We start from the raw sequence: 57,671 nt of genomic DNA, 5'->3' as shown, positions 1-57,671 counted from the left end.
AAGCCTATTTTTTGGAGTTTGCCCGCGATCTTGCCGCCGTCGCCCACATGCCGGTGATGACAACGGGAGGTATCGCCCGTAAGTCCGTGGCGCAGCAGGTGTTGGATAGCGGTGTCGCCGTGGCGGGTATAGCAACAGCCATGGCACAGGTTCCTGACCTGCCGCTCCAGTGGAAAGCCGGTAATGAACCTTATGCACTGCCAAAACCGGTAACATGGGAAAATAAAACCATGGCAGGCTTGGCACGAATGGCTTTGGTCACTCGCCGCTTACGCGCACTGGGCGAAGGGCGTACTCGCGCCAGCCGTTATTCCCCCCTGTTTACATTAATCATCAACCAGTTACGTACCAAGCGCATCACCCGTCGTTATCGTCAATGGCGCCAGCAGCGGGCCTAAGCCATCTCGTTACGTGCGCCCTGTCCGCAAAAATAAACTGCATAAAATTCGATCGCTTCGCCCTGCTTATCGGGTGAAGCGTAGAGTTACCCTCTCTGTGAGGCGGCAATGGCAATCGTAAGCCATGGAAAGTACTCGCTCACGATTGCCGCAAAAGGATTGGCTTAGATTTAGATAATGTATGAAAGTAAAAAAGTCATCCCTAAAGCCAGCACCGAAGCGATAAAGGTTGCCGTGGTGTAGTACTTGAACGTTTCATTGAGCGTTGCGCCGCAATACTGTTTCACCAGCCAGAACAATGAATCGGTCACTATGGTGCAACCGATAGCGCCAGAGCCTATGGCAATGGTCACGATCTCCGGGCTGACGTCAGGATAGAGCGCTAACATTGGTGCGACAATGGCCGTTGCTCCCATCATGGCAACGGTGGCGGAGCCCACTGCCGCATGAAGAATAAGCGCGACTAACCATGCCAACAAGATCGGATGCATATGCAGGTTGGAAAGCATTAACGCCAGGGTGTCCGCTAAGCCGCTGGTCTTCAATATGCTGTTGAAGGCCCCGCCCGCGCCGATGATCAACAAGATATTGGCTATAGAAGCAAAACCCGTTTCCGTGTGGCCCAACAGCGTACTCATCCCCATATGACGGCGGATGCCCAGAACGTAATAGGCCACAAACACGGCAATGAACATGGCGATAATCGGGTTGCCGATAAACTCCATCAGGCCAAACAGACGCCCTTCTTTAGCCAGGTTCAGCTCCGCTACCGTCTTCACCAACATCAGCACAATCGGCAATAGCACCGTAAACAACGTTGCCCGCAGCGAAGGCAGCTCATGTTCTTCTCGTACGGTCAGATTGGAAAATTCTGGCGGTACCGGCTTAAACGGCAAGCGTTTCCCCAGCATTTTCAAGAACAACGGCCCGCCGACCAGAGACGCCGTTAAACCGACGAGAAGTCCGTAAACAATCACCGTTCCTACGTCTGCACCCAGCTTATTGGTCACAAACAGCGCCGCAGGATGTGGAGGAACGACGCAATGCACAGCCATCAATGCAGTACAAAGCGGTATGGCCAGTTTAAGCAGCGAGGTGCCGGTTTTTCTGGCGATGGAAAAAGCCAATGGAATCAATAACACCACGCCCACTTCGACAAACAGTGTGATGCCGCAAACCAAGCCTACCAATACCATAATGACATCGACGGAAAGCCAACGGCAGCGCTGCAGCGCGATACCAATGCGTTCTGCCGCACCGGAAACCTCCATCATCTTGCCAAGAATGGTGCCCAGCCCAATCACCGCGGCCAGGAATCCTAGCGTGCTGCCAATGCCATTTTCTATGGCATTGACCATATCAATCGGGCCCATCCCCATCATGCCACCGACAAAAAAGCTCGCTAACAACAACGCTAAAAAAGGATGAAACTTGAACTTTACGATGGTCAAAATGATGAGTGCAATACTGGCGATCAGCGTGCCGGCAACCCAAATGTGTGAATCCATGGCCCATATCCCCTGTCATTGAATTGTCTTTATTGGACAGGAAAACGACGATCGGTGACAAACGATATAAATCTCACCTCACATGAGCAAAACAGAATCAAACGAGTGACTTGCGCCAAGAAATGGTGCAATTTAGCGACATGCATCAACTTTACTCACCAAACTGATGCGTAAAATACAGTTTTTTTACTTTCAGGGGGAAATATGTCGGGGAACCATCTGCTAACGGGTCAGCACCGATCGCTTAATGGCTGGCAGCTATCACGGCTGTTTACATTTGAAGTGGCGGCTCGACACGAGTCTTTCGCCATGGCGGCGGATGAACTGTCGGTGAGCCCCAGTGCGGTAAGCCATACCATTAATCAACTGGAAGCAAATCTCGGCTTAAAGTTGTTTATTCGTTCTCATCGGAAAGTTGAACTCACCGCTGAAGGTGAACGGGTTTTTTGGGCGTTAAAAACATCATTGGGTACCCTGAACCAGGAAATATTGGATATCAAGAACCAGGCGCTGTCAGGCTCCCTGACGGTTTACTCCCGGCCGTCGATCGCCCAGTGTTGGATCGTGCCGGCCCTGGCCGATTTTTCTCGCCGTTATCCCGCCATCAACCTGACTATTCTGACTGGCAATGAAAACGTCAATTTCCAGCGGGCAGGCATTGATCTGGCCGTTTATTTTGATGCGACTCCCTCATCACAGCTTCATTACCAATACCTGATGGATGAGGCAATTATTCCCGTATGCAGCCCGGAATATGCAGCCCAATTTGAGCTGATCAATTTTCCCGGCAACCTCTCACACTGCACCCTGCTCCACGATCGTCAGGCCTGGAGCTATGATTCTGGTACGGATGAATGGCACAGCTGGGCTCAACATTTCGATGTCAATCTGGATACCTCGCCGGGAATAGGATTCGATCGTTCCGATCTGGCCGTCACTGCGGCAGTGAACCACGTTGGCGTTGCCATGGGCCGTAAGCGACTTATCCGCAAGCAACTCAGTACCGGCGAGTTGGTTGCGCCATTGCCCAAAATGGAGCTGAAATGCGATCAGCACTATTATGTATCAACGCTTTCCGACCGCCAGTGGCCAAAAATTGATGCCTTCATCGTTTGGTTAAAATCGCTAGGTGAATTGCCGTTGGAATGACCAATATCAATTCACCCAGCGCCTGGAATTCCTTATTATCCCGCTGAAAAGAGCAACAGCGATTGTGGCAAAAAAATCAGCCAAGCGGGATATATCACCACTCTTGCTGTTAGTATTATTAATTCCACGCGCTCACAATATATCCAAACAGTTAAAATGGTTGATAACGTGAACCAAACGGCAATTTCTTTTATCAATAACCCAACCATGTAGAAAATGTTTTAACATTTGCAGCATAAAACAGTACAATTCCGTCCGTTAATTTTGCACTGTTTTAGGATATATGTGTCGTTAATTCGGACTGCCACATCGCGAAGCCATCTCCCGGCCTGTCTGGGGATTTTTGCGATCCTGATGTTGTTCATCGCCCCGGTGATCTCTCGATCGCTGGAGCATGCGCGCGTGGGGCAATCTGAAACGGTCGCAATGACAGACTGCGGCATGGATATGTCTGCACATGGCCATCATCCGCCGCCGGAGCCTGGCGCACAAAGCATGACGATGACCATGCAGACCGGAAGCCATAATATGGCGATGATGATGGATGACAGCGCCTGCGGTTACTGTGTATTGCTGATCCATGTCCCCTTGTTAGACTTGGCCAGTTCACCGCTATTCTGGTCTGGTTCGCTGTTGTCGCGCGCCCCTCCGCTGCATTATATCTTCCCGCTATTCGCCCATGTGATCCACTCCGAGTCCCAACCTCGCGCTCCACCAGCATCGCTTCCGCTGATTTAAAAATAAATAGACTGCAGCCAAATTATTCCTGTTGAGACTATTCAACCGGGCGGGTTATTTACGCCTGTCGGAATTCCCCACTGCACTCAATAAACATCGCAACCCTGTTGGCATTATTCTCACGCCAAACCGGGCCAAAGCTTATTAACGGCGGCATGATGCTCCGGGTTTCACTGCGCCTAAATAACCGGCTGTTGCGATGTAAAAGTATTTTTAGCGTCAAAATTGACATTAAGGAACGATGATGTTCGGAAAAACCAACAATTATAAGAAGCGCCCTCTCTCCCTGCATATTACTGCGGCTATGCCGCTGTTTGTCCTGGCGGGCTTCAATGCTCATGCTGCACAACAGCACCAGCATGAAGTAGCGGTAAAGGCCAATGATGGCGACGTGATCACCGTCACCGCACCGCTCTATTCGCCGATGACGATAGTGACCTCACCGAAAACCCCTCGCCAGCCAGTGCCTGCCAGCGACGGTTCGGATTATCTGAAAACTATCCCGGGTTTCTCACAGATCCGGAATGGCGGCACCAATGGCGACCCGGTGTTTCGCGGCATGTTTGGATCCAGGCTGAAAATTTTGACCGACGGTGGCGAAATGTTGGGTGCCTGTCCTTCACGAATGGACGCGCCGACTTCCTATATTTCACCAGAAAGTTATGACCTGTTGACGATTACCAAGGGGCCGCAAACGGTGCTTTGGGGCGCAGGATCCTCTGCCGGTACGGTGCGCTTTGAACGAGAACGTCCGCACTTTGATAAACCAGGCGTCAAAGGCAACGCCAGCATGCTGTCCGGTTCCAACGGCCGTTGGGATGAAAACATTGATGCCAGCCTGGGCAGTGAACAAGGTTATCTGCGCCTGATGGGCAATAAATCACGCTCTCATGATTATCAGGACGGCAATGGCGATCGCGTGCCCTCTCGCTGGGACAAATGGAATGGCGATCTGGCACTGGGTTGGACTCCGGACACCGATACCCTGCTGGAAGTGACCATGGGCCGGGGTAATGGTGAAGCGCGCTATGCCGGGCGCAGCATGGATGGTTCGCAGTTCAAGCGCGAAAGTCTGGGCATGCGGGTAGAAAAATCCAATATTGGCGAGGTGTTCGACAAGCTGGAAGCCCAGGTGTATTACAACTACGCCAACCATATTATGGATAACACCACCCTGCGTTCACCCGGCCAAGGCGGCATGGCGATGGGACACATGGGCATGGGGATGCCTATGCACGCCGGCATGACCATGCAGTTGGATCGCCGCACCGTCGGCGGTCGAGTGATGGGTACCTGGCTGTGGCAAGATTTTAAGTTGGAAAGCGGTATGGATACGCAAACCAACACGCATCGCAACAAACGGGGTAACGCCTGGCAAGAGGATGCGCAGTTCCATAACTACGGTGCCTTTGGTGAACTGACCTGGAGCGCGACCGAACAGAGCAAGATCATCAGCGGTGCTCGCCTCGATCGTACCCTGGTGGATAACTACAAAACTGGCAACGACACTGAGCGTTCCGATACGCTGCCGAGCGGTTTTAGCCGTATTGAGCACACATTGGCCGGCATGCCGTTGATGCTGTACGCAGGGATCGGCTATACCGAGCGTTTCCCCGACTATTGGGAGCTGTTCTCCCCGACATTTGGGCCTGGCGGCAACAAGAGTGCGTTTGACAGCGTGAAGAGTGAAAAAACCACGCAGATCGATATCGGTGCTCAATATACCGATAAGCGGTTTAACAGCTGGGTATCGGCGTATGTTGGCCATGTGAATGACTTTATCTTGTTCAAATACGATCCGCATCACGCCCGTATCAGCCAGGCCGATAACGTTAACGCCACCATCATGGGCGGTGAAATGGGTATGGGTTACCAGTTGACCGAACACTGGAAGACCGATGCCAGCCTGGCTTATGCCTGGGGGAAAAACACCAGCGACAACCAGCCGTTGCCGCAAATCCCACCGCTGGAGGCTCGCTTTGGTTTAACCTACGAACGAGGCGACTGGAGCAGCACCGGCCTGTGGCGTGTGGTCAGCAGCCAGCACCGCGTAGCCATCAATCAGGGCAACGTGGTCGGTAAAGACTTTGCCGACAGCCCGGGTTTTGGCGTGCTGTCCGCCAATGTAGCTTACAAGGTGAACTCGCACGTCAAGCTCAGCACCGGCCTGGATAACATTCTCAATAAAACCTACAGCGAACACCTGAATCTGGCAGGTAACAGTACCTTCGGCTATTCGTCGAATACGTCGGTCAATGAACCGGGCCGCACCCTGTGGGCCAAGGTGAATGTCACCTTCTAACCAGGTGCTATGGGGCGGTGTATGCATGCCACCGCCCCATGTTTGTTATTGCTCCGCGCGCTGATTTTGTTATTCACGGGCAATTTGCTGAAATACAGCCGACCACATGCCTAAAACCGTGCAGATATCTTTATGCAACCGACGAGACTATATGCTCTCGCAGCCATTGATGCGCCGGATCGCGATGGGCACGCTCATGCCATAGCATGGTCATCTCGAAGCCCGGCAGCTCGACGGGCGGCTCCACCACCTGCAACGCGCTATTATTGCGTACCAGACGTGACGGCAGCATGGCCACCAGCTCTGAGGTTGCCAGCACCGACATCACAAACAGAAAATGCGGTACGGAAAGCACCACTCGCCGGGTCAAACCGGCTTCCGCCAACACTTTGTCGGTGATGCCGAAAAAGCCCCCGCCGTCCGGCGAAACCATCACATGTTCCAGCTCACAAAACTCAGCCAGTGAAGGTGGTTTTTGCAAGCCTGGGTGTCCGGCTCGTCCCACCAGCACGTAGCGTTCGCTAAACAAAATTCGTTGTCGCAAATGGGCTGGAGCCCCTTCACGGGTATGAAAGGCCAAATCTATCTCACCCTGCTCCGCCTGCCTGGCGATGCGTGAAGGCACTGTCTCGATCACTGCCAGTCTGCTGTTCGGTGCCGCAGCCCGCAGGCCCATCAACGCCGGCTGAACAATGGTTGACTCGCCGTAGTCAAAAGCCGCTACGCGCCAGGTATTTTCAGCCACTTTGGGATCAAAGGGCGATGAAGGTGACACCGCTTGTTCCAGTGCTTCAAGTGCCTGCCGCAGCGGTTCACGTAACTCGTCGCCGCGTGCGGTGGGCCGCATTCCTCGTGGCCCCGGCAACAACAGCGGATCGTTAAAGATGTCTCTGAGTTTGGCGAGATGCACACTGACCGCCGGTTGTGAGAAGTTTAAACGTTGTGCCGCCCGGGTAACGTTGTGCTCTGAAAGCAAGGCGTCCAGCGTGACCAGCAGGTTAAGATCCAGACGTCTGATATTATTCATGCTAATACCTGTAATATTAGAAATTCATTTCCAATATACCTTGCAGCAGCCTAACCTGCCTCCATCAATCAATGGAGGTTCCACAATGAATGTTTTAATCGTCTACGCCCACCCTGAACCGCAGTCATTAAATGGTTCACTCAAGGATTTTTCAGTACAGCGGCTCGAAGCTGCCGGCCATGCGGTGCAAGTTTCCGATCTGTATGCCATGCAATGGAAAGCGACGCTCGACGCCAATGACAGCACGGCCCAATCCGGTGATCGTTTCAATCCGTCGCTCGATTCCCAGCAGGCTTTTGCTCAGGGTTTACAGAGCAAAGATATTGAACTGGAACAGGAAAAGCTGCTGTGGGCCGATACGGTGATCTTGCAGTTCCCGCTGTGGTGGTTTTCGATGCCGGCGATCCTTAAAGGCTGGGTTGAACGCGTCTATGCCTACGGATTTGCCTATGGCGTCGGCGAGCACTCTGACGTCCGTTGGGGGGATCGTTATGGTGAAGGCACCCTCGCCGGTAAACGCGCGATGCTGATTGTCACTACCGGCGGATGGGAGTCGCACTATGCGCAACGCGGCATCAATGGCCCGATCGATGACATTCTGTTCCCTATCCAACATGGCATCCTGCATTATCCCGGTTTCGAAGTGCTGCCGCCCTTTGTTCTTTATCGTACCGGCCGGGTTGATGAAGTGCGCTTTTCCGAGGCTTGTAACGCACTGGGGCAACGCCTCGATGAATTGGAGCAAACCTCGCCTATTCCCTTCCGTAGGCAGAATGCGGGCGAGTACGAGATCCCGGCATTGACGCTGAAACCCGATATTGCTCCCGGGCGTAAGGGCTTTAGCGCGCATATTGAATAATTAATGGAACCTTCTTCCAACCCACGGGATTGGCCGACGCTAATGAACAGATGCGGTTGGCGCATGAAGAAACTTTCGGGCCGCTGGCAGCCTGCTTCCGTTTCCATACCGAAGAGGAAGTGATTCGCCGGGCTAACGACACGCCTTTCGGATTGGCCGCCTACCTCTACACTCGCGATCTGGCGCGTGCATTCCGTGTCACGCGCCAGTTGGAAAGCGGTATGGTGGGCATCAATGAGGGCATTATCTCGACTGAAGTGGCGCCCTTTGGCGGTGTCAAAGAGTCTGGCCTGGGCCGTGAGGGCGCGGATGTGGGGCTTGAGGAGTATCTCGAGACCCAGTATGTCAATTTGGGGCAACTGGGCGGCGAATAAATAGCTGTTCGGTCATCAATTGCCCCCACTGTGTGCCCGGCTGCTCTTCTGCAAGCACGAAACCGACGCTTTCATAAAGATGCCGGGCCGCATCCAGCCCTTTGAAGGTCCACAGATGGGTTTCGTCAAAGGCATGCTCATCGCAAAAACTGACCGCCCGGATCAGCAACTGGCGGCCAATACCGCTGCCACGCAGGCTGTCATCGATAATAAATGCGCGCAAGTGAGCACGGTTGTCTCCCAAGCTTTCACCATCAATCGATACAGAGCCGACAATGCGATCGCCCTTCAGCGCGGACCAGGTCTGGTTTAATGGATTCGACAAACGCCCGGCCAGATCGGCCAATGCCGCGCCCACCGTAGCTTCGAAGAAGGCGCCGAAACCCACGGTGCGGGAATAGTATTGCATGTGCATTTCCAGCGTTCTGGCGGTGAACCCCGGCAGATAGCCGCTGACAATCTCGATGGGCGCTGCAGCAACCGGCGTTTCTCCCAGGCGATGTGCTCGCAACGCTGTGGCATAGCTCTGCAGTCCATTGGCGATGCTGACGCTGGCGTCTGCCGGTAACTGCTCCAGCGCGGTAAGCACTTGACGATCGGCAAAACGATTGATGCCCGCCAGGGTTTCTCGTCCTTGCGCCGTCAGCCGCAGGATCTTCTCTCTGGCATCTCGCGGGCTGGCCTGCGTTTCCAGCTCCCCGGCTTTGATCAGCTTGTTCAACATGCGGCTGACGCTGGATTTCTCCAGGTTAAGTACGTTGCAAAGCTCGGCGGCGGTATCAACCTGGCGATCGCCTATTTCAATCAACGCATGCACCGCCGATGGCGGCAGTTCGGTGCCTGCCAGGGTATTGCCCATAAAGCCTAGCTCACGCACCAAATGGCGCGACGCATCCCTGATCGGGTGTAAATACGAACTTGGTTGGGTGGTTGACATGATCGGCACTCTGATATGGTTGTATTGTGCAACCATATCAGAGTTATTCAGCAGTGCAAAGGGGCATGAGTCTTACAAGACAGCGGCCCGTCAACAGGCACGCTCAGGTTTTTTAGGCGCTCTCGCCCTTTTTTAACTCTTTCAGGTACTTGTAAACCGTGGCGCGGCCGAGGGATAACACGTTGGCGATATAGTCGGCGGCGCTTTTGGCTTTAAACGCCCCTTCGTTATACAGGTCAATCACCAACTGCTTTTTCTGTTCACGGCTCAATGAACCCAATGAAGCGTTTTGCTGGCGGATCCACTCGTGCAGGAAGGTATTGATCTTCTCCTGCCAGTCGTCTTTGAATAACTGCTGTGGCTGAGGCTGCAAACGGGTGACCGACAGGAACATATCCAGCGCATTTCTGGCGTCTTCAAATGTCGCGGTGCTCAAATTAATGCACAGCAGGTAGCGGGGAACGCCCTGTTCGTCTTTCGCGGCAATGCTCACCGAACGCATTTTCTTGCCGTCCCAGTTGAGCTTCTCGTACGGCCCGGTCACCTGACCTTCGCTGTCGATGTCAAAATCCTCCAAACCGGCATCGTCACCCGGTTTGCGTTTCGACAGATTATTGGCGAGGTACGCCACCTTATTGGTAGAGAGATCGTGTATCACCACTTCCACATTGGGAAAAAACAGCGCTGCAATGCCGTCGGCAACCGACTGCAGTAATTCTAATTGGGACGTGGTTTTCAGCACTCTGCTGTTACTCCATAGCGATAAGGCATGATGATATTGGCCAGTTTTCATCATTGGGTCAGCCGCTTAGCATACCTCAGTTGCCCCGCAATGCCGAGCAGGAGAACGGCTTACCGCCCTCCCGAGACTGGCTTATTCCGCCTCGCGCCGGCTTTGGTAAAACACATAGCCTTCCTGAGCTACGCTGTCTTTGATTCTAAAGCGCCAAACGATCGCCAGGGTGATAAACCACAGCGGCATGCTGCACAACGCTATCAGGGTATCGCGATCAAAGATCATCAGCACCAGCGTGAAGGCAAAGAACGCCAATGTCAGCCAGGTCATTATCACCCCACCCGGCATTTTGAACAGCGAACGTGCATGCAGGTCGGGCCGCTGTTTGCGGTAAACCAGATAGGCCGCCAGGATCATGCCCCAGCTGTAAACCACCAGTATCGCCGCCACGGTAGACACGATAGTAAATAGCGTCATGACGTTCGGCATCAGGATCAGCAACGTCGTCCCCACTACCATGCAAAAGCACGAGAACATCAGGCTGCGGATCGGAATGGCGGTAGTGCGCGAAAGTATCTTGAACTGCCCATGGGCATGCTTCTCCATCGACAAGCCATACAGCATGCGGGTACTGGAATAGACGCCACTGTTGGCTGAGGACATCGCCGAAGTCAGCGCCACAAAGTTGATGACCGCAGCGGCAGCAGGTAACCCCGCCTGATCGAACAGCATCACAAACGGGCTGCTGTCCGGTGAAATATGGCTCCATGAGGTTACGGCGATGATCGCCAGCATGGAGAACACATAAAAGATGATGATCCGCACCGGGATAACGTTAATCGCCTTCGGCAGTACCTTGTGTGGATCTTTGGTTTCAGCCGACATGGTGCCCAACAGCTCAATACCGGTGCAGGAAAAGATGGCGATCTGGAAGCCGGCAAAGAAACCAAGAATGCCGTGCGGCATGAAAATAGCAGGATCGGTGATGTTGTTCACCGAGGCTTTAACCCCGTCCGGCGAAGTCCAGCCAATAAACACCATCCAGGCCCCGGTGACGATCAACGCGATAATGGCGATCACCTTGATGATGGCAAACCAAAACTCCGCTTCGCCAAACATCTTCACCGACAGCATATTGAACAGGCACAACAGCCCTAAGGTCAGTAAAGCCGGTAGCCAGGGCGAAACCTCGGGGTACCAGTACTGTATGTAGCCGCCGCAGACCACCACGTCGGCAATGCACGTCACCACCCAGCTCAGCCAATAGGACCACCCCAGAAAGAAGCTGGCTTTCGGCCCCAGGTATTCGGAAACGAAATCGGCAAACGAGCGGTAGTCGAGCTTGGTCAGCAACAGCTCCCCCATCGCTCGCATCACCATAAACATAAAGAAGCCGACAATCACATAGGTCAACACAATAGAGGTGCCGGAAAGCGCGATGGTTTTACCCGATCCCATAAATAAGCCAGTCCCAATGGCGCCGCCGATGGAAATCAGTTGAATATGGCGCTCGCTGAGTCCGCGTTGCAATGTTTGGGCGCAGTCAGGCCCCTCGGTTGAAGAAGCCTTCAACCGATGTTGCTTACTTTTTGTCATGGTGTTACCTGTCCGTCATTAAGGCGATTAAGCAGCGGACAGCCGCTGCTGCAGGAGTGAAACGCATTGCGCGTTGTACCGGCAAAAAAATTCAGGCAAAACGATACCGTCCCTTTGTTAAAGGGAAGTTAAAAAATGTACGCATCAGAAAACGGCTGTTCGAGCTGCGCGCTAGCCCACATTTAGCATGCGAAGCATGAGCGTGGAGGGTGATTCATTTATTATCAGTCGGTTATGATTATTTTTGTTCAAGAATAAAACGCTGACAACGTCGATTTAACATGAATTTAACTCTGGCGTCAGGAAACGGCATTGTCAACACGACACTTAAATAAAATGAAACTTTTTGATCACATTCAAGCTTCTGAAAAATAGATAAAAACGGGTTTTATGCATTTTTTATGCATAAACCATGAGTAGCTCCCGCAACCACCGTACAAAAGTAATTAACTATTCATTTTTACGCCGTCAAACCGGCTTGAAAGCGGCCTGTGGCCCGATGAGTGGGGGCTAACAAGCCGCGTTTTTAATGGTAAATTTAGCGTCGCAAAAGTGTTATGCACTTAGTAATCCACGGTTAAACAAAATAAATACCTATATATAAAAAGGTTGGTTATGGAAAAGCTATCCTACGCTTCAGAAAGCAGCACAACGGCCTGGGCCACCTATCTGCAACAAATCGACCGCGTTGCACCTTATCTCGGTGAGCTGTCGCGTTGGGTTGATACCCTGCGTCACCCTAAGCGTGCGCTGATCGTTGATATTCCTCTGCAGATGGACGACGGTTCAATCCGCCACTTCGAAGGTTTCCGCGTTCAGCACAACCTGTCGCGCGGCCCGGGTAAAGGCGGCATCCGTTACCACCCAGATGTTGATCTCGATGAGGTTATGGCGCTGTCAGCCTGGATGACCATCAAATGTGCGGCAGTTAACCTGCCTTACGGTGGCGCCAAGGGGGGGATCCGCGTCGATCCTTTCAAACTGTCTGAAGGCGAGCTGGAAAGATTGACCCGCCGCTACACCAGCGAAATCGGCTTTATCATCGGGCCACAGAAAGATATTCCCGCACCGGACGTCGGCACCAACTCCAAAGTGATGGCCTGGATGATGGATACCTACTCCATGAACCACGGCACTACCATCACCGGCGTTGTCACCGGTAAGCCTATCCACCTGGGCGGCTCTCTGGGCCGTGAAAAAGCGACCGGCCGTGGCGTGTTCGTGACCGGTTGTGAAGTGGCCAAACGTTTGGGCGTACAGCTTGAAGGTGCCAAAGTGGCGGTACAGGGCTTTGGTAACGTGGGCAGCGAAGCGGCTCGTCTGTTCGTCGGCATCGGCGCACGCGTAGTCGTGATCCAGGACCACTCAGCGACCCTGTCCAACCCAGACGGCATCGACCTGAACGCATTGACCGAATGGCAAGCCAAGAACAAGCAGATCGCTGGCTTCCCTGGCGCTAAAGAAATCGAAAGCGAAGCTTTCTGGTCCGTCGACATGGACATCCTGATCCCAGCCGCCCTGGAAGGTCAGATCACCCGTCAACGTGCAGAAATCCTCAGCGCCAAGCTGGTACTGGAAGGGGCTAACGGCCCAACCTACCCAGATGCGGACGACGTTCTGCGTTCACGCAACATCACCGTAGTGCCTGACGTTATCTGTAACGCCGGCGGCGTGACCGTCAGTTACTTCGAGTGGGTGCAGGACATGGCCAGCTACTTCTGGAGCGAAAGCGAAATCAACGAGCGTATGGACAAGATCATGACCGACGCTATGGTTCACGTTTGGAACAAGTCCGAAGAGAAGAAATGCAGCCTGCGCACCGCGGCCTATATCGTCGCCTGTGAGCGTATCCTGACCGCACGTAAAGAGCGTGGCATTTACCCAGGTTAATGCGTTATCCATCCCGGCTTGCACTGCAGGCCGGGATCATTTCAAAATATCCCCTTCTAACGCAGCAACCTTTTCAACACCTTTCCGGTGCTGGTCATCGGTAACCGCTCGACAAACTCCACGATACGCGGGTATTTAAACGCCGCCAGTCGCTCTTTGGTCCAGGTAATCAAGGCTTCTTCCGTTACCGCCTCGTCCAGATCTTTCAACACCACCACCGCTTTAATTTCCTCTCCCAGCGATGGATGCGGCACCCCGATCACCGCCACCAACGATACCGCCGGGTGGCGAATCATCAGTTCCTCCACTTCTCGCGGATAAACGTTAAAGCCGCCCCGGATAATTACGTCTTTCGACCTGTCGACAATAAAATAAAAACCGTCGGCGTCGCACCGTGCCAGATCGCCGGTTCTAAACCAGCCGTTTTCCAGAACCTCGGCCGTGGCCTCCGGGCGATTAAGATAACCTTTCATCACGTTGTGACCGCGCACCGCTAACTCACCGACCTGATCGATCTCCGTTATCGTTTTGCCGGTAACATCAACCAACCGGACTTCAACGCCCCAGATCGGTTGGCCGATAGACCCCACTTTGTTGACGCGTCCTGGGTGATTGAAGGTAGCGACCGGACTGGTTTCCGACAGCCCGTACCCCTCCAGAATGTTAACGCCGAAACGACGGGCAAAATCTTCAATGATTTGCACCGGCAAACTGGCCCCGCCGGAGACCGCCATGCGTAAATTTTTGCGCAACAGCGCCAGATCTACGCTGTCGTCCAGCGCGTTCAGCAGTGCCCAATACATGGTAGGTACGCCGGCGAAAAAAGTGATGGCGTGCTTTTGCATCAGCGAGATAGCCAGCTTTGCATCAAAACGGGGCACCAGCACCAGCGTTGCTCCCAAGGCGAAGCCGGCATTCATCTGGACGGTTGAGCCGAAAGTATGGAACAGCGGCAGCGTTACCAAATGGCGATCGGGGCGTTCAACCGAGCTATTGAATAACTGCACCGAACCCAGCGCATTCAACACCAGGTTGGAATGGGTCAACTCCGCCCCTTTGGCACGGCCGGTGGTTCCGCTGGTGTAGAGGATCACTGCGGTGTCGGACTCCAGGGTACTGGCGCTGTCAAAATCGGTAGGTTGCTGGCGAATGGCCTGGCTGAAGCGGTCACCGCTCAGCGGCAGGCTGTCACCGATAATAATAAAGTCTCGGCACGATTGCGTGGCATCGAACGCGATTTTTGCCTCTTCCCCCAAGGTTAATCCATGGCCCCCTTCAAAACAAAAGAAGGCCACCGCCTGCGAATCCTGCAGGTAGTATTCAAACTCCCCCGCCTTCAGCAAGGTATTTAACGGCACCACCACCGCACCCGCTTTGAGAATGCCGAAGTAAATCGCCGGAAACTCCCAACGGTTTGGGCAGGCCAACGCCACCCGCTCCCCCGGTTTCACGCCCCGAACCCTCAGCAGATGGGCAACCTGATTGGCGAGCTGATCGAGTTCGCCATAGCTAAGCTGGAATTCGTCCTGAACCAGCGCCAGACGATCGGGAAAAGTACGCGCACTCTCTTCAAGCAATGTGGCCAAATTAAGCATATGGGGGTCTCATGAGCAGAAACCGGGAAGCCCGGTGAGTCGATAATTGAGATACTGCGCCACCTCATTGAGGTTGATCTCCCTGAACCGCCTCCGGCGGTAAAATCAGTATAGATGCACCTACGCCAGAAGCAGGTTCGCGTTCCACACACCGGTAGGCTATATGTTAGGGATTATTCCTCCCGGAGATCCCCGTATGAGCAAGAAAAAGATCCTGATGCTGGTTGGTGATTACGCTGAAGATTATGAAACCATGGTGCCCTTTCAGGCATTGCAGATGATTGGTCATCAGGTGGATGCCGTCTGCCCGGACAAGGCCAAGAGTGATTACATCATGACGGCAATCCATGATTTCGACGGCGCGCAGACCTACAGTGAAAAACCTGGCCACCGTTTCACCCTGAATGCCGACTTTGCCGCGGCAAAAGAAGAAGACTACGACGCGCTGTTGATCCCCGGCGGCAGAGCGCCCGAGTATCTGCGCCTGAACCCGCAGGTGATCAAGCTGGTACAGGCTTTTGACGCCGCACGCAAACCCATCGCCGCGGTGTGTCACGGCCCGCAGCTGTTGGCCGCCGCCGGGGTGTTGAAAGGCAGAACCTGCAGCGCCTATCCGGCCTGCGCCCCGGAAGTGCAGCTGGCCGGTGGCCACTTTGCGGATATCGGTATCGATCAGGCCCATGTTGACGGCAATCTGGTGACCGCCCCAGCCTGGCCGGCGCATCCGCAATGGCTGGCGAAATTTGCCGAGTTACTGGCACAATAACTCCGTTAAAAGGCCCACAATTTCTTTGCGGGCCTGAAACTGCATTCGGCGCGATGAGTTAACTCATCCAATATTGGGAATATCGCGATATCATTTTAATTGTTCAATCAGAAAGTGGATGTCGTAAAGCCAGCGTTTGGCCCGTGCGGATCGCACCAGCATATAAACATACAATGGCCGGATCCTTTCCATTTCAAGATCCCAGTGATTCGCGCGACGATTTGATGAGGAGAACAATAACGCCGACTTTGACTCCTGACGAAAATACAGCTCATGATTGTAATTGCTGCTGTCGATGAGAAAGGCGTCGAAATAGCCACGCATCAGCGTTTCCGACATTGGCAAGGAGAGGTGCAGCTCTTTGTTTATTTCCGTATTGAGAGTAACGGCAACCCCCTTTTTAAGCAGGCTGGGCGAATTATAGCGATCAATCACTGAAATGACCTGTTGCTGAATATCACTTTCCATTTCAACCTCAATATATTTGGCCGCGGGGATGATGCGATATTATTCAGACCCTGCTGATTGTGGCGAGTTCTCCATCGTCTGGTCATTTTCCCTTTCTTTACACTTCCACCACAGAATGAATATAAAAAAACGCAGCGCGCTATCATCACACTGCGTTATTTAATTATTGCCTGGGCTAAATCTTATTGGGTTAAAGATCTATTGTTGGCAACCACGCCATCGCCCTGCTTTTCTGCCGCGATGCCCCCACCCAGCACTTTATACAGAGTAATCAGGTTTTGATATTCGGTTTGGCGAGCAGCAATCAGCGACTGCTGGGCGGTATATAGCGTTCGCTGCGCGTCCAACATCACCAGATAGGTATCCACGCCATGGCGGTAGCGCAGCTCCGCCAGGCGATAATATTCCTGCGAGGCCGCCACATAGCCGGTTTGCGCCGCTAACTGTTCCTGAATTGTGCCCCTGCGTGCCAACGCATCGGCCGTTTCCTGGAATGCCGTCTGCACCGCTTTTTCATAGGTGGCGACGTAGAGGTCTTTCTGCGCCTTGGTGTAATTCAACTGCGCCGTATTATAGCCACCGGTAAAGATCGGCAGGCTGATGCTCGGTGCGAACGACCAAACGCCCGCCCCCTGACTAAACAGGGATGACAGTTCTCCACTGCCCACCCCGCCGCTGGCGGTCAGGCTGATAGACGGGAAGAACGCCGCTCTGGCGGAACCGATATTGGCATTGGCAGCCTTCAGGTTATGCTCGGCCTCCAGCACGTCCGGACGGTTCAGCAGCACCTGCGACGACACATTGGCCGGTATATCTTTCATGATGCCAGACAACGCTTCGATCCCATCAGGCAACAGGCTCTCCGGCACGCTTTGCCCGACCACCAGATCCAGCGCGTTTTTCGCCTGCGCCGCGCTGGTGGTGTAGCTGGCCACGTCTGAACGCGCCTGCTGATAGACCGTCTCGGCCGACGCCACGTCAACCATCGACAAAATACCGTTTTGCTGATTCTTGCGCGTTACCGCCAACGACTGTTTGGCACTTTCCATGGTGCCTTTGGCGGCGGCCAGATTGCTGCGTGCGGCCGCCACATTTACCCAGTCGGTCACGGTGTCGGCAATCAGTGCCAAACGGGTACTTTTCGCCGCTTCGGACTCCGCCAAATAGCTCTCGAATTTAGCGCGAGTCAGGCTGCGATTTTTGCCAAACAGATCCAGCTCGAAAGAACTGGTGCTTGCCGTCGCTTCGTAACTTTGGCTGATCGCCGTGGCATTGCCACTACCGGTCAATGCCCGGCCACGACTGCCGTCCACTCCGGCATTGATGGTAGGAAACAGATCGGCACGTTGCTCACCGTAGAGCGCCCGGGCAGATTCGATGTTGGCAATGGCCTCGCGTAAATCGCGACTGCTGCTCAGCCCCATCTCCACCACCTGCCGTAACCGGCTATCGACCACATAGTCACGCCATGGGATGTCCGGATAGCTTAATGACAATTTACCCGAGGGCGCAGTATAAGCGGCCCCTTGCGGCAGCGTTGAGGGCACCGGCGCCTGCGGGCGTTGATAATCCGGATCCAGCGAGATACACCCCGCCAGCACCAGCGGAAAGGTCAAAGTGATTAAACGTTGCAGCACGTTATTCTCCTGCCTGCGGCGCAGTGTTTTCTGTTTGTTTGGCGGAGGTTGTTTTGCGTGAAAACATCCGGCGTACCAATACGTAGAACAAAGGAACGAAGAAGATTGCCAGTAATGTCGCCGTAATGGTGCCGCCGATGATCCCGGTACCTATGGCGATCCGGCTGTTGGCCCCGGCGCCGCTGGAAACCGCCAAGGGCAATACGCCGGCGCTGAATGCCAGAGAGGTCATCAGAATAGGACGCAGGCGCATACGGGAAGCCTCAACGGCGGCGGCGATCAAGGCTTCGCCGCGCTGGTAATTTTCTTCGGCGAATTCAACGATCAGAATGGCGTTCTTGGCCGACAGGCCGATGATGGTTAATAGCGCCACCTGGAAATAAATGTCGTTTTCCAGCCCGCGCAGCGTGATGGCCAACAGGGATCCCACCACGCCCATCGGCACCACCATCATCACGGCAAACGGGATTGACCAGCTCTCATACAGCGCCGCCAGGCACAGGAACACCACCACCAACGAAATGGCATACAACGATGCCGCCTGTCCGCTGGTCAGGCGTTCCTGATATGACAACCCGCTCCAGGAGAAGCTGCTGGCGGAAGAGAACTGTGATGCCAGTTTTTCCATCTCGTCCATTGCCGTGCCTGAACTGGTACCGGGCGCGCCCTCGCCGGTGATTTCAAACGAGGACAGTCCGTTATAACGCGACAGGTTTTCCGGCCCGTAAATCCAATGTGAAGAGGCAAAGGCAGAGAACGGCGTCATGCTGGTCGTGCTGCTGGAGGTGCCGCGAACAAACCACTTATCGAGATCCTCCGGCTTTGACCGATACTCGACGTCACCCTGCATATAGACCTTTTTCACCCGGTTACGGTCGATAAAGTCGTTGATGTAGGTGCTGCCGAACGCGCTGGTGAGCGTACTGCTGACGTCGCCGGCGCTCAGGCCCAGCGCCTGCAGTTTGTCGTTGTCGATGTCTACCTGCAGCTGTGGCGTATCCGGCAGGGTGTTGGCGCGCACCGCGCTCAGACTCGGGTTTTTCCCGGCGGCGGCGATGATCTGGTCACGCATCACTTGCAACTCCGCACGGGTGGTCGCCCCTTTAGCCTGCAGTTCGAAGGTGAAACCGTCGGACTGGCCGAAACCGTCGATCGCCGGTGGGCTCATCGAGAACACCTGGGCATCGCGAATAGTGGCAAAGTGCGCCATTGCGCGTTTGGCAATGGCATCGGCGGTGTTGGCACTGCCAGGCCGCTGGCTCCAGTCCTTGAGACTGACGAAGGCCATACCGGCGTTTTGCCCGCTGCCGCTGAAACCAAAACCGTTGATGGTGAAAATGGTGCTGACGTTGGCCTTCTCGTCGGTGAGGAAGTAATCTTTTACCGCGTCGCTGACCGCCGATGTCCTGGCATCGGTCGCGCCGGCAGGCAAGGTGTATTGCACCATCACCACGCCCTGATCTTCATTGGGCAAGAAGCCGGTCGGCAGCCGCATATACATCACGGCGGCGGCGATCAATAACAGACCATACAGCAGCAGATAGCGCATTGGGCTGTGTATCACCCGGGCGACCTTATCGGCGTATTTCTCCTGCAGGCGGTTATAGCCACGGTTAAATTTACCCAGCAGGCCCTTATCGGTCAGATCGTCATGAGCTGGTTTGAGCAAAGTGGCACACAATGCCGGTGCCAGCGTCAGCGCCAGGATCACCGACAGCACCATCGACGCCACGATGGTAACGGAGAACTGACGGTAGATAACCCCGGTGGAGCCGCCAAAGAACGCCATCGGCAGGAACACCGCCGACAGCACCATGGCGATACCGACCAGAGCCCCGGTGATCTCCTTCATCGATTTTTCCGTCGCCTCACGCGGCGGCAGCTTCTCTTCCCGCATCACGCGCTCGACGTTTTCCACCACCACAATGGCATCATCCACCAATAGACCGATCGCCAGCACCATGCCAAACAGCGTCAGGGTATTGATCGAATAGCCGAAGGCGGCAAGTACGCCAAAGGTGCCCAACAGTACCACCGGCACGGTAATGGTCGGGATCAGCGTAGTACGCAGGTTTTGCAGGAACACAAACATCACGATCACTACCAACACCACCGCCTCTATCAGCGTTTTCACCACCTCTTCGATCGAGATATTAATAAAATCGGTGCTGTCTTTCGGGTAGGCCACCTTGTAACCGTTCGGCATTGAAGTCTGATATTCCGCCACTTTGGCTTTGACCAGCTTGGCGGTGTTGAGCGCATTGGCACCGGCGGCCAGCTTGACCGCAATCCCGGAGGCTGGATGGCCATTCAACCGGGCGCTGGAAGAGTAATCCTCGTTGCCCAACTCTACCCGCGCAACGTCGCCCAGGCGCACCAGTGCGCCGCTGCTGTCACTCTTGAGAATGATGTTGCGGAACTGCTCCGGCGTTTGCAGGCGCGACTGCGCTTTTACCGTGGCGGTCAGTTGCTGATCGGCACCGGACGGTAAATCGCCGACCTTACCGGCGGAAACCTGGGTATTTTGCGCTTCTATCGCCGTTGATACGTCGGAAGGCATCAGTGAAAAGGACGCCAGCTTGGTCGGGTCAAGCCAGATGCGCATGGCGTATTCCGATCCGAATACCTGCACATCGCCAACCCCTTCGATGCGCGACAGCGGATCCTGAATGTTGCTCACCAGATAGTCGGAAATGTCCGCCATGCTGGCCTTGTCGGTTTCGTCATACAGACCGACGATCAGCAAGAAGCTGCTCTGAGATTTTTTGACCGTAACCCCTTGCGCGGTGACCTCGGTAGGCAAGCGGCTTTCCGCCTGCTGCACCTTGTTTTGCACCTGCACCTGCGCGATATCCGGATCGGTGCCCTGGTCGAAGGTGACATTAATGCTCACAGAACCGTCGGAGCTGCTGGTGGCTGAAAAGTAAAGCAGCCCGTCCAGCCCGGTAAGCTGCTGTTCTATGACCTGAGTAACGCTATTTTCCAGCGTCTCGGCATCGGCACCCGGATAGGTGGCGGAGATGGAAATCTGCGGTGGGGAGACGTCCGGATATTGCGAAATGGGCAGCGAGTTGATCGACATCAGCCCACACAGCATGATGATGATCGCAATCACCCAGGCGAAAACCGGTCGCCGAATAAAGAACTGCGCCATGGTTACTGCTCCCCGCCGTTAGCCGTCGGTTGTTTCACATCAACCGCTTTGACCTCAACGCCCGCAGCCACCTTATTGGTGCCTTCAACGATCAGACGGTCACCGGCATTCAGGCCCTTGCTGACCAGCCAGTTGCTGCCGATAACCTGTTCGGTAATGATCGTGCGTTGCTCCACTTTGTTTTGCGCGTTAACAACCAGCGCCGTGGCTTCGCCCTTGGCGTTACGGGTGATCCCCTGCTGAGGCGCCAAAATCCCCTTGGGGTTGACGCCGTTGTCTACCGTGGCGTGAACATACATGCCGGGCAGCAATTCGTGCTCAGGATTAGGGAACACCGCACGCAAGGTGACGGAGCCGGTCGACTCGTCTACCGCCACTTCCGTCAGCTCCAGTTTACCGGGGTGGGTATATGGCGTGCCGTCCTCGAGTTTGATGGCTACCGGCGTGACATCGTCACGTTGCAGCGATGCCTGCTGTTTACGCAGTTTGAGCAATTGACTGCTGGACTGAGTGAGATCGACATAAATCGGATCGAGCGCGCGAATGGTCGCCAGGGCGTCGGTCTGACTGGCGGTCACCAAAGCACCCGGTGTCACAGAGGAAATGCCGATACGGCCGGAGATAGGCGCGCGCACCTGCGTGTACGCGAGATTGATTTTGGCCGACTCCAAAGAGGCCTGATACTGTGCGACGGCGGCAACCGCCTCCAGATAGGTCGCCATGGCATCATCCGCATCCTGTTTGGAAACGCCATTCTCTTTTACCAGCGCGGCGTAACGCTGCGCCTTCAGGCGGCTGGACTTCACGGTGGCCTCAGCGCTTTTCAACTGAGCGGCAGCCTGATCGTAGCTGGCCTGATAGGTTGCGGGGTCGATCTGATACAGCACCTGCCCGGCCTTGACCTCGGCACCTTCGGTAAACAGGCGTTTTTTGATAATGCCGTCCACCTGAGGACGAACGTCCGAGGTCATGGTGGCGTTCACGCGGCCGGTCAAATCGCTGCTCAGCGTTACCGGTTGAGCCTGCAGCGTCGCGACACCCACTTCTTGCACGCTACCGGCGCCGGCGGGTGCTCCACCGCTCTGGCCATCACAAGCGGCCAGCAATAACGACAGGCTGACAAGTAAAACCTTTTTCCTTTGCATCGACTATCTATCCTATTGAGAACGTTTATTCTCAATATATAGAAAGCGCCGTTTTTAGTCTGACAGGGTTGCGTAAGGATTGCGTAAAATTGCATCGCAGAGCATGAGGAGAACCGGTGCGCGCCTGCTTTACGCACCGGTTTTGGCGGTTTTACTTATGGCGAAGCGGCACGTCTTTCAGCAACCAGGTCAATGCAAAGGCCAGCGCCATGACCCCGGCGGCAATCTGATACACCGAGTGAATGGCCCCGCCAAAGGCTTGCAAATAATCGTTCTGCAACGTCAACGGCAGATGATGCACCGCCGCCGCGCCCAAAGAACGCGGTAACGCCGTTCCTTCAGGCAGCAAGCTGGCCAACCGACTGTGCAGCACATTGGTAAAAATCGCGCCAAACACAGCTACCCCGATGGATCCGCCGATAGAGCGAAACAGCGTAGCGCTCGAAGTGGCAACGCCCATGTGTTTTGGCTCGACGCTGTTTTGCGCCGCCAGGATCATCACCTGCATCACCATACCCAATCCCAACCCCAGCAGGCTGATGTAGAGATACAGCAGATGTACCGGCGTCGAGTTTTTCAGCGTCCCCAGCAGAATCATGCCTACCAGGGCACAGCAGGTGCCTATAATCGGGAAAATACGGTATTTGCCGCGCTTGCTGATTAACCGACCGCTAACAATGGAGCTGATCATGATCCCGCCCATCAGCGGCAGCAGCTGCATCCCGGCCTGGGTCGGCGTGGAATTCTTCACCACCTGCAAATACAGCGGCAGGAAAGTCACCGAACCAAACAGCGACATACCGACGATAAAGCCGACCAAGGCGCACAGCAAAAAGGTCCTGTTGCGGAATAAGTCGAGCGGAATGATAGGCTCGCTCGCCAGGCGTTCTTCGTAGATAAACCCGCCCAATGACACCAAACCAAAGGCCAAAATGCACCACAGCTGCCCGTCAGACCAGGCCATGACCGTGCCACCCTGACTGGTAAACAGAATAATGCAGGTCAGCGCGGCAGCCAGATAGCTGGCCCCCAGGAAATCGATTTCATGCTTGACCCGATTGACCCGGGATTGGAACACCGCGCCAATCACCAACAGCGCGAAAATCCCCAGCGGCAGGTTGATATAGAAAATCCAGCGCCATGAGAAATGCTGCACCAGCACCCCACCAATCAACGGGCCTACCACCGTCGCCAGGCCGAATACGCCGCCAAACAGGCCCTGATAGCGTCCGCGTTCGGCCGGCGGGATCACATCGCCCACCACCGCCATGGTGACGACCAGCAATCCGCCACCGCCCAACCCCTGCAGGGCACGCATCAGGATAAGCTGGGTCATGTTTTGCGCCAATCCGCACAGCACCGAGCCGAGCAGGAAGACCACAATGGCAATCTGCAGCACAATTTTACGGCCGAACAGATCGCCGAACTTGCCATACAGCGGCACCACTATCGTCGATGCCAGCAAATAGGCGGTGACTACCCACGACAGATTTTCCAGGCCACCGAACTCGCCAACGATGGTCGGTAATGCAGTAGACACAATGGTTTGATCGAGCGCCGCCAGCAACATGACCAGCAGCAATGCGGAGAACAACAGCCGGATCGAGGGCGCCTGCCCAGACGCCCTGCCGCTGTCTTCGCTGCCTGCCAGATGACTGATCCCCATTTAGATGAGCTCACTTGTAATTAATTAATCGAGTAATTAATATATGAGTGATTCTTTTCTCCGGTCAATGGATCTCACCGCGATGACAGCACAAAACGTTCAAGCCCCGCGCCGCCCTGGTCGGCCGAGCGGCGGCACCAAGGGCACAGAAAAACGCGAGCACCTGCTGGACACGGCGCTTAATTTGTTTGCCCGCCAAGGCATTGCCGATACTTCGCTCAATGCCATTGCCCGTGAAGCCGGCGTCACCCCCGCCATGCTCCACTACTATTTTCACAACCGCGAACAGCTGCTGGACGTGCTGATCGAAGAACGTTTCCTGCCGGTACGGCTGGCCGCCGGCAGCGTTTTCGACGCCAATGCGGACGATCCTATTGCCGCCTTCACCCAACTGGCCCAAAGGTTTATCGATATCTCCACCGCGCATCCCTGGTTCGCCCCGCTGTGGTTGCGAGAAGTGATGAGTGATAACGGCGTACTGAAGCAACGGATGGATGAGCGTTTTGGTGATGCACAGCGCAAAGCGGCCCTGAAGTCGATTATGCGCTGGCAGGCAGAAGGCAAGCTGAGTGCCGATCTGGAACCCTCTTTGCTGTTTATCACCCTGTTTGGCATGACGCTGCTGCCGCTGGCCACCGCGCCGAAATGGCACCGTGACAACAACAACAGCCACGGCCCGCAGAGCGCTGAAGTCATCGCGCGACATGCCATTGCATTATTAAGCTACGGGCTGGGACCGCAGCGCTAGAACGAGATCCATTTTGGTGCGACTCGCTCCTCCAACGAGCGTCATTTCGCATCGGTATGGATCTTTGTCCTCTGCTACCGCTAACTGTCTAACTGGCACCCTTTTTGCTTTGGCTACTCCTGCTAATTTGGCTTGTTAATCAGGGGTAGCTTATGTTTCAAACAATTAGAGTGGCATTGATCTGCTTCACCTTCAGCTTTGCCGGCGTGGCAAGCGCCGCCGGGGACTTACCGCACATCGTGATTTTAGCCACCGGCGGCACCATCGCCGGCTCTGCGGCCAGTAATACACAAACCACCGGTTATAAGGCTGGGGCACTGGGAGTGGAAACGCTGATTGCAGCGGTGCCGGAAATGCAGAAAGTCGCCCGCGTAGACGGCGAACAGATTGCCAATATCGGCAGCGAAAACATGACCAGCGATATCCTGCTCAAGCTGTCCAAGCGGGTCAATGAGCTGCTTTCACGCAGTGATGTGGATGGCGTGGTGATCACGCACGGAACCGATACGCTGGACGAATCGCCGTACTTTCTTAATCTGACGGTCAAGAGCAACAAACCGGTGGTGTTTACCGCCGCGATGCGCCCTGCCACGGCCATCAGCGCCGACGGCCCAATGAACCTGCTGGATGCGGTCACCGTTGCCGCCGACAAGCAGTCCGTGGGGCGTGGCGTTATGGTCGTTCTGAACGATCGCATTGGCTCGGCCCGTTTCAGCACCAAAACCAACGCCACCACGCTGGACACCTTCAAAGCCCCGGAAGAAGGCTATCTGGGCGTAATTGTCGGTGGCAAGCCCTACTTTGAAACCCGAGTCGACAAGATCCACACCACTCGCTCGGTATTTGACGTACGTGATGTCAAGGTGCTGCCAAAAGTCGACATTATTTATGGTTATCAGGACGACCCTGAATACATGTACGATGCGGCCATTCAGCATAAAGTGGATGGCATTGTTTACGCTGGCACCGGTGCCGGCTCGGTCTCAGTGCGCAGCTCTGCCGGGATCAAAAAAGCGGAGAAAGCCGGTGTGCTGGTGGTTCGCGCCAGCCGCACCGGCAGCGGTATTGTCCCCGAGGACAGCGGACAACCTGGCCTGGTGTCCGATTCGCTCAACCCGGCCAAGGCGCGTATTCTGCTGATGCTGTCGCTGACCAAAACCCATAATCCTCGCGTCATTCAGGATTACTTCCACACGTATTGATCCGCGTTCTCTCGACAGGGCCAAGGCTGGCCCTGTTGTAACAAGACTTAAATGGCCGGCAGCTGACTGGTCACGCAGTGGATGCCCCCACCGCCAGCGGCGATAGCGTCGATATTCAACTGCACCACTTCACGCTGCGGGTAAAGCGCCGTCAATAATGCCAAAGCTGCGGCATCCGCCTCAGCATCGCCAAACTCCGGGGCGATAATCGCGCCGTTGATGACAAAGTAATTGATGTAACCGGCGGCAAAATCCGCATTGCCCTTGCTGAAGCGGCTAGGGCGTGGATCCAGCGGTGGCGACACCGTATGCACCTGTATCTTGCGGCCATCGGCATCCGTGGCCTGTTTGAGGATCGCCAAATGATCCAGTGTGACCTGATGGTCGTAGGACTCAGGATCGCTGTCCAGATTGGCGATCACCACGCCTGGGCTGACGAAACGGGCGTAAAAATCGACGTGAGCGTCGGTAATGTCTTTGCCTTTAATCCCCGGCAGCCAGATGATTTTTCGCAGGCCCAGCATCGCTTTGAGCTCTTGCTCTACCCGCTCACGGCTCCAGCCAGGGTTGCGGTTGCGATTGACCCAACTGCTCTCGGTCATGATGCCGGTGCCATGACCATCCACCTCGATGCCCCCGCCTTCTCCTGTCAAGGCGCTGCGGCGCAGTGGGTTAACGCCGAAATATCTGGCCTGGAAAGCGGCCAACTGAGCATCTTTACCGTGCCGTTGCTTATTGCCCCAGCCGTTAAAGTTGAAGTCCACCGCCGCCAATTCACCCGCATTGTTGGTAACGAAATTGGCAGCGATATCGCGCATCCAAATATCATCGAGCTCGGTAATGACAAAGGTCACATTGTGGCTGCCGCATTTTATCTCCGCTAACTCTCGTTCACGTTCGCGACAAAATACCGTCAGCGGCTGGTAAACCGCGATAGCACGGGCAATGCGCCCCAGGGCATCTTGCACGTCCGCCGTGAACGCCCCCCAAATCGCCCGCTGTGCGCCAAAAGCGATAAAGGCGCATTGCTGAGGCTCACCCTCATCGGGCATGCGCCAGTTTCCGCCAGCCGTTTTCTGAGCCGCGTGGCTGGACAATGATGCCAGCCCCATCGAGGCCGTCAGGCTAATGCCGGCAATCAGGGAAGCCTGTTTGATAAATTCACGACGTGTTGACATGGTTTGCTCCTGTATTGCCGCCAAAACAATAAGCTAAACTTTTCAGCAAAAGACGGCGTGATGTCGATAACGGCTATGTTAATCCCTTTAATCCGGGTAAAACAAAGGATACATTTAGCGGACACCTGATTAGATAGGCTTATCAATAATGTTAAAGCACTGGCCCCCGATGAACGCCCTGCGCGGTTTTGAAGCCGCCGCCCGGCTGGGCAGTTTCCACCAGGCCGCCGATGAGCTGCACCTCACTCAGTCGGCGATCAGCCAACAAATTCGCAGCCTGGAAGCCTTCCTGGAGCAACCGCTGTTTTTCCGTAGCGGCCGCAGCGTCAGCCTGACAGATGCCGGTCAGGATCTCTACAGCACCGCCCAGGTGATGCTGCAACAGTTGGCCGTTGGCATCCGCCGTCTGGAGCAGTACCGCAAACCCAACCAGCTGATCGTCAACACCACGCCGGCGTTCGCCCGTCACTGGCTGGTTCCGCGCCTTAAAAGCTTCCACCGGCAGCATCCGGATATCGACCTGTGGCTGTTCACCACCTTCGACCCGCCGGATATGGCGACCGAAACCGTCGATCTGGCGATCCGTGACGATCTCAGTGCGCAAATTGAATGTAGCCTCAAAATGCTGCATCAGGATCGGCTCTATCCGGCTTGCCATCCTGAGCTGCTGAAACAGGACAAGGCACAACGCACCACCCTGCACGGCGAACGCGAGATGGACTGGAGCCATTGGGCCGTTCAGGGCGGCGCCAACGTTGGGCAAAGCAGCCACGGCCTGAACTTCTCCGATCCCGGCCTGCTGTTGGATGCGGCCTGCGACGGCCTGGGCATCGCTCTGGTCAGCGAACTGCTGGCGCAACAGGCTCAGGCACGTGGGGTATTGCAGCCGATGACGGAGCAAAGCGTGCGTGGCCCTCAGTGGGCCTGGCTTATTCATCGCGATAGCGAGAACAACCCGCTCGCCCGGCATTTTTGTGAGTGGTTACTAACACAATTGCCGGCGGTGATTTAACGTTCTACCTCACGCTTCCAAACGCCGGATAAAGCGCGGCGGATTGAGCGGTGCTACTTTCAATCAAGCGCCAGAACAAGCTTAAACAATGGTGCTAAGTGGTTGTTGAGATTGAATTCACCTGTCATCGTTCAATTCGAAAAGGAAAGGCTATGCATTCTGGTTTATTGAAAACATTAGCACTCAGCGTGGCGCTGGCCACCCTCAGTCCTTCGGTATTCGCCGCTAATCTGAACGCCGGTGCCGTGGCGGCACCGGATCAATACGGTGCCAAAGTGGCCGCACAAATTTTGCAGGCCGGCGGTAACGCCGTCGATGCTGCGGTCGCCACCGCCTTTACGCTGGCAGTGACCTACCCAGAGGCCGGCAACATCGGCGGCGGCGGTTTTATGACCCTGTACGTCGACGGCAAGCCCTACTTCCTCGACTACCGGGAAGTCGCCCCCAAAGCGGCCACCAAAACCATGTACCTTAACGAAAAAGGCGAAGTGATCGAGAACCTCAGCCTGGTGGGCACCAAGGCCGCCGGCGTACCCGGCACGGTACTCGGGCTGTGGGAAGCGCATAAACGCTTCGGCAAGTTGCCCTGGGCAGAACTGCTGACCCCGGCTATCGGCTATGCGCAACAAGGCTTTAAGGTGGCCGGCCAGCAATACCAATACCGTGAGGATGCCAACAAGCTGTTCGCCGACAAAACCAACTTCGGCGATTACTTTGGCAGCATGAAACCCGGCGCGGTGTTTAAACAGCCGGAACTGGCCAAAACGCTGGAACGCATCGCCAACAAAGGCGCTGACGACTTCTATCAGGGGGAAACGGCCAAGTTGCTGATCGCCCAGATGCAGCGCGATAGCGGCCTGATCACCCAGGAGGATCTGACAGACTACCGGGTGAAATGGCGCGAACCGATGAAAATCGCCTGGCGCGGCAATACCCTTTATACCGCCCCGCTGCCGAGCTCCGGCGGCATCGCGCTGGCGCAGTTGCTGGGCATAAAGGAAGATCGTGCTGCCGATTTCAAAGGCGTGGAGCTGAACTCCGCCCGCTATATTCACTTACTGTCGGAAATCGAAAAGCGCGTCTTTGCCGATCGCGCCGATTACCTCGGCGATCCTGACTTTGCCAAGGTGCCGGTTGCTCAATTGGTCGCCCCGGATTATTTGCAAAAGCGGGCTGCGGAGATCAATCCGACCGCCATTTCACCGACCGAGAAAGTGCGGCCTGGGCTGGAACCCCATCAAACCACGCATTTCTCGATTGTTGACGCGCAGGGTAACGCGGTCAGCAACACATATACGCTAAACTGGGACTTCGGCAGCGGCGTGGTGGTGAAAGGGGCTGGCTTCCTGTTGAATGACGAAATGGACGACTTCAGCGCCAAACCGGGCGTGGCCAATGCCTTTGGCGTGGTCGGTAGCGACGCCAACGCCATTGAACCAGGCAAACGCATGCTTTCGTCCATGAGCCCGACCATTATCACCCGCGACGGCAACGTTAGCCTGGTGATCGGCACCCCTGGCGGTTCTCGCATTTTCACCTCGATTTTCCAGGTGATAAACAATCTCTATGACTACCAGTTACCGCTGCAACAAGCGGTGGCCGCGCAGCGCGTCCATCACCAACTGTTGCCGAAAGACACTATCTTCTACGACGCTTTTGCTCCACTGACCGGCAAAGTGGCTGAACAGTTGAAAGCGATGGGTTACACACTGGAAGATCAGGGCTGGTACATGGGGGACATACAGGCGATCCGCGTCAAGGGTGACACGCCGGAAACCGCCTCCGATCCGCGTGGCCGCGGTGTGGGGCTGGTAGTGAAAAAATAACGATAAAACACCGGGCGGATCCGTTAGAGGTGCGCCCGGGTTTTATTTTTACCCTGCGGCATGCCATACGTTTGTTTGATTTACGTCCTCAACCTGCTCATTTTATCAACAGTCACACAGTTTATTCCTAATTTCCGGCACGCAATGCCTTCATTTCTTATACTCTCCTGCCGGCCCATTAACGGGCCGCGTTTCTTTTCTATCCTCACCCACAAGGAGTCACGATGAAAAATAACGAGCGCAAGCATCTCACGCGCCCGGAGATCGAGCGCATGCTGGCAGCCGCCAGCGACAGCCCCGATCCGGAACGCAATACCTGCCTGCTGTGGATGTGTTTTATCCACGGTTGCCGGGTCAGCGAACTGACCGGCCTGCACCTGGCGGATCTGGATATGGCGGCAGGTAGCCTGTACGTACGTCGCCTTAAAAACGGCCTGTCCACCGTGCAACCTTTGCATCCCATGGAGCGAAAATTGCTGACGCGCTGGCTAGAGCGCAGACAGCGTTATCCGGGGGCGAACGACTACGACTGGTTATTTTTGTCCCACAAGGGCGGACGGCTTTCTCGTTCGCGCATCTATCGGATACTGAGGCAATTAGGGGAACGGGCAGGTTTGGCTATTGCGGTGCACCCGCATATGTTACGCCATGCCTGCGGCTACGCTTTGGCGGATAAAGGGGCGGATACCCGGCTGATTCAGGATTATCTTGGCCATCGCAACATCCAGCATACTGTGCTGTATACAGCCAGTAATGCAGGACGATTTAAGGCGCTGTGGTGCGAGGAAAATGTAACATTTTGAACCAAAGTGTCACCATACTAAGTTTCCGCTGCTAAAAACGTCAATTTTTTTCTGCAATATTTCCGTAATTTAATTTTTATTTTTGAATATCACCCAGTTAGAATCATCTGGCTGAAACGCAATTATCCAGCATATTATACTTTCCCACTTTTTAAGCTCCGTCACTCTGTCGCTACCCATCTCGCCAACCCAGTTTATTACGCTGAAATAGCGCCATCCATGGCCTTTTTTTAGCGATATCGTACGCCATCACCCGCCTTTCAAGTCATAAATCCATAATGTGACACTTTGGTTCATTATGTTGCGTTTTTATCGGTCGTAAAACGGGTCTTATTCAGACCTTTTCATGCATCACAGGGAGTGTGCAGACATGCCAAAAATCCACCGCGCTGTGGGGCTCACCCGCAGCAAACTCGCCGGGCTGGCCGCCGCCCTGATGCTGGTCAACACCGGCTGTCTGGCCAACCTGACGGTCTACCCCATCAGCGCCGACATCGGCCCCGGCCAGGAGGCCACCACCCTGCAGGTGCTGTCCAAATCCCCGCAGACCCAATACGTACGCGTCGGCGTCAAACGTATCCTCAACCCGGCCACGCCACGCGAAACCGAGGTGGATGTTGACAGTCAGCAAGGATTGGTGGTGTCGCCGGACAAATTCGCCCTGCCCGCCGGTGCCACCCGCACCGTCCGGTTAATCAGCCTGGCAACGCCCCAGCAGGAAGAAGCCTGGCGGGTCTACTTCGAACCCGTGGCCTCACTGAGCGAAGACGAAGCCCCCGCCACCCAAAACGCCCAGGTCAACCTCAACCTGGTCTGGGGCGTACTGGTCCGCCTGCGGCCAGCGGTGGCTCAGCCGCAGCTCGCGCGCAGCGCCGACGGCAGCCAGTTACTCAACCCGGGCAACGTCCGCCTGGGAGTATTGAAAGTGGGTCACTGTACGCCGGCTTGTCGCTGGCAGCAGATTGACCGCAGTGTCTATCCCGGTGAAGCCCTGATGCTGCCCGCCGGGATGTCAGGTGGCGTGGTGCGCGTGGAATACCGCGACGGCGCTGCCACTCCGACGACGGCGGACTTGCCGGCCGGAGCATCAACCCCAAAAAACTGAAATAACCAATAAGGATGTTGTATGAAAAAGTTATATACCTTTACCCCTGTCGCCCTGGCCGCCCTGTTCTCCCTGTCTGCCATGGCGGTACAGAAAGACATCACCATTACCGCCGATATCGACCCGACGGTCGAACTGCTGCAGGCGGACGGCACCGCGCTGCCATCCAGCCTGAAGATGACCTACATACCCGGTGTCGGCCTGCAAAAAAAGACCCTCAGCACCAAAATCTTTACCAACGACACGACCAGCCAGGTGGAAATGCGCCTGTTGACCGCCCCGGTGTTGGCGTCCAACACCAAACCGAGCGCGACGACCATTCCGTTAAGCGTCAGCTACAACGGCAAGACCCTGACCACTGCGGTGACCGCCGACTCCACGCTCAAGCCCGCTGACCTGTTCCCCAAGGGGCGTATTGATGGCGGCTCGGTGCCCTTCGATCTGGTGATTGCGCAGACCACCACCGGCATCATCTCCGAGTCCGGCAGCTACCAGGGCGTGGTCAGCCTGATACTCAATACCTCTACCGTCCCTGTAACACCATAACAACGCCCCACCGACAGGGCGCACCCGGTGCGCCCTTTTCCCGGGTCTGGATGACCCTGGTTCGACCAAGGGAATGAGCGCCATGAATACCCGCTATCGCTATCACCCTCTGTATCTGGCCCTGCTGTGGGCCTGTCAGGCGACGGCCGCGTCGCAGGTACCGCCAGGCTTCGAATCCCTGCTGCTGGGGCAGACGGAGCGGCTGGAGGTCCGGTTGCCGGGCCGCTCGCTCGGGCTGTTTGTTGTCGAAGTCAAGCCCGATACCCTCACCTTTGAAGAGCCGGAAACGGTGCTGGCGGCCGCTGGCCTGCAAACGTTATCTGAACAACAACAAAAACAGGCACTGCAGGCCCTGAGCCAACCGCTGGCACGCCATGGCAACCTGGCCTGCAACGGCAGCGCGACGCCGGGCTGCGGCTATGTCGCCACCGACAGCGTGGCGGCCATTCTGGATGAAAGCGAGGGCGCGGTGCTGTTGTTTATGAAACCCACCTGGCTGGCCAGCCTGAAACAGGATCAACGCTGGCTGACCCCGACGCCGGCGGCAAAAAACGCCTTTATTCACCGTCAGACCGCCAACTACAGCGGCGACAAGGACAGCCAGAACCTGGCGCTGAACGGCACCGGTGCGCTGGGGCTGGGTGAGCGCCGCTTTCTGGGCGGCAACTGGGCCTACACCTGGAACCGGGTGCGCGACGCCAGCGCCAGCCGCCTGTGGTTCGACAATCTCTATGCGCGTCAGGACATGGGCAACCGCTACTACCTGCAGGCAGGCCGCATGGACCAGCGCAACCTTTCCAGCCCGTTGGGCGGTAACTTCGGCTTTACCCTGCTGCCGTTGACCCGCTTTGACGGCCTGCGGCTCGGCACCACCGACGCCTACGTTAATCAAAGCATCAGCCGTGACGCCACCCCGGTGATGGTCCAGGTTAACCGCAATGCCCGGGTCGATATCTACCGCGGCAGCCAGTTGCTGGGCAGCCAGTACTTTGCGCCGGGCATGCACCCTCTGAACAGCGACAGCTTTCCGCCCGGCAGCTACCCGCTGGAGCTGCGGGTGTATGAAGACGGGGTGCTGCAACGCAGCGAAAACCAGCCGTTCAGCAAGGGCGGCAGCGCCTTCAGCGACCGCTGGCAATGGTTTTTTCAGGGCGGGAAAGCCGCTGCGGAAAGCGCCGCACCGCAGCAATCCACCTCACAAAGTACCGGGGCCGCCGGGGTGCAGCTGGCGCTGTGGCGCAACCTGCAACTGACCAGCGGCGTGGCGAAAACCCAGGGCACCACCTACAACGAAACCCGGCTCGACGCGCAACACGCCTTCAGCTTTGGCGTGTTGACGATGGCCGCCAGCGGGCTGGCCGGCAACAATGGCGTGCGCGGCGACAGCCAGCAACTGAGCTTTGTCGACGGTTTTTCCGCCAGCCTGTACCGCTACCGTATCGGTGGTGCGCAGTGTGGCCAGACGGATAGCGGCCGCAGCAACGACATGGGTTGCTACACCTCACTCAACGGGTCATTCTCGGTGCCGTTCGCCGGCTGGAGCGCCACGCTGGGCTACAGCGACACGCAAAACAACGGGCGCAGCTACCAACGCCCGGTCTCGGCAGACGGCCTGGTGCCCGCGCAAACCCTGCGCAGCGCCGACCAGCGCAACCGCGCCTGGCAACTGGGGCTGTCCCGCGCCTTCAACTGGGGCGGCACCACCGTCAGCACCCGGCTGGGGGCCTTTCGCAACCGCAACGGCCAGACCACCGATAACGGCCTGTACCTCGGTTTTACCCTGTCGCGGGCCGACAGCGCGGCACAGGCCGGCGGCAGCGACAGCTACAGCAGCGCCGGGCTGGACTGGCGCAACGGCGGCGGGCAGGCGCAGACCAGCTACAACCTCAACCATACCCGCATGTGGCAGCAGGACGGTTACCGCGAGCTGGCGATGAACTTCTCCGGCTACAACGACGAAAGCTACAGCGGCAGCGTCGGTGGCCGTACCAACGGGCGCTATGGCGACCTGAGCGGCACGCTGAGTGACAGCCGCCGCCGCAGTGGCGGTAACCGCAGCGCACTGACCGGGGGGTACTCCTCGGCGATGGCGGTGTCCGCCGACGGCCTGTTCTGGGGCGGCAACGGCGGCGGTGAACCTGCCGCCGGCCTGGTGGTGCGGGTGGCCCCGGCGGACGAAAACGGGGCGGCCGCGCAGGTAAACGGCGGCAGCCGCCCGCTGACGCTGGGTTTTGGTCAAAGCACCCTGCTGCCGCTGGAGGGCTACCAGCTTTCCAGCGTGGCGGTGCGCGACATTACCGGCACCTCCGGCGGTGGGGTGGCCAACGTGAACGGCGGCGCGGGCGAAGGCCGTTACTTCCTGCCGCCGGGCCGGCTACTGGTGCGCGAGGTCAGCGCCAATATCACCTGGGTGTACATCGGCCAGGCGCTGGGGCCGACCGGCCTGCCGCTGGCCAACGCACAGGTACTGAATCAGGCGCTGCCGGCACTGGGGGCCGACGGCGGCTTTACCCTGCAGGCCAAACAGAAGGTGCCGGCGCTGTGGCTGATGAGCGACGGCCAGCTGATGCGCTGCCCGCTGCGGGTCAAGACGGTGCGGGATATCTTGCAAATCGTGGGGGCTACGCGCTGTAGCGCCGCCGGTGCCGAGGGGTTGCCGCAGTCGCTGCTGATGACGCCACGGGTGATGAAACTGCTGGCGACCGCCAAGCGCTAACCACAGGACAAAAAAACACAATGAAGGCAATGCTGAACCAAACGGTAAAAAAGATAATCGCACACGGCCTGCTGCCGCTGCTGATAATGGCGATGAGCTACCCGGCGCTGGCAGACCGTGTGCCACCGGCGGATAACCACCAGGTAATCAACCTGAGCTATGATAAAAGCGCACCGCCGGCGGACAGTTATATCTGGAATATGGCCCATGGTGGTTATAATTCTGAAGACACTTTTCTGTGGAGCAGGAACTCTTGGGTCTGTCTTTCGGAGGGAAATACGTCTACGGGAAGTTGTCCAATAAAAGCCATTGATAAGGGATTCTTCGTTAACTATTCAGAAGGGACTCTCTTATTAACTTTTACCGAACAACGCAGCCATCAATCTGTAGTGTTGACCCTGAAGAACTATAACAGAGGACAGTACATGAGCGGCGATTGTGGGACGCTTTCCACATTCTGGTACCCAATGTATTTTTCTGCTTACAACACTTGCAATAGCGTCGATGCTGCACGACCCGAGAGGATGTTGTCGGTTTACCTTCCCCAAACCGAACTGGCCAAGCTGCCCACTGGCGGCGTCTGGAAAGCCAAACTGGTGTTGAACGAAATGCAGTGGGATCCTTATATCAAAGTCGCCACCTTCTCCGCCGATATCACCCTCAACGTCACCGATAAAAACAACGGCGCGATTTACCTGCCGGCCTTTGGCAGCGCCACGCCGCGGGTTGACCTCAACCTGCGCACCAAACCGCTGTCCACCGCCCCCGGCGGCGAGGTCTCCGGCCAGTCCACTATCGATATGTGCCTGTACGACGGCTATAACAGCAACAGCCCCTGGCTAAAGGTCACGCTGGCCGATCAGCAAAGCGTCGCCGGCCGCGCGGCGGATGTGTTCTCGGTCAGCCGCGACGGCAGCAGCGCCACCGCCGCCGCCGATCGCATCGATTACCGCATCACCCTCAACTACAACAATCAGCCGCAAAAGGTGAATAACGGTCAGGCGATTACCCTCACCGGCGTCAATACCGCGCTGATCCGCCCGGTGGTGCTGCCCGGCATCCCCTTCCCAGTGGTCTGCACCCCGGCACCGCTGACGCTGGACGTGTTGCCGTTCGCCAAGCTGAGCAAGGCCGCCGGCCATTTTACCGGCACACTGCGCGTTACCCTTAGCGCGGACGCGTTGGCCCCGTAATAGTCAATGCAGTAGCGATAAAAAACCGGGTGCCTTGATGAGAAGTGCGCCCGGTTTTTTTGTTTCTATTTGGCGACTACAGCAGAATTAACCCCGGCGTTCGCCAGCTCGCCATACACTACCTGGCCACGGAAGCCGCGCCGAACCTGCTGGAACAATGCGCGGAAGGCAGGATAATCCTGTGCCTGACAGAGCGCGTCCTTACCGCGAACGGCATTCAGCTGTAGCCGATGATTGACCACCACCTGTTGCCCTTCGAGCTGCCATTCAACCTGGTATTTGCCGGCCGCATTGCTGAACTGCTGGTTCTTGGGGATGGCGATAATCGGCACGTTGGCGGGCAGGTGCAGGCGATAGGTCTCGTCGTACTGCTGCGCGGTGCAGAAGAACGGCGTTTCGTTAGTCGGGGCGGACGTCGTCGAGTAAAGCGTACGGAAAGACTTGCCGCCGGGCGGCGTCGGTACGGCCATACCGCCCACCACGCTGAAATCGACATAATCCTCGGCTTTGAATTTATAACTGTAGGCAAACGGCTTTTTGAGATCGAACGCATCGCCGTGCATCGCGATAACCCCACGGCCATCAATGCCTGAGGACGCCATGATGTTCTCTTCGACTCGCGCCCGGTTCTGCTGATTGATTTGCGAGAAATAGCCTCTCAGGTCGATCTCATCCACCTCACCCAGCTTGCGTTCAGTTTGGCCTCGCATATTGCCCGCTTTATCGAAGTAGAAGTCCACGCTGAGCGACGTATTGTTGCGCTGTTCGTCATTGTCAGGGGTACGCGCCAGTTTGGCTTCGCGCGTCAGCAGGACCGGAGCCCCAAGGTCAGCCCCCGGCAGTTGGCCAAATCGCGCCCAGGGGCTGGTAGAATCCAGATACAGATTGAACTCCGGCACGTAGGTAATCGCGTGGTTAAAGCGCCCCAGCAGCGGCACCTTCGGCAATATCGGCCCTTGGTCCATGCCGATCAGCACCGGTGAACTGACGATGCCCTTGGCGGCCAGCAACGCCTCGAGCATCACCACATGATCCTTGCAATCGCCATAGTGATTATCCAGGATGCTCTGCGCCGAATTCGGCTCCAGCCCGCCGTTGCCCAAATAGACCGCCACATAACGAATATTCTGCGCCACCCAGCGATAAATCGCCGCCGTCTGCTCACGACGGTCGCTGATGCCGTCGGTAATTTTATCCGCCAACGCCTGGATCGCCGGGGTCACCTTGGCCGCCTGATTGGCTTTCTGTTGATAGGCTTTGGCCAGCTGTGGCCATTCGCGGTAGGTACTGGCCATGATGGTTGGGCTGAATGTCCAGCTGTTCGCCGACCAGTTTTGCGCTTTCAGCGGTTCACTGCGCCGGTAATGCCAGCGCCAGTGGGCCTGACCGTCACGGATCTGCGGCTTATCTGCGCCCTCTACTCCTCGGGTAAAGACATGCATCGGCACATTGGCCGGCGCCTGCAAATTGACCTCGGCGTCATCAAACTGGTCGAAGACGCTGAAGGTTTCCCACAGGCCGAAGTAGTCTGGGAAGTACGGGGTATTTTGCGTGCGCAACACCTGATACATCACGCGAGAACCCGGCGCCAGGTTGGAGAAGACGATGACCTTTACCTTGCGATCGGCATACAGTGGCGCAGAGGCGCTGGAGTAGCTTTCCTGGGTATAAATGCGATCGGGCGCGACATCATGGCGCTGTCCATCGGCCGTCAGCGTATAGGCCGAAACCACCTTCAGCGTTTCCATTTTTTCGCTGTAGCTCAGGCGGATTTGGCTGAACTTCTCGACTGCCGCCTTGGTTTTGAGCAGCACCTCATAGCTCTCGGTCTTGGTGTTGCTGGCATTGGCATGGACTTGATAATCCGCGCGGTAACGCACAAAGCTGAAATCATTGCTAACGGCGGCATCCTTGGTGGCGACCGACGGCGCTTCCACGGCCAACAGCGTTGCCGGGTGCGTCGCCGCCAGTCCAGCGGCCAACACGAGAGAAGGGATGACAATTTTCATCTTCGTTCCTTGAAGTTTTTTAAACGATAACAGTGACATTGATAAAGTGCGGACCACTGGCGCAAGAGCGGCACACTAATACAACTGAGAATCGTTTTCAATAAAATACCGATTCGGCCGGGTGTGCCCGACCTAACCCTGCTCTATCAACATGACAGCCGTAGTATCGTTCTCCAAAGCGTCAAAAATATGCTCGCGGTCGGCGGAATAACTGATGTAATCCCCTGCGTTCAATTCTACCGGCTGGTCCGTCGGCCCGACTAACGCCCTGCCACTGCTGATAATCACATGCTCAATGGTACCCGGCATATGCGGCCGCGAAATGCGGGCTTCGCCCGGTTGAACCTGTAGACGGTAAATATCGCGCTGTGCCCCTGGCGGGCAGGTCGCCAACAGGGTGACGGCGTAGTTGGCCTGTTCGGAAACCGTGGTCACCCCTTCATGGGCACGGATCACCTGTACGTGTTGGCGTGGCTGAGAAATCAACCGGCTGACCGGCACATCCAACGCCATCGCCAACGCCCACAAGGTTTCCAGGCTGGGGTTGCCGCTGCCGGTTTCCAGCTGCGAAAGCGTCGATTTTGCAATGCCGGCTCGGCGAGCCAATTCGGTAACCGAGAGGCCCAATCGTTCGCGTTCACGGCGAATGGCGGCCGAAAGCAGGCCGATGGGCGTAGCGTTATTGCTGACAAAGTCGCTCATTGTTCACCATATCGTTCGTTTGTTCGTCTTGACGAACAACCGTCAAGTGTTCATCATAATGTTCAATTGTTCATTTTAATGATAACCGCCAACGGCGGCAAGCGCACTAGCAGGGAGAAGGAAAATGAAGATAAGAACCGGCGGCGTATTACAGATGACCCTCGCCATGGTCATTTCCGGAACCGTGGGCTGGCCGGTAATGCTACTGGGGCAGCCGCCCGCTACGGTGGTTTTCTGGCGCTGCGCGTTTGGCGCGCTAGCGATGCTGATCGCCTGCGCCCTGCTTGGCCTGCTTAAAAAAGACATGTTAACCCGACGTCAGGCTGCCATTGCGGTGCTGGGCGGCGTCGCCCTGGTGCTGAACTGGGTAATGTTGTTCGGCGCTTACAGCCATGCCTCTATTGCTGTGGCGACCGTCACCTATCACGTCCAGCCCTTTATGCTGGTTGGGCTCGGGGTGCTGTTTTTCGGCGAAAAAATGACGGCGACCAAGTTTGGCTGGCTGGTACTGGCCTTCGTCGGCATGTTGCTGATCATTAGCGGTAAACAAGATGGTGGCGATTCCAGTGCCGATTACTTCACTGGCGTGTTGCTGGCGCTGGGCGCTGCCTTTATGTATGCGGTAGCGGCGGCGATCGTCAAGCGTTTGAAAGGGGTGCCGCCGCACCTGATCGTGCTGATTCAGCTCACTCTGGGCGTCGTGCTGCTGGCACCGTTCGCCGGCTGGGCCCAACTGCCGTCGACGGCTAACGGCTGGTTGCTGCTGGCGACCCTGGGTCTGGTGCACACCGGGCTGATGTCTTCCCTGCTGTACAGTGCCATCCAGAAAATCCCCACTGCCCTGGTAGGCGCGTTGTCTTTCATCTATCCCCTGGTGGCGATTATCGTCGACTGGGCGGTATTCGGACACCGCCTTAGCCTGATGCAGCTGTCGGGCGCCGCCGCCATCTTGCTTGCAGCAGCGGGCATGAACTTTGGCTGGCGGCTGGTACGGGCGAGCAAACCCGTGCGCGTGGCCGGTGATCAACAACCCTGAGCGCGATTTTTAAAACCGTTCGTTGCCGAATAATAAGCGAAACGCCTATCCCAAAAATATCAAAAGCTCAGCGAATTAACGTATTCGCCCTGGCCGGCAAGAGCTGTTATTTATTTAACCAGACACGGGAGGAGTTAACGATGGCACGCTACGTGTGGAATGACCGACTGAAGCAGAGCATCCGTTTCAGTTACTGGAATGAGCTGTGCGTTATTGACGATAACGGGGCCTTGGTGGCCCCGGTTCTCAAGCTAATGGATCTATTTTTCCGCCGTTTGATCGCGCAAGCGACTGACCTGCGCTTGCAGCTCGGGCCACGGCGCTTTCCCCGCATAGTTTTGCCGCAGATAGTTAAGCAATTCGGCGATCTGTCTGTCGTTCAGGTTATGGCGAAATGCCGGCATATAGCCCAGGTTGCTATTGGCCGGCCGTTGAATGCCGTCCAGCACCACCCGAATGGCATTGTCCGGCTTATCGGCATACAGGTTGGTGTTCAGCGCCAGTGAAGGTCGAACGCCGATCAGCTGAGCCCCCTTTTCCTGAGCATGGCATGCCATACAGGCACCGGAGAAAATACGTGCGCCTTCCGTGGTTAACGGCTCGGTCCGCGACTCGGCCCATTCATTCAAACGTTTGGCTTCCGTCACCTTAGACTCGCTCGGATGATAAGTGCGCAGATAGGTGGCTATGGCCTGCAAGTCTTGCTCCGGCAACCGCGAAAGCCCCTCTTCGATCACCGGTGCCATCGGCCCGGCTGCCACGCCGTGATTTGCCGAATACCCGGTGCGCATAAAGCTGAGCAAATCATCTTGTGTCCATTCCAGCGGTGCCAAAGAGCTGCCGGTTAGCGACGGAGCAGTCCAGTCTTCCGCCACGCCGCCGGTCAGGTGCTCGGCGCCGCCTTTCTCGCCAAACATCAGGTTGCGCGGCGAGTGGCAGGCGCTGCAGTGGCCAAGGCCTTCGGTCAGATAGGCCCCGCGATTCCATTCGGCGCTTTGTGTCGGATCGGCCTTCATGGCGCCAGGCTTGAGGAACAGCCAGTTCCAGGTGACGATGCCCTGGCGAATGTTAAACGGAAAACTCAACTCGGTGGCCGGCGGCTGATATTTCACGGCCGGTTGCGACATCAGGTAGGCGTACAAGGCCTGCAGATCTTCATCGCTGGTGCGGGTAAACGCCGTGTAGGGAAAGGCCGGGTAGAGATAGTGCCCTTCGCGATCAACCCCATGACGCATCGCTCGTTCAAAGGCGGCATACGACCATTTCCCAATGCCGGTGTCGTTATCCGGAGTGATATTGGTGCTGTAAATGGTACCGAACGGAATCTCCATCGCCAATCCGCCGGTATTGCGCTCGCCGCCGGGCCGGGTATGGCACACCGCGCAGTCGCCGAGATCGGCCAGCACTTTCCCTTGGGCAATCTGTTGCTGACTAAAAACGTGATGATCCTTTTCCTCCAGCGGCGCTATTTCTGATTGCCAGCTGGCTATCGCCCCAATGACCACGGCGGCAACGACCGTCAGACTGCCCCAGCCGGCGATTTTCTTTATGCTGCTCATAGTGACTTATCCCTTTCTGCGCTGCCGGAAGCCTGCTGTTTTAACGCCTTTACCACTCGCTCAGGGGTAAAAGGTACCTCTCGCAGACGCACGCCCAGTGCGTCGAACAACGCATTGGCGATCGCCGCCGCGCTCGGCACCGAGGCGGATTCTCCTGCCCCCATAGAGGGTTCATCCGGATAGTCCAGCAGTTGGATATCAACCTGCGGTAACTCGTCAAACCGCAGGATCGGGTAACCGCCCCAATCCAGCGACGTCACGGACGCAGAGTCAAAGGTGACGAACTCTTTCAGCACCCGGCTGGCGGACTGAATGATATTGCCGTGCACCTGGTGACGAACCCCTGCCGGGTTGATGATGCGGCCGCAGTCATGGGCAACGAAGATTTTATCCAGCTTGATCTGACCGCTGTGGCGATTAACGCTGAGATCGCACACCCAGGCCGCCCAGGCGGCACCAAACCCAGGGAATTTACTGTGGAAATAACGCGCATAGGCAAAGCCGCGTCCCGTCACCCATTCAGGATCGCCGGACACCGGGCTGCGGTAGGCCGGGCCATCCTGCCAATTGGCCTGCTTTTTCAACGCTTGAATCAGCGCCACGGCACGCGGATCTTTCAGATATTGCAGGCGGAACGCGATCGGATCCTGCCCGGCTCGCCACGCCAGTTCATCAATCCAGGATTCGTGGGCGAACACATTGGGTAACGCCGAGACCCCACGCATCCACGAAGCCCGCACAATCGGCGCCGCGTCCTGGCACACTACCCGCATATTGGGATATTCATATTGGGGAATGGCGGTTCTGTCCCCCATCTGCTGCACGTCTGCCCGATTGGGCACTTTACCGGCCAGTACCAGTGACAACGTCACAGCATTGTTTGAAGGGTAGCTGGTTTTCAGTTCGTAAGCCGCCACCTGATTGTGCTCATCCAACCCGCCGCGGACTCGCATCAGTTGCCCGGTGCCCTTGGGCTCCCAACCCGCCTCTTGTTCACGCATCAACTGCACCCTGACCGGCTTGCCGGTGGCCTGCGATAACAGCGCAGCGTCAGCGGAGACGTCATCGGCACAGTTGCGACCGTAGCAGCCGGAGGCTTCCATGCGATTGATATGGACCTGCTCTGGCCGCCAATCGAGCAAATGAGCGATGTCCTTACGCAAATCGTGAGGATTTTGCGTGCCAGACCAGATTTCTGCGCGATCTCGACCGACGTCGGCCACCGCACAGGACGGGCCGATCGACGCGTGTTGATGGTAAGGCCAGACGTAATCAGCATTGACCTCGGTATGCAACGAGGCCAAAGCGGCATCGACCCCGGCATCATCACGCAGCACGCGATCGGTTTTGGGGTTTTCCACCAGGGCCTTATGCAATCCTGTAAGCAAAAGATCGGGTAAACCGGACCAGGGACGCCAGACGGTTTCCAGTTGCCGCATGGCGGCAATCGCCTGCTCTTCGCGTTCGGCGACGATACCGATGAAATCGTTAATCACCACCAGTTTTACGATGCCAGGCAAATGGGCAATGGAGTCATGGTCAACCGACAGCAGGCCGCTGCCCAACGGGGCGCTGCTGTCGGCGCCGATATAAGGCGGGCGCACCACTCTGCCATGCAGCATGCCCGGCAGGCGAAGGTCATGCACATAGGTCAGTTGGCCGGTCACCTTGGCCGGGATATCCACCCGCGGCACCGCCTTGCCCACGTAACGGCTCTCCGCCACGCTCTTCAGCCTGATGGTTTTATCCAGGGCCACCTGTAAATTTTGCCCGCGGGCCAGTTCACCATAGCTCAGACTGACGTTGGGTTTATCCCTCGCAAATACCCGGCCATTTTCAGCCTGCAGGCGTTCCAGCGGTAACGCAAAGGCCTTTGCGGCCAGCGCCAGCAGCAATTGCCGCACCTGTGCGGCTGCCTGGCGCAGCGGTATAGCGGTCACCTGAATCGTGGCGCTGGCGATGGTCGGCCCCTGATCCGGCGTGCGCTGGGTGTCACCCAAAATCACCGTAACGTGCTCGAAAGGTACGCTGATTTCATCGGCAACAATCTGTGCCAATGCGGTGCGAATACCGGTGCCGAGATCCACATGGCCGTTAAATGCGGTGACACGGCCATCGGCGGTCAGGCCGATAAAGCTGTCCACGCGATCGAGCGGTAGATCGCCGCCTACCACTGGCGTCGTTGCCAGGGCATTAAGCGACACAGGCAACAGGCTGCTGACCATTACCAGGCCACCGGCCTGCAACAGGCGGCGGCGCGTTATTTCCAGGCGGCTCATGCTTGCCCCCTTTCCGCCAACAGCTGACGGGCTTTGGCGGCAGCACGCAGGATCTCAATATGGGTGCCGCAGCGGCACAGGTTATAAGCCAGCTCATTTTTGATTTCTTGTTCATCTGCCTGCGGGTTTCGCTCAAACAGAGCAACCAGCGTCATGATCATACCGTTGGTGCAATAACCGCACTGCGCGGCCTGCTCATCGATAAAGCCTTGTTGAACCGGGTGCAGTCGCCCCGCCTCGCTCAGGCCTTCCAGCGTGGTAACGGATTTGTTGAGGGCACCGCTCAGCGGCAGCGAGCAGGAACGGGCGGCAACGCCGTCGATCAGTACCGTGCAAGCACCGCACTCCCCGAGGCCACAGCCATATTTGGGGCCATTCAGGCCCAGATCGTTGCGTAACACGTAGAGTAGCGGCGTTTCGGGTGAAATGGCGCCCAGCGCGACCATCCGGCCGTTTATTTTTATTTCCATGGTGAATACATATCCTTAACCAAACGGATTTCTCCGTAATATCACTGCGGTGAATAATTCGCAGCATGCTAATTATAATCATTAAAAGACTTTCTAATGTTAAGGGTATGTAGTGCCAATTGCTTTAACGAAAAGTGGGTATTTATCATCAATTTCGAGTGGCATTAGAGCAGCACGTTTTGGTTGCGCACCCGTCGTTGACGGAAGGATCTACCGCGTAAGGTCTGCTGGCGACCAACGTGGAAACCCGTGCCGCGCATGAAACTGAGAGGAAGTAAGTGGCTGATTATTTATCTATTAATTCGACTAACTAAGCCATATTCGGCATTTCACACCCGAAAATATTTTGCTTATCATCATGATCTGTCTCTGAGGTTTGCTTCAGGGCCTGTCTACCGGAATTTTTGTCCTTGTTTTGTTCGTCGTGAACGCTCGGCCGCACTCAGGTGCGGCTTTTCTTTTTGTTGCCTCTCCCGCTTGTTACGCACCCATGTTACCCATCCGTTAAATGACCAGGATCTGCGCACTCAGCCTGATTTTCGCTCGCAATACGGCAGTTTTTGCTGCTCTTCCCCGGTGACAGCAACCCTTTTCCTTCCGTCGATCACATTACGGGTAACACAGTTTTTTAACACTCTTCAGCGTGATATCTGTCGCAAAACCGCCTGCCGAAAACCGCTTTTATAGCAATACGAAGTAACGCTATTTATTGACAGGTGAAACCATGACGACCTCTACATCCAATGAAGTGCTGTTGATTGCCCCAGTAATGGATAACCTGCTGGCCCGCCTTGAGGCAGCCTTTGTGGTACATCGGTTATATGAACAAGAGGATGCGGCCGCTTTTCTGGCCGAAAAAGGTGCGACCTTCCGTGCGGTCGTCACTCGGGGGGATATTGGGGTCGAGACGCCAGTGCTTGAACAATTACCCAACCTCGGGCTGATTGCGGTATTCGGCGTAGGCACTGACGCGATTGATCTGAATTACACCCGTAAACACGGCATTGCCGTCACCATCACCTCCGGCGCCTTGACGGAAGACGTGGCGGATATGGCTCTGGGATTGTTGCTGGCTACCGCTCGTCAGCTGTGCCACAACGATCGTTTTGTGCGTGAAGGTCGCTGGCTGAAAGAGGCGCCGGGCCTGTCGGTGCAGGTCAGCGGCAAACGGCTGGGCATTTTCGGCATGGGCAATATCGGCCGCGCCATCGCCCAACGCGCCGCCGGTTTCAATATGCGTATCCAATACGCCAGCCGCACGCAGGACAGTTCGCTGCCCTATCGCTATTTCCCAGATCTGCTGGCTTTAGCGCGGGAAAGCGACTTCTTTATCATTGCTATTTCCGGCGGTAAAGACAGCGCTGGCCTGGTGGACAAGGCGGTATTCGACGCCCTGCCTTCCCATGCCCTGGTGATTAACATTGCTCGCGGCAGCATCGTTAATGAACCCGACCTGATTACCGCCCTGCAAAGTGGCGCCATCGCCGGTGCCGGGCTCGACGTTTATGCCCACGAACCCGAGGTTCCTGCAGAACTGATCGCCATGGAAAACGTGGTGCTGCAACCGCATATCGCCAGCGCCACCCAGGAAACCCGGCAGAAGATGAGCGATATCGTGTTTGCCAACGTTGAAGCCTTTTTCAACCGGGCGCCGCTGCCCCACGCCATCGAGTAACTGACGCGTTTTCTTTTCGATTTTATTACCGCCGAATCACAGAACCTCTTCATTGAGAGGTTCTCCCTGCGCCCTGTAAAGAGAGATCGCCATGGATAATAAAATACCCAACACCCGCTGGCTGCGGGTTATTGCCCCGATCCTGATCGCCTGCATCATTTCCTTTATGGACCGGGTTAATATCAGTTTTGCGCTGCCCGGCGGCATGGAGAGCGACCTGGGCATTACCAGCCAGATGGCCGGGCTGGCCAGTGGCATCTTTTTTATCGGTTATCTGTTTTTGCAGGTTCCCGGCGGACGCATCGCGGTCAACGGCAGCGGCAAGCGCTTTATTGCCTGGTCCCTGTGTGCCTGGGCGGTGGTGTCAGTTGCGACCGGCTTTGTCACTAACCACTATCAACTGCTGGTATTACGCTTCGTATTGGGCATCTCTGAAGGCGGTATGTTACCGGTAGTGTTAACCATGATCAGCAACTGGTTCCCGGAAAAAGAACTGGGCCGCGCCAACGCCTTTGTCATGATGTTCGCCCCATTGGGTGGCATGCTTACCGCCCCGATCTCTGGCGCCATCATTAACGCATTCGACTGGCGTTGGTTGTTTATCATCGAAGGCCTGTTGTCGCTGGTGGTATTGGCCGTGTGGTGGCTGCTGATCAGCGATCGCCCACAGGAAGCGCGCTGGCTGCCGGCCCGTGAGCGCGACTATCTGATAACCGAACTTACGCGCGAACGACAAGAACGCAGCAAACTGCAACCGGTCAGCAAAGCACCACTGAGAGATGTCTTCCGTAACAAGGGCTTGATGAAGCTGGTGCTGCTGAACTTTTTCTATCAAACCGGCGACTACGGCTACACCCTGTGGCTGCCCACCATTTTAAAAAATCTGACCGGCGGTAACATGGCCTCGGTCGGCTTCCTGGCAATCTTGCCATTCGTCGCGACGCTGTTGGGGATCTACCTGATTTCAGTGCTCACCGATAAAACCGGCAAACGCCGCCTGTGGGTGATGGTTTCATTGTTCTGCTTTGCTGCGGCGCTACTGGCTTCGGTGGTGCTGCGTCATAACGTGGTGGCGGCCTACATTGCGTTGGTAGTGTGCGGCTTCTTCCTCAAAGCCGCTACCAGCCCGTTCTGGTCCATGCCTGGGCGTATCGCCTCGGCGGAAGTGGCCGGGGGCGCTCGCGGCGTGATTAACGGCCTCGGCAACCTGGGCGGCTTCTGCGGGCCTTATCTGGTAGGGGTGATGATCTACCTCTATGGCCAGGACGTGGCGGTATGCGGTCTGGCAGTCTCACTGATCATCGCCGGAATCATCGCCTGGCGTTTGCCGAAGGAATGTGACCTGATCGGCAGTGAACCGACGCACGACAAACTGCTGGACAACGCCAAACGGGCCTGAATAACAACGAAAACCACGAGCGGGCTACGGCAAAATTTGCTATGTTAGCCCGCTGATTAAGGTCTGTTGTTACTCGCTGGATTAGGTCTATGTTTACCCATAAAGCAATCGCCGAACTCAATGCGCTGGAATTGTTGGTTTATAACTACATCACCAAAAACAAGAACCCGGTGATGTATATGACCATCCGCGAACTGGCCGAGGCCGCCGGGGTATCCACCACTACCGTACTGCGCTTTTGCAAGAAAATGGGCTGCGACGGCTACTCCGAATTTCGCATCCGCTTCAAGCTGTATCTTGAGCAGACCGAAGCACCGCCGATGGATTTTGGCACCAGCGAAATCATCAGCTTTTTTAAAAGCATTAATAACGACGAATTTAATCAACTGTTAGATCAGGCGGTGCAGCATATTGCCGCTGCTGAGCGCATTATTTTCGTCGGCGTCAGCACCTCCGGAGCATTGGGGAAATACGGCGCGCGTTTCTTTTCCAACGTTGGAAAATTCAGCACCCATATCGACGACCCTTATTATCCCATCAATAGCGACATGTATAAAAGCGCGGTCGCAATAATACTTTCGGTGTCTGGAGAGACCGAAGAAATTTTGCGCCTCGCCAGCCAGTTCAGCCTGCACCACTGCAAAATCATCAGCATCACCAACAACGAAACCTCCTCGCTGGCACGCATGGCGGACTTTAACCTCTCTTACCACGTTCCCCCGCAGTTGATCGCCGGGCAACACAATATCACCACCCAGATCCCGGTTATTTACATTATCGAAACCATCGGCAAGCGGCTAGGGCATATTAATTACGCAAAATAAAACAACCTGTTTTTTTAATGTGACACGTCACCTGAGTGGTGATTTGTTATATCGTGACATTCAATTCCAGCTTGCTACTATATTCTCATTCCGGCAGTTCAGTGCTTTCTGATAATAATCCGATGAGAAACCTACGATGAAACAACAACAGTTACCGAAAGATTTTCTGTGGGGCGGCGCCGTGGCGGCGCACCAGGTTGAGGGCGGTTGGGATCAGGGCGGCAAAGGCCCAAGCATTGCCGACGTTCTGTCGGGCGGCTCTCACGGTGTGGATCGCGTTATGACCGACGGCGTGCAGGAAGGCTATCGTTACCCTAATCACCAAGCGGTGGACTTTTACGGCCGTTACAAGCAGGACGTGGCGCTATTCGCCGAAATGGGCTTCAAATGCTTCCGCACCTCTATCGCCTGGACGCGTATCTTCCCGAATGGCGATGAGCATGAGCCAAACGAAGCCGGTCTGCAGTTTTACGACGATTTGTTTGATGAACTGCTGAAATACAATATCCAGCCGGTGATCACCCTGTCCCATTTTGAAATGCCTTATCACCTAGTGAAGGAATATGGCGGCTGGAAGAACCGGAAGGTGGTCGATTTCTTCGTACGCTTCAGCGAAGTGGTGCTGCGCCGTTATCAGCACAAAGTGAAATACTGGATGACCTTTAACGAGATCAACAACCAGAGCAACTACCAGTATCCGCTGTTTGGCTACTGCTGCTCCGGCGTGGTGTATACCCAGGAAGAGAACCCGGAGCAGACGCTGTATCAGGTCTTGCACCATCAGTTTGTTGCCAGCGCCCTGGTAGTGAAACTCGGTCACCAGATTAACCCGGAATTCCAAATTGGCTGCATGCTGGCCTGCGTCCCCTTCTACCCGTACTCCTGCAAACCGGACGACGTCATGTACAGCGTCGAAGCCATGCACTCGCGCTACCTGTACACCGACGTACAAGTGCGCGGCTACTATCCGTCGTACCTGCTGCGTGACTGGGAGCGCAAAGGCTTCAAGATTGAGATGCAACCGCAGGACGAACAAACCCTGCGCGAAGGTTGCGCGGACTACATCGGTTTCAGCTACTACATGAGCAACGCCCTGCAAGCCGATGCGGTGAGCAGCGACAACGAAATGTTCAGTTTCCCCGGTAACGTCCCGAACCCGCATGTCAAAGCCTCGGACTGGGGCTGGCAAATTGACCCGGTCGGGCTGCGTTACTCGCTGAACGTTTTGTACGAGCGTTACCAGAAACCGCTGTTTATCGTTGAGAACGGCTTCGGTGCATTCGATACGGTTGAGGCTGACGGCCAGATCAACGATGACTATCGTATCGACTATCTGCGCGCGCACATCGAACAGATGAAAAAAGCGGTCATCGAAGACGGCGTGGACCTGATTGGTTACACCCCGTGGGGCTGCATTGACTGCGTGTCCTTCACCACCGGTGAATACGGCAAGCGTTACGGCTTTATCTACGTCGACAAACACGATGATGGCACCGGCACCCTCGAGCGCTCGCGCAAAAAGAGTTTCGACTGGTACCGCACCGTGATCGCCAGCAACGGCGAACAGCTTTAATCAGGGTGAATTTCATCAGGGCGGTTTTACCGCCCTTTTTTACGCCGCATGCATAACCTTAGGTTAAGTAAAGAACCGCTAAATTTCACTTTATCGTAACACTCTGGCTTGCGAGACTCAGACGGGGGAATGACATTCACGCCCCTTCGCGCTGACAAAACAATAAAACAGATCAGCCCTCTGCACCCTGCCTACGCCATGAGGATTTCCGCATGAGCCAGATTAACGAACTGTATCAACGTAACTACGAACTGCACCCGCCGGTGCTGGTGCCGGAATACAAAACCAGCGTGTTGCGCTCACCGAAAAACGCGCTGATATCGCTGCAAAATTCACTGTCGGAGATCACCGGTCCGGTGTTCGGCCAGCATGAACTCGGCCGACTGGATAACGACCTGATCCTCAATTACGCCAAACAAGGTTTGCCGATTGGCGAACGGATTATCGTGCACGGCTACGTGCGCGATGAAAACGGCCTGCCGATGCGCAATGCGCTGGTCGAAGTGTGGCAAGCCAACGCCGGTGGGCGTTATCGCCATAAAAAAGACCAGTATCTGGCACCGATCGATCCCAATTTCGGTGGCTGCGGACGGGTGTTGACCGACGATAACGGCTATTACTTTTTCCGCACCATCAAACCCGGCCCCTATCCCTGGCGCAACCGGGTCAACGACTGGCGCCCGGCCCATATTCACTTCTCGCTGTCCGGGGACGCCTTCGCCCAACGCTTAATTACCCAGATGTACTTCGAGGGCGATCCGCTGATTGCCAGTTGCCCGATCGTCCGCGCCATCAAAAATGACGATGCGGTGCGCACCCTGATCGCCGGATTGGACAAAACCGCCTCGGTGCAACTGGACAGCCTGGCCTACCGTTTCGATCTGGTGTTGCGCGGCTACCGCGCCACCTTGTTTGAAAACCGCCTGCAGGGGAAAGCATGATGCCACTACCGTATCTGCCGGAAACGCCGTCACAAACCGCCGGGCCTTATGTGCATATCGGCCTTGCGCCGCTGGCGGCCGGCTTCGAGATTTTCGAAAACAACTTCGGCCACGTGTTGACCCAGCCGGAGACCCAGGGACAACGCATTACTCTGGAGGGCCGGGTGTTCGACGGCAGCGGGACGCCGATCCGCGACGTGCTGCTGGAGATTTGGCAGGCCAACGCCCATGGCCGTTACAACCACCCAAGCGATCTGCAACAGCACAAACCGCTCGATGCCGCATTCCGTGGCTGGGGGCGCAGCTGTTCCGACTTCGACACTGGGCTCTATCGGTTTGAAACCATCAAACCGGGCGCCGTTTGTGGCCGTGACGGGCGAATGATGGCACCGCACATCAACCTGTGGATCGTCGCACGCGGTATTAATCTTGGATTACATACCCGGCTGTATTTTGCCGATGAGGCTGCGGCCAACCAGCAGGATCCGGTGTTGAATCTGATTGAGCTGGAGGTGCGGCGTAAAACGCTGATTGCGCAGCCTGAGCGTCGGGGCGAAGAGTGGGTTTACCGGTTTGATATTGTGATCCAGGGCGAAGGTGAAACGGTGTTTTTCGATCTCTGATGCTCCGGGAGTGCGGCCGCAGGAATTTGCACGCCAGTACAAATATGCGGCCGCCGTCACTTGTTACCTCTGAGGAAAACTTCCTACACTGAGGTATGAAAAAATCCAATTTATTTATTCAGCGCATGCGCTTACGCCACATCAACGGTTTTGTCGCCGTCGCGCAAGAGCGTTCGCTAAGCCGGGCCGCCGAAAAACTGAATCTGAGCCAACCGGCGCTATCAAAAACGCTCACCGAACTGGAAGCCCTGACCGGTAACCGGTTGCTGGTGCGCCATCGACAGGGCACGCTGCTGACCGAACAGGGCGAGCAATTTCTTGGTTATGCCACACGGGTGTTGGAAGCCTTGACCGCCGCCGGGCATGCGCTCGATCGGCTCGAGGACGCACCGGCCAAAATGTTACGCATCGGTACCCTACCCACCACCGCGCTGGGCATGCTGCCGCAGGCCATCGGGCAGTACCAACAGGCGCATCCTTATTCACGAATCCAGGTGGTCACCGGCACCAACACCGGGTTGCTGGCTCAGCTTAAGGCCGGTGAGATTGACGTAGCGATAGGCCGAATGGCGGATCCGGAAATGATGAGCGGGCTGGCTTTCGAACTGTTGCTGCTGGAATCGTTGCTGATGGTGACCCGACCTGGCCATCCGCTGCTAAGCGAAACCGTCACCCTTGAGCGGGCGCTGAGTTATTCCGCCATCGTCTCGCCAAAAGGCACGGTGCCGCGCCACAATACCGAGAATTTGCTGTCGACGCAGGGATTCAGCCTGCCCGCCCAATATATTGAAACGCTTTCCGCCTCGCTGGCGCGTCAAATGACGCTGCAATTTGACTATGTATGGTTTGTGCCGTCCAGCGCGGTGAAAACCGATATCGCCACCGGCCAGTTGGTGCCCTTGCCGCTGCCCACCCAGGGCATGGAGGAAGCGGTGGGCATTCTGACTCGCAACGACGGCCAACCAAGCGAGGCGGTACTGGCGTTCATCGCGACGGTGCGCCATATTGCCGGCGCAGTGAGATCGGCTTAGTCAGTCTGCGTATCCTGCTCGGCAAACACCTCCGCCGCCAGATGAAACGCCGAGTTCGCCGCCGGCAAACCGCAGTACAGCGCGCTCTGCATCAGCACTTCCTTAATTTCCTCGCGAGTTACGCCGTTGTTCACCGCCGCTTTCAGGTGCATGCGCAGTTCAGCCTCGCGATTAAGGGCGATCAGCATGGCAATGGTGATCAGGCTGCGGGTATGACGCGCCAGCCCGGGGCGGGTCCAGATCTCGCCCCAGGCATAGCGGCTGATAAAGTCCTGAAACTCTTCATTCAACGGGGTGAGTTGACTGAGAGTTCGATCCACATGTGCGTCCCCCAAGACCGCCCTGCGTACCTCAATACCCTGCTGATAACGTTGTTCATCCTTCATGACTATGGACTCCTGAAGTTAATTCCGTGGCCTGTTGCAGCACCCGCTGGGTAAAGATCCGCGCACTGCCGAGATATTGCTGCGGCTCCAGCAATTCATGAAGCCGTTGCGCCGTTAAATTCGCCATGACGACCGGATCGTCCAACAACACCTCCAGCAACGTGAGCCCCTGCGCCAGCGCCTGATGGCACTGTTTTTCAATGTGATGATGCGCTTGCTGGCGGCCAATAGTCTCACCCAGTGCCATCGTCACCGCTTCCGCCATGATCAACCCGTCGGTTAACTTCAGGTTATGTTGCATCTGTTGGGGGAATACCTGCAGCCCGGCAATCAAATCGGCTGCGGTGTGCAAGGCACCCGCCGCCAACATCACCAGCTGCGGCAGGCATTCCCATTCTGCATGCCAGCCACCCAGGCCGCGTTCGTGCTCCTGTACCATGGCGGCATAAAGCCCTCCTACCAGCGCCGGAACCCGATTGGCCGCCGCAAGGATCACCGCGCAAGCAACCGGATTACGCTTGTGTGGCATGGTAGAAGAACCGCCGCGCCCCGCGGCCGTCGGTTCGGCCACTTCCGCCACTTCGGTTTGGGTCAGCAAAGAGATATCCCGCGCCAACTTGCCCAGCGTACCGGTTAATCCGGCGTACCAGCCGGCAATTTCCAGCAGGCGATCGCGCTGACTGTGCCATGGCGTAGGGGCGGCGGTCAGTTGCAGGCCGTCGGCCAGCGCAGTCACCAATTCTGCCCCCTGCTCACCCAACGAAGCCAGCGTGCCGGCGGCACCGCCCAACTGTAGCGTCAACACACGCGGTCGCATTTCTTGCAACCGCTGCCGAAAGCGCAACAGCGCATCCAGCGTCCCCGCCAGCTTTAAGCCCAGCGTGGTCGGCAAGGCATGCTGCATCCAGGTGCGTCCAACCAGCACGCAATCCTGATGACGGGTGATTTGCTGCACCAGCGCCGCCATCAGTCGATCCTGGTCGATAAGCGTTAATGCCAGTGCGTTTCGCAGTTGCAGCATCAATCCGGTGTCGAGAGCATCCTGACTGGTGGCGCCCCAATGCACGAAGCGAGCGGCATCAGCATCCTGCTGCGCCACCCGTGTCGTCAGTTGTTTAACCAGAGGGATCGCCAGATTACCGGCCTGCGCGGCTGCCTGCGCCAAGTCGGTCTCATCGAATAAGGCACTGTGGCAGGCTTCAGCGATCCGCTGGGCCGCCTCCTGGGGAATAATGCCAAGGCGGGCCTGAGCCGCAGCCAACGCCGCTTCGAAGTCCAGCATTCCCTGCAGCGTGGCGGCATCGCTAAAACAAGCCGTCACCGCTGATGACCGCAGCAACGGCGTCAGTAACTCCATAGATCCTCCGGGCAAAAGCAATTTTCCCGATGATGGCGCGACGCCGCCGGCAGCGTCAACAACGATAAACGCTACCTTGGGCGATTATCGAAACATTGGCGATCTTTTTCTCAGTAATGCCAGCTGGTCGAGGATCCTGGCTGGGGGGATATGGGAAAAAATGCGCTGGCGAATTCCGCGAACGCATTCTGTACTGCCATCGGTGGATTAAGGGGTCATAAACTTCTCATAGTTCTGGGGAGTAACCAGTTGGAAAGGAATAAAGTTCACATCCTTGATAGCTTCCCCCTTTGCCGCTTGCTCCGCCATATCGACCGCGCCGTAGGCCTGCGATTTGGCATCCTGGAACACCGTGACCGTCAGCATGCCCTTTTTTATCGCCTGCAGGCCATTTGGTCCGCCATCGGTTCCACCAATCAGAATATCTTTACCGACGCTCTTGCCATTACTTTTAATCGCCATAGCTGCGCCAATCGCCATTTCATCAGCATTAGAGGAAAGAATATCGATTTTGTCGCCTGACAATATCCAGTTGTTCATCAGATTCATGCCATCTTCACGCATCCACTTGGCCGTGTCTTCCAGAATGACGTGCATGTTGGGATTCTTGGCAATAATCTCTTTCGCCCCTTGGGTTCTAAAACGAGTGGCATCATTACTCAATAACCCTTTCATAATGGCGACATTGACGCTTTTACGATCCTTGACCATCTCAGCCAGGTATTGCATCTGCAACCTGCCGGCTTCAATCTCGTCGCTGCCGATATAGCTGATGCCATTGCCCATGGTGGAATCCGAGGGCATACGGTTAAGATAAATCAGCGGTATTTTGGCCTTTCTGGCGGCCTCGGTAATATTTTTGGTGCCCTGGGTATCGACCGGATTAACAATAATCACGTCCACTTTCCCATTGATGAAACTCTGCACCTGACTCAGTTGCTTATCTACCGCCCCCTGGGCATCTTCAAACTGCAATTTTAGATCCGGGTGTGTTTTTGCTCTTTCGATAATGTAGCCACGTAACCTCGAGAGAAAAACATCATCCATTTGGGCAATGCTGACGCCAACCTGCACAGCAAATACCGAAGGGCTGAGCGAGAGCAATGAAAGACAGAGTAAGATAATTTTCTTCATAATCGTTTTCCCATTAATGGTGAATAGCGTGTAATTTCAGTACGAAGGGTTAATTATTTACTGCTATGACATTGCGTTGGCCTGTACGGCATAGCTAACGCAGGTGACGCCGCCGATACGACGGACTCGTCAAAGTGCGATCCAGTTTCGTTCCGCGGATGAGCGTACCGCAGCGTCCACCAGACGCTGTATTTCAACCGCCTCTTTAAAATCTGGCCCTTGTGTATCTCCCCGCTGAATTGACTGAATGAACTCAAGCATTTCAATGGTTTTTAGATCGTTGAACCCCAGTTGGTGCCCCGGAGCCGGACAAAAAAGCCCGTAAGGCGCGTGCTCCGGCCCGGCAACCAGCGTTTTAAAGCCGTTCAGGCCGCTAGTGCCGTCATAACGGAAATACTGGATTTCGTTAAAACGTTCCTGATTGAAGCTCAGGGCCCCCTGGGTACCGGTGACTTCAAACCCCAGCTGCATTTTATGGCCCGTGGCGACCCAGTTGGCTTCTATATGACCGCGGCAGCCACGAGCAAATATCAGGGTCAGACGCGCAATGTCGTCAACCTCTACCGGTTTCAGCACCATCGAACCCGCGCTTTCCGGCCGGGCTTTAATCACCGTATCGAGATCGGCGAACACTTCGCTTACCGGGCCGAGCAAAAATCTGGCCATACCCAGAATATGGCTGCCCAAATACGCCACCGCGCCGGCCCCTCCAGCCGGATCTAACCGCCACGACCAGGGGATTGCAGGATCCGCCATGAAATCCTCCGCGTGGATCCCCCTAAAGCCGGTAATCTCGCCTAAATCGCCGTTGGCTATCATCTGGCGAGCCAACTTCAGCAACGGGTTTTTAATGTAATTGAACCCCACCTGGGTGAAGACACCGGCTTTCTCTGCCGCAAGGCGCATTCGCTCAGCGGTTTCGCTGTCCGGTGCCAAGGGCTTTTCACAGTGCACATGTTTCCCCGCCGCGATGGCGGCAAGGGCCTGTTCGGCGTGAAACCTGTTTGGTGAGGTTATCGAAATAACATCAATATCCGGATCGTCGATCAGATCTTGCCAGCGTTGGGTCCAGCGCATAAAACCAAACTGCTGCGCGGCACTTTCAGCCGCAGCGGCGTCAATATCCGCCACGCTGATTAATACCGGCTGAATATCACCGGAAAGCGTGGCAGCGGCACGCCAGGCTCTGGCGTGCGATTTCCCCATAAAGCCGGTGCCAATAAGTCCAATACCGATTTTTTGCATCGCCATTCTCCTCAATCCAGCGCCACAGCCGCATGAGTGTCTGCGGAAAGCTGAGCGGCATCCGCCAACCTCAGGGCCATGCAACCGTCATGCACCGTGATCGGCATAGGTGTGCCCTGCTTAATTGCCGAGATAAAAGCGTCTATTTCCAGCCGATAGGCATCGCTATAGCGCTCCATGAAGAAGTTAAGCAATGGCCCACGCGCTTCGGTTTCTTGCCTGCTATAACGTCTAACCGGAGTCGCCCGCAGGTTGTCATTCAACAACATCCCCCCGGAACCGAAGACCTCCATACGTTGGTCATAGCCATAGATTGCCTGGCGACTGCAGTTGATCTGGCACTGTTTGCCTGAGGCGGTGCGCAATTGCACCATTACAGTGTCATAATCGCCCAACGCCTCCAGTTCAGGGGCGAACAGACGGCTGCCGGTTGCAAACACCTCCACCGGCTCTTCGCCCAGGATCCAGCGGGCAAGGTCAAAATCGTGGATCACCATGTCGCGGAAAATTCCTCCCGAGTTTTTCAAATAGCCCATGGGCGCCAATCCAGGATCTCGACTGGTAATGATCACCTGATGAAGGTCGCCAATATCGCCATTGCGGATACGTTGGTTAATCTCACTAAACCCCAGATCAAACCGGCGATTGAAGCCCAGCATGACCTGACTGGCATGCTCGCCCAGTGCCCTTTGCGCCGCATACGCCTTGGTGATATCCAAATCCACCGGCTTTTCGCACAGCACCGCCTTGCCGGCTTTAGCCGCGGCCAGCATCAGATCAATATGGGTATGCGTCGGTGTGCCTATGATGACGGCATCAATATCAGGGTTTTGAATGGCTTCAACCGGGTCCGCTAACGCAACGCCCCCCCAGGCCGCGGTCAACGCTTGGGCATTTTCGATAACAGGGTCTGCAACAGCGGCAAGAAATGCATCGTTATGACGAGCCACATTCGCCGCATGTACCTGACCGATACGCCCGGCACCGAGAATCGCAATTCTGATCATGACAGTCTCCATAAGAAGTCAGTTATTGGTGCCCATGAAGCTTCAGGGCCTGCTGATTAACCACCAGTCCGCTCTCGAGCTGACCATTGAAAAAATCGAGGATATTGGAGGCGGCCGACACTGACATTCGCATCGCCGCCTCTGCAG

Annotated in this window: 47 protein-coding genes and 1 pseudogene (2 of these 48 cut by a window edge); 25 read left to right on the top strand and 23 right to left on the bottom strand. The window is 56.2% G+C overall.

Annotated features, from left to right (window positions below):
* Window positions 1-398, top strand: partial view of an NADH:flavin oxidoreductase/NADH oxidase family protein gene (locus ACMGG1_RS11590; RefSeq protein WP_414161415.1) — the end only. 829 nt of this gene lie to the left of the window's left edge; only the last 398 of its 1,227 coding nucleotides appear in the window; its start codon lies beyond the left edge, outside the window; the stop codon is at window positions 396-398.
* 170 nt (window positions 399-568) lie between these two features.
* On the opposite strand, the gene dsdX is transcribed toward ACMGG1_RS11590, so the two are convergent.
* Window positions 569-1,906 (bottom strand): D-serine transporter DsdX, encoded by a 1,338-nt coding sequence (gene dsdX, locus ACMGG1_RS11585; protein WP_401422207.1) that lies wholly within the window; start codon window positions 1,904-1,906, stop codon window positions 569-571.
* Between the two features lie 204 nt (window positions 1,907-2,110).
* On the opposite strand from dsdX, the gene dsdC reads away from it, so the two are divergent.
* From dsdC to ACMGG1_RS11570, 3 genes are all read left to right on the top strand, one after another.
* Window positions 2,111-3,055 (top strand): DNA-binding transcriptional regulator DsdC, encoded by a 945-nt coding sequence (gene dsdC, locus ACMGG1_RS11580; protein WP_217331265.1) that lies wholly within the window; start codon window positions 2,111-2,113, stop codon window positions 3,053-3,055.
* A 285-nt stretch (window positions 3,056-3,340) separates the two neighbouring features.
* Window positions 3,341-3,793: a DUF2946 domain-containing protein gene (locus tag ACMGG1_RS11575; protein WP_071888913.1), complete on the top strand. Its 453-nt coding sequence runs from the start codon at window positions 3,341-3,343 to the stop codon at window positions 3,791-3,793.
* Window positions 3,794-4,034: 241 nt separating this feature from the next.
* On the top strand, window positions 4,035-6,095 hold the full coding sequence (locus ACMGG1_RS11570; protein ID WP_414161414.1) for a TonB-dependent copper receptor: 2,061 nt from the start codon (window positions 4,035-4,037) through the stop codon (window positions 6,093-6,095).
* A 130-nt stretch (window positions 6,096-6,225) separates the two neighbouring features.
* On the opposite strand, the gene ACMGG1_RS11565 is transcribed toward ACMGG1_RS11570, so the two are convergent.
* On the bottom strand, window positions 6,226-7,122 hold the full coding sequence (locus ACMGG1_RS11565; protein ID WP_259218712.1) for a LysR family transcriptional regulator: 897 nt from the start codon (window positions 7,120-7,122) through the stop codon (window positions 6,226-6,228).
* An 85-nt stretch (window positions 7,123-7,207) separates the two neighbouring features.
* On the opposite strand from ACMGG1_RS11565, the gene ACMGG1_RS11560 reads away from it, so the two are divergent.
* Together ACMGG1_RS11560 and ACMGG1_RS11555 are read left to right on the top strand one after the other, a co-directional pair.
* Window positions 7,208-7,981 carry an NAD(P)H-dependent oxidoreductase gene (locus ACMGG1_RS11560; protein ID WP_414161413.1) on the top strand — a complete coding sequence of 258 codons (774 nt, stop codon included), beginning with the start codon at window positions 7,208-7,210 and terminating at the stop codon, window positions 7,979-7,981.
* Window positions 7,981-8,355, top strand: a pseudogene (locus ACMGG1_RS11555) (aldehyde dehydrogenase family protein); the annotation flags it as partial. The gene ACMGG1_RS11560 and the pseudogene ACMGG1_RS11555, both read left to right, overlap by 1 nt.
* Here ACMGG1_RS11555 and ACMGG1_RS11550 read toward each other — a convergent pair.
* The 3 genes from ACMGG1_RS11550 to ACMGG1_RS11540 all read right to left on the bottom strand — a co-directional run bounded on the left by ACMGG1_RS11550 (window position 8,327) and on the right by ACMGG1_RS11540 (window position 11,624).
* On the bottom strand, window positions 8,327-9,292 hold the full coding sequence (locus ACMGG1_RS11550) for a GNAT family N-acetyltransferase (protein WP_414161412.1): 966 nt from the start codon (window positions 9,290-9,292) through the stop codon (window positions 8,327-8,329). The pseudogene ACMGG1_RS11555 and the gene ACMGG1_RS11550 overlap by 29 nt on opposite strands.
* A 112-nt stretch (window positions 9,293-9,404) precedes the next feature.
* Window positions 9,405-10,034 (bottom strand): transcriptional regulator, encoded by a 630-nt coding sequence (locus tag ACMGG1_RS11545; RefSeq protein ID WP_020826941.1) that lies wholly within the window; start codon window positions 10,032-10,034, stop codon window positions 9,405-9,407.
* 132 nt (window positions 10,035-10,166) lie between these two features.
* The gene (locus ACMGG1_RS11540) at window positions 10,167-11,624 is read right to left on the bottom strand and encodes an amino acid permease (protein ID WP_414161411.1); all 1,458 of its coding nucleotides are present in this window, start codon (window positions 11,622-11,624) and stop codon (window positions 10,167-10,169) included.
* Window positions 11,625-12,239: 615 nt separating this feature from the next.
* Between ACMGG1_RS11540 and ACMGG1_RS11535 the strand changes: the two genes are divergently transcribed.
* Window positions 12,240-13,514, top strand: coding sequence for a Glu/Leu/Phe/Val family dehydrogenase (locus ACMGG1_RS11535; protein ID WP_020826943.1), 1,275 nt, complete (start codon window positions 12,240-12,242; stop codon window positions 13,512-13,514).
* 56 nt (window positions 13,515-13,570) lie between these two features.
* Here the strand turns inward: ACMGG1_RS11535 and ACMGG1_RS11530 are convergent, their stop codons facing one another.
* Window positions 13,571-15,109, bottom strand: coding sequence for a long-chain-fatty-acid--CoA ligase (locus tag ACMGG1_RS11530; protein WP_414161410.1), 1,539 nt, complete (start codon window positions 15,107-15,109; stop codon window positions 13,571-13,573).
* Window positions 15,110-15,305: 196 nt separating this feature from the next.
* On the opposite strand from ACMGG1_RS11530, the gene ACMGG1_RS11525 reads away from it, so the two are divergent.
* Window positions 15,306-15,875, top strand: a complete 570-nt coding sequence (locus tag ACMGG1_RS11525) for a DJ-1/PfpI family protein (RefSeq protein ID WP_414161409.1) — start codon at window positions 15,306-15,308, stop codon at window positions 15,873-15,875.
* A gap of 90 nt (window positions 15,876-15,965) precedes the next feature.
* Here ACMGG1_RS11525 and ACMGG1_RS11520 read toward each other — a convergent pair whose 3' ends face one another.
* From ACMGG1_RS11520 to ACMGG1_RS11500, 5 genes are all read right to left on the bottom strand, one after another.
* On the bottom strand, window positions 15,966-16,343 hold the full coding sequence (locus tag ACMGG1_RS11520; protein WP_020826946.1) for a DUF1493 family protein: 378 nt from the start codon (window positions 16,341-16,343) through the stop codon (window positions 15,966-15,968).
* Between the two features lie 182 nt (window positions 16,344-16,525).
* Window positions 16,526-17,980, bottom strand: coding sequence for an efflux transporter outer membrane subunit (locus ACMGG1_RS11515; RefSeq protein ID WP_142815182.1), 1,455 nt, complete (start codon window positions 17,978-17,980; stop codon window positions 16,526-16,528).
* Between the two features lies 1 nt (window position 17,981).
* Window positions 17,982-21,134: an efflux RND transporter permease subunit gene (locus ACMGG1_RS11510; RefSeq protein ID WP_259218705.1), complete on the bottom strand. Its 3,153-nt coding sequence runs from the start codon at window positions 21,132-21,134 to the stop codon at window positions 17,982-17,984.
* 2 nt (window positions 21,135-21,136) lie between these two features.
* Complete coding sequence (locus ACMGG1_RS11505) at window positions 21,137-22,279, bottom strand: efflux RND transporter periplasmic adaptor subunit (protein WP_414161408.1); 1,143 nt, start codon at window positions 22,277-22,279, stop codon at window positions 21,137-21,139.
* A 151-nt stretch (window positions 22,280-22,430) separates the two neighbouring features.
* Window positions 22,431-23,945, bottom strand: a complete 1,515-nt coding sequence (locus ACMGG1_RS11500; RefSeq protein ID WP_048758860.1) for an MDR family MFS transporter — start codon at window positions 23,943-23,945, stop codon at window positions 22,431-22,433.
* A gap of 82 nt (window positions 23,946-24,027) precedes the next feature.
* Between ACMGG1_RS11500 and ACMGG1_RS11495 the strand changes: the two genes are divergently transcribed.
* Both ACMGG1_RS11495 and ACMGG1_RS11490 read left to right on the top strand, forming a co-directional pair.
* Window positions 24,028-24,693 carry a TetR/AcrR family transcriptional regulator gene (locus ACMGG1_RS11495; protein WP_230090241.1) on the top strand — a complete coding sequence of 222 codons (666 nt, stop codon included), beginning with the start codon at window positions 24,028-24,030 and terminating at the stop codon, window positions 24,691-24,693.
* Window positions 24,694-24,845: 152 nt separating this feature from the next.
* Entirely contained in the window at window positions 24,846-25,895 is a 1,050-nt protein-coding gene (locus ACMGG1_RS11490) for a type II asparaginase (protein ID WP_020826952.1), read from the top strand.
* A gap of 47 nt (window positions 25,896-25,942) precedes the next feature.
* On the opposite strand, the gene ACMGG1_RS11485 is transcribed toward ACMGG1_RS11490, so the two are convergent.
* Window positions 25,943-27,073, bottom strand: coding sequence for an agmatine/peptidylarginine deiminase (locus ACMGG1_RS11485; RefSeq protein ID WP_259218694.1), 1,131 nt, complete (start codon window positions 27,071-27,073; stop codon window positions 25,943-25,945).
* A 148-nt stretch (window positions 27,074-27,221) separates the two neighbouring features.
* Here ACMGG1_RS11485 and ACMGG1_RS11480 point away from each other — a divergent pair, with 148 nt between their 5' ends.
* The 7 genes from ACMGG1_RS11480 to ACMGG1_RS11450 all read left to right on the top strand — a co-directional run bounded on the left by ACMGG1_RS11480 (window position 27,222) and on the right by ACMGG1_RS11450 (window position 36,274).
* Window positions 27,222-28,085 carry a LysR family transcriptional regulator gene (locus tag ACMGG1_RS11480; RefSeq protein WP_128864868.1) on the top strand — a complete coding sequence of 288 codons (864 nt, stop codon included), beginning with the start codon at window positions 27,222-27,224 and terminating at the stop codon, window positions 28,083-28,085.
* 152 nt (window positions 28,086-28,237) lie between these two features.
* Window positions 28,238-29,911, top strand: coding sequence for a gamma-glutamyltransferase (ggt, locus tag ACMGG1_RS11475; protein ID WP_400826568.1), 1,674 nt, complete (start codon window positions 28,238-28,240; stop codon window positions 29,909-29,911).
* 224 nt (window positions 29,912-30,135) lie between these two features.
* Window positions 30,136-30,714 (top strand): tyrosine-type DNA invertase, encoded by a 579-nt coding sequence (locus ACMGG1_RS11470; RefSeq protein ID WP_414161407.1) that lies wholly within the window; start codon window positions 30,136-30,138, stop codon window positions 30,712-30,714.
* 370 nt (window positions 30,715-31,084) lie between these two features.
* Complete coding sequence (locus ACMGG1_RS11465) at window positions 31,085-31,819, top strand: fimbrial protein TcfA (protein WP_128864865.1); 735 nt, start codon at window positions 31,085-31,087, stop codon at window positions 31,817-31,819.
* A 21-nt stretch (window positions 31,820-31,840) separates the two neighbouring features.
* On the top strand, window positions 31,841-32,365 hold the full coding sequence (locus tag ACMGG1_RS11460; protein WP_128864864.1) for a CS1 type fimbrial major subunit: 525 nt from the start codon (window positions 31,841-31,843) through the stop codon (window positions 32,363-32,365).
* Between the two features lie 82 nt (window positions 32,366-32,447).
* Window positions 32,448-35,081, top strand: coding sequence for a TcfC E-set like domain-containing protein (locus ACMGG1_RS11455; protein WP_414161406.1), 2,634 nt, complete (start codon window positions 32,448-32,450; stop codon window positions 35,079-35,081).
* A gap of 20 nt (window positions 35,082-35,101) precedes the next feature.
* Window positions 35,102-36,274 (top strand): CfaE/CblD family pilus tip adhesin, encoded by a 1,173-nt coding sequence (locus ACMGG1_RS11450; RefSeq protein ID WP_414161405.1) that lies wholly within the window; start codon window positions 35,102-35,104, stop codon window positions 36,272-36,274.
* 65 nt (window positions 36,275-36,339) lie between these two features.
* On the opposite strand, the gene ACMGG1_RS11445 is transcribed toward ACMGG1_RS11450, so the two are convergent.
* A complete protein-coding gene (locus ACMGG1_RS11445) occupies window positions 36,340-38,283 on the bottom strand; it encodes a DUF3857 domain-containing protein (RefSeq protein WP_414161404.1) in 1,944 nt (647 codons plus the stop codon).
* A 132-nt stretch (window positions 38,284-38,415) separates the two neighbouring features.
* Window positions 38,416-38,985 (bottom strand): helix-turn-helix domain-containing protein, encoded by a 570-nt coding sequence (locus ACMGG1_RS11440; RefSeq protein ID WP_128865256.1) that lies wholly within the window; start codon window positions 38,983-38,985, stop codon window positions 38,416-38,418.
* Between the two features lie 124 nt (window positions 38,986-39,109).
* Here ACMGG1_RS11440 and ACMGG1_RS11435 point away from each other — a divergent pair, with 124 nt between their 5' ends.
* On the top strand, window positions 39,110-40,021 hold the full coding sequence (locus tag ACMGG1_RS11435) for a DMT family transporter (protein ID WP_414161403.1): 912 nt from the start codon (window positions 39,110-39,112) through the stop codon (window positions 40,019-40,021).
* A 260-nt stretch (window positions 40,022-40,281) separates the two neighbouring features.
* Here ACMGG1_RS11435 and ACMGG1_RS11430 read toward each other — a convergent pair whose 3' ends face one another.
* The 3 genes from ACMGG1_RS11430 to ACMGG1_RS11420 are packed head-to-tail and all read right to left on the bottom strand — an operon-like array spanning window position 40,282 to window position 44,329.
* On the bottom strand, window positions 40,282-41,580 hold the full coding sequence (locus ACMGG1_RS11430) for a cytochrome c (RefSeq protein WP_197820952.1): 1,299 nt from the start codon (window positions 41,578-41,580) through the stop codon (window positions 40,282-40,284).
* Window positions 41,577-43,859, bottom strand: a complete 2,283-nt coding sequence (locus ACMGG1_RS11425) for a molybdopterin cofactor-binding domain-containing protein (RefSeq protein WP_414161402.1) — start codon at window positions 43,857-43,859, stop codon at window positions 41,577-41,579. The genes ACMGG1_RS11430 and ACMGG1_RS11425 overlap by 4 nt, the downstream gene beginning before the upstream one ends.
* The gene (locus ACMGG1_RS11420; protein ID WP_414161401.1) at window positions 43,856-44,329 is read right to left on the bottom strand and encodes a (2Fe-2S)-binding protein; all 474 of its coding nucleotides are present in this window, start codon (window positions 44,327-44,329) and stop codon (window positions 43,856-43,858) included. Before ACMGG1_RS11420 ends, ACMGG1_RS11425 begins: the two co-directional genes overlap by 4 nt.
* A 724-nt stretch (window positions 44,330-45,053) precedes the next feature.
* Here ACMGG1_RS11420 and ACMGG1_RS11415 point away from each other — a divergent pair.
* The 7 genes from ACMGG1_RS11415 to ACMGG1_RS11385 all read left to right on the top strand — a co-directional run bounded on the left by ACMGG1_RS11415 (window position 45,054) and on the right by ACMGG1_RS11385 (window position 52,395).
* Complete coding sequence (locus tag ACMGG1_RS11415) at window positions 45,054-46,004, top strand: 2-hydroxyacid dehydrogenase (protein ID WP_176983547.1); 951 nt, start codon at window positions 45,054-45,056, stop codon at window positions 46,002-46,004.
* Window positions 46,005-46,095: 91 nt separating this feature from the next.
* A complete protein-coding gene (locus ACMGG1_RS11410; protein WP_414161400.1) occupies window positions 46,096-47,403 on the top strand; it encodes an MFS transporter in 1,308 nt (435 codons plus the stop codon).
* An 89-nt stretch (window positions 47,404-47,492) separates the two neighbouring features.
* Window positions 47,493-48,227 carry a MurR/RpiR family transcriptional regulator gene (locus ACMGG1_RS11405; RefSeq protein ID WP_020826964.1) on the top strand — a complete coding sequence of 245 codons (735 nt, stop codon included), beginning with the start codon at window positions 47,493-47,495 and terminating at the stop codon, window positions 48,225-48,227.
* A gap of 136 nt (window positions 48,228-48,363) precedes the next feature.
* Complete coding sequence (locus ACMGG1_RS11400; protein ID WP_414161399.1) at window positions 48,364-49,800, top strand: 6-phospho-beta-glucosidase; 1,437 nt, start codon at window positions 48,364-48,366, stop codon at window positions 49,798-49,800.
* A gap of 212 nt (window positions 49,801-50,012) precedes the next feature.
* Window positions 50,013-50,741, top strand: a complete 729-nt coding sequence (pcaH, locus tag ACMGG1_RS11395; protein WP_128865248.1) for a protocatechuate 3,4-dioxygenase subunit beta — start codon at window positions 50,013-50,015, stop codon at window positions 50,739-50,741.
* The gene (gene pcaG, locus ACMGG1_RS11390) at window positions 50,741-51,364 is read left to right on the top strand and encodes a protocatechuate 3,4-dioxygenase subunit alpha (RefSeq protein ID WP_122080627.1); all 624 of its coding nucleotides are present in this window, start codon (window positions 50,741-50,743) and stop codon (window positions 51,362-51,364) included. Before pcaH ends, pcaG begins: the two co-directional genes overlap by 1 nt.
* Before the next feature lie 95 nt (window positions 51,365-51,459).
* Entirely contained in the window at window positions 51,460-52,395 is a 936-nt protein-coding gene (locus tag ACMGG1_RS11385; protein WP_122079415.1) for a LysR substrate-binding domain-containing protein, read from the top strand.
* On the opposite strand, the gene pcaC is transcribed toward ACMGG1_RS11385, so the two are convergent.
* The 6 genes from pcaC to ACMGG1_RS11355 all read right to left on the bottom strand — a co-directional run.
* A complete protein-coding gene (gene pcaC / locus ACMGG1_RS11380) occupies window positions 52,392-52,781 on the bottom strand; it encodes a 4-carboxymuconolactone decarboxylase (protein ID WP_122079416.1) in 390 nt (129 codons plus the stop codon). The two genes, ACMGG1_RS11385 and pcaC, sit on opposite strands and share 4 nt — an antisense overlap.
* The gene (locus tag ACMGG1_RS11375; RefSeq protein ID WP_414161398.1) at window positions 52,771-54,138 is read right to left on the bottom strand and encodes a 3-carboxy-cis,cis-muconate cycloisomerase; all 1,368 of its coding nucleotides are present in this window, start codon (window positions 54,136-54,138) and stop codon (window positions 52,771-52,773) included. Before ACMGG1_RS11375 ends, pcaC begins: the two co-directional genes overlap by 11 nt.
* A 207-nt stretch (window positions 54,139-54,345) precedes the next feature.
* Window positions 54,346-55,272 (bottom strand): substrate-binding domain-containing protein, encoded by a 927-nt coding sequence (locus ACMGG1_RS11370; protein WP_130015774.1) that lies wholly within the window; start codon window positions 55,270-55,272, stop codon window positions 54,346-54,348.
* Window positions 55,273-55,401: 129 nt separating this feature from the next.
* Window positions 55,402-56,523, bottom strand: a complete 1,122-nt coding sequence (locus tag ACMGG1_RS11365; protein ID WP_414161397.1) for a Gfo/Idh/MocA family protein — start codon at window positions 56,521-56,523, stop codon at window positions 55,402-55,404.
* A gap of 5 nt (window positions 56,524-56,528) precedes the next feature.
* Window positions 56,529-57,524, bottom strand: coding sequence for an inositol 2-dehydrogenase (gene iolG / locus ACMGG1_RS11360; protein ID WP_414161396.1), 996 nt, complete (start codon window positions 57,522-57,524; stop codon window positions 56,529-56,531).
* Between the two features lie 22 nt (window positions 57,525-57,546).
* Window positions 57,547-57,671, bottom strand: the 3' portion of a protein-coding gene (locus ACMGG1_RS11355; protein ID WP_130015776.1) for a hydroxyacid dehydrogenase. The gene runs 856 nt beyond the window's last position; the window shows 125 of its 981 coding nt (coding positions 857-981); its start codon lies off the right edge, out of view; the stop codon is at window positions 57,547-57,549.

The organism is Serratia sp. BNK-12 (genome assembly GCF_047456085.1).
In the GTDB taxonomy this organism is placed as follows: Bacteria; Pseudomonadota; Gammaproteobacteria; order Enterobacterales; family Enterobacteriaceae; genus Serratia; species Serratia liquefaciens.
This window is presented reverse-complemented; position numbering and strand designations above follow the sequence as displayed.

Coding starts and splice junctions, on each gene's coding strand:
- dsdX (WP_401422207.1), bottom strand. CDS start 1,906: ATGGATTCACACATTTGGGTTGCCGGCACGCTGATCGCCAGTATTGCA.
- dsdC (WP_217331265.1), top strand. CDS start 2,111: ATGTCGGGGAACCATCTGCTAACGGGTCAGCACCGATCGCTTAATGGC.
- ACMGG1_RS11570 (WP_414161414.1), top strand. CDS start 4,035: ATGATGTTCGGAAAAACCAACAATTATAAGAAGCGCCCTCTCTCCCTG.
- ACMGG1_RS11565 (WP_259218712.1), bottom strand. CDS start 7,122: ATGAATAATATCAGACGTCTGGATCTTAACCTGCTGGTCACGCTGGAC.
- ACMGG1_RS11560 (WP_414161413.1), top strand. CDS start 7,208: ATGAATGTTTTAATCGTCTACGCCCACCCTGAACCGCAGTCATTAAAT.
- ACMGG1_RS11550 (WP_414161412.1), bottom strand. CDS start 9,292: ATGTCAACCACCCAACCAAGTTCGTATTTACACCCGATCAGGGATGCG.
- ACMGG1_RS11540 (WP_414161411.1), bottom strand. CDS start 11,624: ATGACAAAAAGTAAGCAACATCGGTTGAAGGCTTCTTCAACCGAGGGG.
- ACMGG1_RS11535 (WP_020826943.1), top strand. CDS start 12,240: ATGGAAAAGCTATCCTACGCTTCAGAAAGCAGCACAACGGCCTGGGCC.
- ACMGG1_RS11530 (WP_414161410.1), bottom strand. CDS start 15,109: ATGCTTAATTTGGCCACATTGCTTGAAGAGAGTGCGCGTACTTTTCCC.
- ACMGG1_RS11525 (WP_414161409.1), top strand. CDS start 15,306: ATGAGCAAGAAAAAGATCCTGATGCTGGTTGGTGATTACGCTGAAGAT.
- ACMGG1_RS11520 (WP_020826946.1), bottom strand. CDS start 16,343: ATGGAAAGTGATATTCAGCAACAGGTCATTTCAGTGATTGATCGCTAT.
- ACMGG1_RS11510 (WP_259218705.1), bottom strand. CDS start 21,134: ATGGCGCAGTTCTTTATTCGGCGACCGGTTTTCGCCTGGGTGATTGCG.
- ACMGG1_RS11505 (WP_414161408.1), bottom strand. CDS start 22,279: ATGCAAAGGAAAAAGGTTTTACTTGTCAGCCTGTCGTTATTGCTGGCC.
- ACMGG1_RS11500 (WP_048758860.1), bottom strand. CDS start 23,945: ATGGGGATCAGTCATCTGGCAGGCAGCGAAGACAGCGGCAGGGCGTCT.
- ACMGG1_RS11495 (WP_230090241.1), top strand. CDS start 24,028: ATGACAGCACAAAACGTTCAAGCCCCGCGCCGCCCTGGTCGGCCGAGC.
- ACMGG1_RS11490 (WP_020826952.1), top strand. CDS start 24,846: ATGTTTCAAACAATTAGAGTGGCATTGATCTGCTTCACCTTCAGCTTT.
- ACMGG1_RS11485 (WP_259218694.1), bottom strand. CDS start 27,073: ATGTCAACACGTCGTGAATTTATCAAACAGGCTTCCCTGATTGCCGGC.
- ACMGG1_RS11480 (WP_128864868.1), top strand. CDS start 27,222: ATGTTAAAGCACTGGCCCCCGATGAACGCCCTGCGCGGTTTTGAAGCC.
- ggt (WP_400826568.1), top strand. CDS start 28,238: ATGCATTCTGGTTTATTGAAAACATTAGCACTCAGCGTGGCGCTGGCC.
- ACMGG1_RS11470 (WP_414161407.1), top strand. CDS start 30,136: ATGAAAAATAACGAGCGCAAGCATCTCACGCGCCCGGAGATCGAGCGC.
- ACMGG1_RS11465 (WP_128864865.1), top strand. CDS start 31,085: ATGCCAAAAATCCACCGCGCTGTGGGGCTCACCCGCAGCAAACTCGCC.
- ACMGG1_RS11460 (WP_128864864.1), top strand. CDS start 31,841: ATGAAAAAGTTATATACCTTTACCCCTGTCGCCCTGGCCGCCCTGTTC.
- ACMGG1_RS11455 (WP_414161406.1), top strand. CDS start 32,448: ATGAATACCCGCTATCGCTATCACCCTCTGTATCTGGCCCTGCTGTGG.
- ACMGG1_RS11450 (WP_414161405.1), top strand. CDS start 35,102: ATGAAGGCAATGCTGAACCAAACGGTAAAAAAGATAATCGCACACGGC.
- ACMGG1_RS11445 (WP_414161404.1), bottom strand. CDS start 38,283: ATGAAAATTGTCATCCCTTCTCTCGTGTTGGCCGCTGGACTGGCGGCG.
- ACMGG1_RS11440 (WP_128865256.1), bottom strand. CDS start 38,985: ATGAGCGACTTTGTCAGCAATAACGCTACGCCCATCGGCCTGCTTTCG.
- ACMGG1_RS11435 (WP_414161403.1), top strand. CDS start 39,110: ATGAAGATAAGAACCGGCGGCGTATTACAGATGACCCTCGCCATGGTC.
- ACMGG1_RS11430 (WP_197820952.1), bottom strand. CDS start 41,580: ATGAGCAGCATAAAGAAAATCGCCGGCTGGGGCAGTCTGACGGTCGTT.
- ACMGG1_RS11425 (WP_414161402.1), bottom strand. CDS start 43,859: ATGAGCCGCCTGGAAATAACGCGCCGCCGCCTGTTGCAGGCCGGTGGC.
- ACMGG1_RS11420 (WP_414161401.1), bottom strand. CDS start 44,329: ATGGAAATAAAAATAAACGGCCGGATGGTCGCGCTGGGCGCCATTTCA.
- ACMGG1_RS11415 (WP_176983547.1), top strand. CDS start 45,054: ATGACGACCTCTACATCCAATGAAGTGCTGTTGATTGCCCCAGTAATG.
- ACMGG1_RS11410 (WP_414161400.1), top strand. CDS start 46,096: ATGGATAATAAAATACCCAACACCCGCTGGCTGCGGGTTATTGCCCCG.
- ACMGG1_RS11405 (WP_020826964.1), top strand. CDS start 47,493: ATGTTTACCCATAAAGCAATCGCCGAACTCAATGCGCTGGAATTGTTG.
- ACMGG1_RS11400 (WP_414161399.1), top strand. CDS start 48,364: ATGAAACAACAACAGTTACCGAAAGATTTTCTGTGGGGCGGCGCCGTG.
- pcaH (WP_128865248.1), top strand. CDS start 50,013: ATGAGCCAGATTAACGAACTGTATCAACGTAACTACGAACTGCACCCG.
- pcaG (WP_122080627.1), top strand. CDS start 50,741: ATGCCACTACCGTATCTGCCGGAAACGCCGTCACAAACCGCCGGGCCT.
- ACMGG1_RS11385 (WP_122079415.1), top strand. CDS start 51,460: ATGAAAAAATCCAATTTATTTATTCAGCGCATGCGCTTACGCCACATC.
- pcaC (WP_122079416.1), bottom strand. CDS start 52,781: ATGAAGGATGAACAACGTTATCAGCAGGGTATTGAGGTACGCAGGGCG.
- ACMGG1_RS11375 (WP_414161398.1), bottom strand. CDS start 54,138: ATGGAGTTACTGACGCCGTTGCTGCGGTCATCAGCGGTGACGGCTTGT.
- ACMGG1_RS11370 (WP_130015774.1), bottom strand. CDS start 55,272: ATGAAGAAAATTATCTTACTCTGTCTTTCATTGCTCTCGCTCAGCCCT.
- ACMGG1_RS11365 (WP_414161397.1), bottom strand. CDS start 56,523: ATGGCGATGCAAAAAATCGGTATTGGACTTATTGGCACCGGCTTTATG.
- iolG (WP_414161396.1), bottom strand. CDS start 57,524: ATGATCAGAATTGCGATTCTCGGTGCCGGGCGTATCGGTCAGGTACAT.